The sequence below is a fragment of the Psychrobacter sp. NG254 genome, assembly GCF_015277735.1.
In the GTDB taxonomy this organism is placed as follows: domain Bacteria; phylum Pseudomonadota; class Gammaproteobacteria; order Pseudomonadales; family Moraxellaceae; genus Psychrobacter.
Map to the genome: position 1 here is coordinate 173,015 of NZ_JADHDA010000001.1, position 57,671 is coordinate 230,685.

The window sequence follows — 57,671 nt, forward strand, 5'->3', positions numbered from 1 at the left end:
CGCTGGCTTTTTTGTCTGCAAGCTTGATGATGTCGATACCTTCTGGCGTCAATATAGGTTCGCTGACCGTGCCCACATCCAGTTTGGTGATTTGAGTTGATAGCTCTGTTGGTAGAGAAGCGGCTTTGTGAAAGCCCATATCGCCGCCTTGTAGCGGGATAGGATAGCTGCCTTGGCTCGCTGTAACGGCTGCGGCAACATCGACATTGGGTTCAAGCAAACGAGTACGCAATGCTTGTGCGACTTTTAGTGCTTCTTCACGCTGAGCTTCTGATAGGCGGCTATAGTCGTCTATATAAGGAACGCGCACATGGACTGTTTGATATTCGCTTTGGTTTAAGCGTTTTGCTTCAGGCGAGGCCAAAAAGGCATCAATGTCTTGCTCACTGATACGTACTCGACGTGTGATTTGACGCTGTTGTAATTCCTGAATAGCAGTATCTTCAATTAGCTTAGCACGTAGACCAGCATAACTGCCAGGCTGAGTGGCATCTAGACGTTGCTGCAATGCTGAGATACTACTGAGGCCTTCAGCTTTAGCAATCTGACCAAGTCGCTGATTGATGTCAGCATCGTCAGGTGATAAGCCGTTACGTTTGACCAGCGACAGCTGTAGCTCACGCAAAATAAGTGCATTTAGCACCTCAGTTTGCAGTTGTGCTGAGTTTGCAATCGGCTCTCCTGCGGCTTGGGCGCGAGCTTGGGTTTGTGCCACTGCATCGATTAATTCGCTCTTTAAAATAGCGTTGTCGTTGACCAAAGCAATGATACCATCGGTACTGTTGGCAGGTGTCAAACGGTTGACAGAGCTTTGTTCAGTAGTGGCCGATGCTTTAGCGACGGCAGGCTTTACCGTGGCCGCGTGAGCGCTTAGTGTCAGTGCAAGACTGGCACTCATAGATAGCAATACTGCTTGGCTGATCTGACCTAAAGAAAAAAATCTCATGAAGTTCCTCATCAATATCATTGTATCGGATAGTAGTCAATCAACTCGATCCAATACGCTTAAATAGTAAAATATTTGGCAGCGTTGCCCATCATACATAATAGGGATAGAAATAATGTATTACAAATACCGTTATAAGTAATGCTGTCTTAGTCTTTTCAAGCTTAGTCTTTCCAAGCTGTTTGTACAGGTTCAAACCCTAAAATCTTGTCAGAAAGTAATCTGGTCAAGCGACTACTACCGCTACCCAGACCATTCAATCTGATTTCTGCCATGATGGCTTGTGTGGGCTCGTCTTTGACATTTAGGTCATTATAGTAACGGCGACCATACACGGCAAAACCAAAGCAGCAGTCTTCATAATCGACACCGAACAGTGAATCAAGCATCTTGTTACGATTGTAATCATATTGACCTTGGGCCAATATTCGCCAGCTGTTATTGATGGGGAAGACAGCAGACGCAGTAAAGGCAGATAGCGGCAACTGATCTGTGTTTTCATCGCGCTGGCGTTTAACAAAGCCCACATTGAACAAGCTGTTGTCTGATGGCTGATAGCGCAGCTCAGTTGTCACATAATTCAAATCATAGCTGTTGGTCAGCGCGCCACTGACATCAATCCAAAAATTATTATAAGGTTGAGTGCTAGTATCCCATACCATTCCAGAAGAAGAAGAGGTAAAGACAGGCTGATCATCATCCAATGTTACACGTCCATCATCCATATAGAACTGCTCAGCAATGCTACCATCAAAACGTGTCACACCCGTTGCATCGATGTAACGATAGTTGACACCAGGCGTGATAGCATGCAAATCCTGCAAACGATCATGGCCTAAGAACCAACTGTCTGAAAACAGCTGTTCATAGTTGATAGAAGCAATACGAGTATTAAAGTTAGGGATGTCGTTTTGGTTCTTATAAGGTGAGTAAGTATATTTTACTCGTGGACTCAGCAGGCGATAGCCACCCATGGTATCGTCAAATGCCCCAAAAGGCGACCCTGCTTGATAGAAATTCAGACCGGCATCGATACTGGCTTGCGGGACAAATACAGACTGATTACCATCTTCTTCACTCAGATCATTGTCTGCTAAGCTGTCCTCGTCATAAGAGGTATAAAGATGCTGCAAGCTTAATTTGGGCTTAACATAACCCCAAGAGGTCTGCATCGGATAGACAGCACTTAGTTTATTATAAATGCGCGCGCCACTTTTTTCGTTTTCAGAGCCATCGTCGATAGATTTTTTGAAATAGGCAGAGTCATGTACACCCGTAATATCAAAATTCTTTGCCCACGGTAGTCGGTAATCAAGTTTGAGCTGCGGCAGTCGTGAGTACGGTTTGTCTTTGTCTTCTAGTGCTTCACCATTATCAGTAAAAGCGTCTAGCGTCTGAAATGTTTCTACCTTTAGTTCGCCATCGACATAGTCATTGTAATAATTAACTCGAGCGCGGCGTGGCAAGTTTATGGTGCTGTCAGATAGACCTAGAGTGTCAAAATCATTCACGTAGTCGGCATCTGATACATAGTTGTATTCGGCATCACCGCTTAACCGAGGAATGCTTTTTGATGACCAAGAGTGATCATAAAAAAGGCTCTTACGATCTTCGTCGTTATATTCTTTATCATTTGGCAGATACGAGCCGTTAAAAATACCTTCGCCGTAGTTCTCTGTCAGATAGCGGAATTCACCTGAGACCATAGGGTTACGGTCAGTATAAATATGCGTGTTGAGCGTCGCATCATAGTTAGGCGCTAGATTGAAATAGTAAGGAACATCTACCTCAAGACCGCTTTCGCTACTGACACTGGCACTCGGCAATAAAAATCCGCTACTGCGACGACTGTCTATCGGAAAGTTAAAATAGGGAAGATAAAAAACGGGTACGTCGGCCACTCGAAAAGTCGTGTTATAGGCTTCACCACGACCGGTATCTGTATTTAAATCGATACTCTTAGCTTCGAACTGCCATTTACGGTTGGTTGGTGGACACGTACTAAACATGACTTGATCCAGCTCATACTCACTGTCGCTAGGCTTGTTCAAGTGTTTGGCATAGCCGTGTGCTTGCAAATCAACGCTAGCAAAAGCAACATCGTTTGCGGTAGATTGCCCCGTTTCGGTATTGTAATTTAGGCTGTCTGCAACCCCAATCAAGCCACCTTGTGAGGCTTTATCGTTCAGGCTTCTTGACGCATTGCCTTTGGCATTACGCTGGTTTTGGGCGTTGCTACGCTGAGCGGTTTGTCCGATGGCTTTGTCAGTAAACATGACATTGCCTTGTGCCGCCGCAATGCCATTGCTCAAATCAAGCATGACTTTTTCTGCTTCGATATGCTGTTTGCCTTGATTGACAATGACATTGCCCGATAGCTCAGCATAGTTAATATTGTTGTAGTAACTATAATCTGACTCTGCAAATAAAGGCGCTTGATTGTTAGGGACATCGCTGACATTAGGCGCAGGCTGTCCGTTTGCGCCACCTGTTTCGTTCACTGCCCGCTGATAGTTAGGGTTGCTGGTTGGGTAGACCCATTGACCTTCACAGCGCTGTGCACTGTCGACTGAGTGCGGCAATAGCTGCAAGTTCCGACCTACCTGTGGCGTGGTCGTCGCAGTGGGGGTCAATGAATGAGATACTGATGAATCAGTCACCGCAGTGTTGTCGATGTTATTTAATGTTGAGGCATCAGTGTCCGGCGTCAACTCATAAAATTCTGCCAAGCGCATTAGGCTGGCTTGAATACTCTCATCATTAAAATCAAGCTTACCATTTTTGCGCGTACGCTTAGTGGTCTCTACAGCAGTAGGCATGACAACGTCATCCATACGGATATCATTGTTTGCTTGAGTACTGGTTATTTGATTGCCGCTCGTTTGATCGTTGAGCTGTGCAGCAGGCTCTACTCTATTGGTAGCAGCTAGCGCATCTGCATCATTATTGATACGAGTTATCTCTAACGTATCGTCATTGCCTAGATTGTCATCTGAGGCAGTATCGTCTATTAAAAAGCTATCTTGATCGATACTGGCGTCAGCTGAGACATCAGAATAGCTGTTGGTACTATCAGTAATCAATGGCTCGGTATTTTGCGTGTCAGCATCGCTGATGGCAGCACTCACAGCTAGACTGGATAAGCCTAGTGCACCGAATAAAATCAAGCGAATGCTTTGGTAAAGCGGAGAATATAACAAGGGCACACCTATGATTGCAGAGCCTATTGGATTGCGTTACTGAGCATTGTATTACGACAAACTGTGTTACTGCAGATTACGTTAATAAATGAGTCGCTGTATTATCTAATAATAATAATATCGACAAAGAGTGTCTGACCGTGTATCGCTGAGAATGAGAAAGCAACCATTGCTCACTGAGCCATGCTATCTCAAGAATATGGGCGTTTTACATATAATGACGACTAATCATAGTCAAAAAAAACCAAATCAGCTACACTATTTACCAAAATTTGTAATATAGCTGAACTGTTTTTTGCTGAGTACAAAGTTTTGGTTTAGCGCTAGCGCTTGAATCACCTCTTAATATGACTGTCACCGTTGCTATGACAGCGTAAGATGTCACTATTTTAGCAAGTATTTGCCTGACTTATCACTACTTTAATTATTTATGATTTATATTTAACTGGCGATGCCCATTATGACTGATAAAATCTCTTTAGAAACTGACATGATTGATAACAATCATGAGCGTAATCAGCAATTAAAATATTGGCTGCAGCAAGTATTTGCAGACAAACCTTTTGTCTTAGACAGTCTACCTGGTGATGCAAGTGCCCGTCGATATCATCGCATTCAGTTTTCAGACAATCAGGAAACAGCAGATGTGCGTTATATTGTGATGGATTCTGCCGATGAGCAGGATGCCATGCGCCAGTTTATTAATGTTGCAGAGCTGATGTCACCTGCCATCAATGTGCCGAGCTTTGTCGCACAAGACTTGGATAAAGGGTTTTTGGTGCTACAGGATTTTGGCACAGTAGAGTTCGCTCATTTGCTCACGGATGCGGCACCTGCTCAGATTAACGACCATTATCAATTGGCTATGCAGACATTGGCTGATCTACAAACGGTGCCAGTTGAGACCGCAAAGTCTCAGCACCAGCTACCAGATTATGATGCTGAGTTATTAGATCGCGAGATGAATCTATTTAGCGAGTGGTTCATGCCTTATGTTGGCGTAGAGCCAGAGACAGCAGTGTGGGGTAATCTGAAGTCAGCGTTAATGACTGATATTTTACAACAGCCACAGGTCATTGTTCATCGCGATTATCACAGTCGCAACTTGATGCAAGACCAAGCAGATATCTCCCGCTTGGGTGTGATTGACTTTCAGGACGCTGTGATCGGGTCTTATACGTATGATTTGGTCTCATTAGTACGCGATGCGTATGTTGACTGGTCGGAGAGTCAAATATCTGGATGGGTTGATGACTTTTGGCAGTTGCAACAGCAAAGAGCCATCGCCACCACTGACACAGTAGCCCAGCTCGAAAACGATATGAACGTGATGGGCGTACAGCGCCACCTCAAGGTGCTAGGCATATTTATTCGACTATCTGAGCGAGATGGCAAAGACCGCTATTTGGCTGACATCCCTAAAGTGATGCGTGATTTGATTACCGAGTTAAACTGGCTGGCCGAACAGGGTAGTCATGAGATAAAACAGGCAGTACTACCGTTTAATCAGTGGCTGCAAAACACAGTTCTACCTGCGTATCAAGATAAATTTGAGATTGCCTCGCTATAAGCTGTATCAGAAAAACTGAACATTTAGACAATACAACAAGGAGCGCATATGTCGAATACTATGTCTACGCCTAACATTACACAAGCCATGATTTTGGCTGCTGGCAAGGGTACCCGCCTGCGTCCACTGACACTTGAGACCCCTAAGCCGTTGGTTGAAGTTGGCGGACAGCCACTCATTGTTTGGCACATCAAAGCGCTACAAGCGGCAGGTATTACCGATATTACCATCAATGTGTCATGGCTGGCAGACCAGCTCATAGACACGCTGGGTGATGGCTCTCAATATGGAGTCACACTGCATTGGTCTGTAGAAGATGATGAACCGCTTGAAACAGCGGGCGGTATTTTTCAGGCATTACAATCAGGTAAGTTACGAGACGAGCCATTTATTCTTGTCAACTCTGATGTTTGGACGACCTATGATCTTGCTCAGTTGCGAGACTACGAATTAGGTGCTGATCAGCGTGCGCATCTATTACTGATTGACAACCCAGAACACAATGATGGTGGTGATTTTGCTATCAATAACGGTCTTGCTAGTGAGCAGCCTGTTGGTGATGCAGACAAGCATACCTTTGCTGGTATCAGTGTCATGTCGCCGAAATTGGTAGAAGGGCTAGTATCAGGTCAGCCTGCCGCGTTGGCACCACTGCTCAAACAAGCCATGCTTAAGTTTCAGGTTACCGCTGAAGTCATTACCGACAATTGGATAGATGTGGGTACCCTTGAGCGCTTAGCCCAAGTAAACGAATTTATTGAACAAAACAGTATCGATAATCATCAAGGTCGACCGCGCTAAAACAAAGAACCCTTCGTAAAACCGCAGTCATAAAAAAGCCGCAATAAAAAAGCAGCGCCAATCAATCGGCGCTGCTTTTTTATTGCTATCAAATGTAATTATTAAACATTGTTGTTGATTATTAGGCCAACACTTAAACACCCATGGCCAGTTTGATTAACTGTGCAATCGTAAATACCACCAAAAATCCAGTTAAATACAAGCCAAAAAACCACGCCCATTGGGACTGTTTTTTACTGAGTTTTTTCATATAGATCTCCTGATTAGCTTCTGAGATGTGGTCACCACAAGTGAATAATGATAACCACAGTTTCTAGCTGATCTGCGAGGTACCGCCGTTTGCATTAGTACATCGGATTATGATCAGATTTACCTTTAAACGTATAGTAGGCAAAGGCGGTATAACTTAAGATAATCGGCAGCATAATAACAGCGCCAATCAACATAAAGGATAGAGACGTATCCGCTGCAGCGGCCTCATAAATCGTCATTTGATACGGGACAATATAAGGGAACATGGCAAAACAAACGCCAATATATCCCATCAAAAATAACACCACTGTCAATAAAAATGGACGATATTCACGCTCAGTCTTCAAGTCTTTACGCATGATAAAGAACAACAGCATGACGATGATAGGCATAGGGGCAAGGTAGAGTAGCTCTGGAAAACCAAACCATCCTTCAAGCGCATCGATATCAGAAAAATACATGAACGTCGTCACTACAATCATCGCAATGACTAAGGCAGTCAGCATCCAGCCAGATACGCGGCGAGCCCATACTTGTAGGGTGTGCTCTGTTTTTATGATAAGCCACGTCGAGCCCAGTAATGCGTAGCCGATAATCATTGCAAAGCCGCAAACGATAGAGAAAGGCGTTAACCAGTCAAATGGCCCGCCCGTGTACAAGCGATTGCTCGCCTCTAATCCTTGCACCAATGCCCCAAGCATAATGCCTTGAGAGAAGGTCGCGACCACTGAGCCGACAAAAAAGCAAGTGTCCCACACATGGCGACGTGTCGAGGATTTAAACCGAAACTCAAATGCCACGCCGCGTAGAATAAGACCAAATAGCATCGCCGTCACAGGCAAATAGAGACCGGTCATAATGATGCCATAAGCAACAGGAAACGCTGCAAATAGCCCGCCGCCGCCTAATACGAGCCACGTCTCATTACCATCCCAAAAAGGGGCAATAGAATTCATGATACGGCTACGGTTTTTGTCTGAGCCGGCAAACGGAAATAAAATCCCGCAGCCCAAGTCAAACCCGTCAAGCAGTACATAGACAAAGACCGCCAAAGCAATCAATCCGCCCCAGATAAGAGGTAAATCTAATACATCACCGAAGTTAAACATTAGCGTAATCCTCCATCGTCGACGTCATTTGCTGGAGCATCTAGGCCCTCTTTTGTACTTTTTTCATGGTTGATATCACCACTTAACGCACGACCTTGACTCTCTGTTACTGAGTGCTCATAGAAATTATCCTCAGCAGGATCTGTGTAAGGCTTTGGACCTTGAGCAATCAAGCGCAAGATATAAAAGCTACCTGCACCAAAGACAAAGATGTACAGCACGATGAATCCAATCAACGTGGTAGCGACTTGCTGCGCAGCGACTGGTGACATACTCTCAGCGGTACGTATAACGCCATAGACCGTCCATGGCTGACGACCCGTTTCGGTCACAAACCACCCTGCTAACAATGCAATAAACCCAAGCGGCGTCATCATCATCCATGCACGGTGGAACCAAACACTGTCAGGATTAAATTGTTGTTTTCTGAAATATTTATAGACGCTAAATAAACCGACTAGCACCATCAACATGCCAATACCAACCATGATACGAAATGCCCAAAATACAATAATGACATGTGGTTGATCTTCTGGCGCCCAGTTTTTGAGACCCTTCACTTCACCATCTAATGAATGGGTGAGAATCAAACCAGTCACATAAGGGATTTTTACTTCATATTTATTGGTTTGATTTTCTTGGTCAGGAATCGCAAAGAGACGTAATGCGGCACCGCGCTCATCCTCCCAAATACCTTCCATCGCAGCCACTTTGGCTGGCTGATGCTCAAGCGTATTCAGACCATGCTCATCACCAATCAGCACCTGTGCTGGTGCCACAAAGATGGCCATAATCATTGCCATACCTAGCATCACACGACCGTGCTCACGGTGCTCGACGTGTTTTTTGGATTGGATATAGTAGGCACCGATACCGCCAATGACAAAGGCAGTGGTCAAAAAGGCCGCCGTCATCATATGTGCGTAACGATAAGGGAATGAGGGGTTGAAGATAATTTCAAGCCAGTTGGTCGGATAAAGCAGGCCGTCTGCACCCATCATAAAACCTTGAGGGGTTTGCATAAAGCTGTTAGCAGCCAAAATCCAAAAGCCTGAAATCAGTGTACCGATAGCAACAATGGCAGTGGCGGCAAAATGCATGCGTTTGCTCACACGGCCCCAGCCAAATAGCATAATACCTAAGAAGGAGGCTTCTAAGAAAAACGCGGTCAATACTTCATAGGCAAGTAGTGGACCTAAAACGTTACCGGCTTTGTCAGAGAAGACGGCCCAGTTGGTACCAAACTGGTAAGACATTACCACACCTGACACTACACCTAGACCAAAGACCACGGCAAATATTTTTACCCAGTGCTTATAGACCTCAGCGTAGATAGGTTTGCCAGTTCTTAACCAACGAAACTCGAGTACAGCAAGCCAGCTGGCAAGACCGATAGAGAATGCAGGAAAGACAATATGAAACGAGATAACAAAAGCGAATTGGATGCGAGCTAGTGTCAGCGCATCGAGCTGGTCAATCATAAATGTAGCGAACATAAACGGTTACTCTCATCTGTTAGCTGAATAGCGCTGCCATCCGTACAACGCTCAAGTAACTGTCCGTAACTGTCCATCGATCAAAGGGGCAAGCATTACGGGCAATGGCTCAGTGACGTGGGCTTAGCAACGTTGGACATAAATTGCGGCTAAGTTTGCGGCTCACTGTTTAGCTGAATTGAATAATTTATGTCCCTATAAATTCATATATTACAGTCATGTGCTATAGATATATTATGCGCTTACCTAGATATACACGCAAGCAACCTAAAAGGTCAGTTGCATACCTAGCAGTCATCGAAAAAAAGCACTATCAATGTTGAAAAATAAAATTAACATTATTAAAAACAAAGCATTATGTACCAAGGGCTGCATTATTTAAAAGTGAAAATCTGTGTTGAAAGAGGGCTAGTTGTATCTCAAAAACCCTCATAAATAACAAAAATCTACATCATTCTTGTAGCTGCTTATGAAGGATTCTTCGCAACGTCAAAATAGTTTGCGGATTGGTTTGAATACTATGTCCACCATTGATAATCGTCTCAGAAGCGGCGCCGTCTAGATGCGCACTGGTATAAGGAACAATACCATCTGACAGACGCTCGGTCAGTGCTTGACTGATATCCTCGTCGACGGTGACAGCCGCGACTAAGGGTTCAGGCGGCAGTTTGGATTCATCGCTTGAAGTATCAGTAATAGCAGTACTGTCGTCGATGCTCTCTTTTTCTGTGGCTGCTTGTGATAGGTCAATCTTGGCGCCCTCTGGCTGCGCTTGTGCCAGTCCTTTGGTAATGTCAGCATCATTATTGGCAATAATGGAGTGATAAGTAATACGATCATTAATGGCAATGTCTTTGGTTAACGCTATAAAAGAGGATTTGTCACTAAGCTGGCTGGCACCGTTCTGTAAATAAAGCGCACCCAATGGATTTTCCGCCAAATCGCCTTGTGTTGCGATGGTCGCCAAATTATCCGTAAACGTTTTTACCAATCCCACTGGCAAATAAACAATCCGGCGCAGCGCACGGGTGAACCAGCGATCTGCGTAATCAGTACCGCGAAAAGGTGCTGACAAAAACACTGCCGTGTCTACTTGCGGTAAGATTTGTAGCTCAAACCGTTTCTTTAGCTCTTCTTCGCCAAAGGACGCTTTTAGCGCATCACGGATTTTCTGTTTTTCATTATTAGAAAGTGTGTCTTGGTCATTGAGCTTATCTAGGCCGTTGACCAAATTGTCATCGGAGAGCATCATGCGAGCGATGATAGCGCCCATACTGTGACTGACAATGACGCTATTGCGACTGGCACGATTTTGCCCCTCTGGGTCTGTCTTGTCATACGTGCTATTGATTAGGCGTTGAATCTGATAGCGGTTTTCTAAGATAGGCAAATTGGTTGGATAAAATATCTGCCACACCTGATAGTTGTCCCGCAGTTTGTCATCATTCAAGATATCGTTGGTCAGATTGACCCAAGTGGCAGGACTAGATGCCAGACCATGCAGCATAATCAAGACGCGCTTGTCAGGGTCATAAGGTTCGAGCATAAATAGCTTGGGCAGGCGCTCTTCTGGCTGGCGCGTGATGAGATTGAGATAACCCACGCTGTCTAACTGGTTCTCTGCTAGCCATAAACCATAACCGGCAGAAAAATTGGCCGCCAGCGGGTAGTCATCATTGAGAATATTGACGGTTTCGGTCTGGTAGGGATTGTACAAATGAATGTCCAATTGACGACTGTTCAGCACGTCTAGCACGCTGTCACCACTTGGTTTTATTAGCCCAGTCAGCAATAGATGCCCAGTTGGGTAAATGCGCGAGCTGGTCTCGCTGTCATTATCCTTGCCATCAGCATTGCTATTGGTGCGCTCATCTTCACTTGCCAATCTGTCTGACAGCGTAGAAACCAACAGCTGACGAATAGTGGTGGTGTAACGGTCATCTAATGAGGCAACCAAGCTGATGCCTAAGCCTGGACGCTTGCTAATAGAGTTCAGTCCAGAGAGGCGCAACTCGTAAGTTGAGACTAAATCTGCGAGTGCCGAGGATTGTTTATTCGCATTTTGTAGATAGTTGTTTTCATTAGGCAGATAGATATCAAGGTTATAGTCATCTATGTGTACCTTCATGACTTTGACTTGATCAATCGCTTTACCTTTTAGTGGTGCTCGATTGGCAATAGAGGCTTGATGATTGCTATCACGGTCAGTAGATGCAATGGGCAGATGCTCTATTTTTGTATTGCCAAGCAAATTATCTGAATTCTCAGTCGATCGATAGAGCTGCGTAATCACATCATTACTGGCGGCATTATAGATATCTTGGGTTTGGATATCGCTATCAGTTGGAATACGAGTCTGACTAGGTGTGCGGCTATCACTCTGTGCTGCGCCCTCAAAATCATGATCTAAGCTGTCATAAAATAAGTAGGTATAACTCGATTTGACGGCATCAAACAACCGCGCTTGATAAGCGGTTAGACACAGATTGGTGTCTTCTTGCTGGGCTTTGGCGTCTTCATCGCTTAAAGGCGCATTGGCATAGTAAGGGTCAAGTGGTGGGCGATCGAGGGCACTGCGGCAGCTCTGTGAGTCAGCCAGTTGACGGGCTTTTGCATAGTGTAACTCTGCAAAAATCGCTAATGCCGGACGATAATGCTTGTTTAAAATACTGTCGGTCAGCTGAGTCAAACATAAGTCAAATTGCTGCAGACAGGCTTGCTCATTAAGACCTGCTGATAGTAGAGCGGATGCGGTATCGCTACTCAGTTTGTCGTCAGTGACAATATTGCCACGCTGTGCAGTGATGGTTTTGGCAGTGGCTTGTTTTTCCACTGAGACGACGCTACAAGCAGGTAGTAGCGTTGTCGCTACTAATAAGAGAACTGCGGTGATGGGCAAAGGGGTTTTGGTAGCGTGTGTTACTACCTGTTTGCCAAGGCTAGCAAAAATCATAGGTCAGTCCAATAAACCGTGGTCATGAGTGCGAATAATGAGCGTAATAGCGATATGAATGAGTGTAGCGCAACTTTTGCTATTAGAGGATTTTATTTCAGGTGCTATAACGAAGATCTATGTACCAGATAATGTGGTCAAATTAGCGTTATTGATGCTAAGCATACTTAGGTTTTCAAAGCGCATTTGTATTTGAGAAAAATAACAAAGACTAAATATCTTTGCGAACACCCTATAGTTCTCTGACTATATCGGTAGGCACAAAAAAGCGCGTTTGCTTTATCAATAAAACAAACGCGCTTGGTATCTGACAATGACATTACTTATAAACCATTAGTATCCGAAAAACGGATTAGGCACCTGGTTTTACGTTGATATTAGGCGCAGCGATATCCCAAATGTAGAATTTACCATCTTCAATCATCTTAATCTGCTCAGGAATGACTTTGTTATCAGGATTTTGCCCTTCAAGGCGACGTAGACGCTCTAATGCATTGGCTCTACGATCACTCAATAGATCTGACTGTGCCAAGCTTTGTTCCGCTTCGGTGTAGCCCAAAGACACAGCGCGATCTAGATATTTCTGTCCTTCTTTGAATCCGCCACCCTCTGACAGCATCATGCCATACAAAAAGTTCGCTTCGGCGCTACTCGGTTGCAGCTTGATAGCGCGGTCAACATATTGACCCCCGCGCACGGTATAGTCTGACCCTAAGTCAAGATTACGGCCCATACCATTGAGCTTAGCTGCACGTAGCAACACCTCGTAAGAGGCTTCTGGTGACTTAGCATACGGCTCAATCCAATCAGCCAATACTTTGATTTTTTCACGCGTGTAATGACGCTGCGTCCGGTTAGGAAAGTTTGGTGGATAATGACGAGCATTAGGCGATACATCTGCGATGAAATCATCGAGCAAGCTGACATCAAGCTTGTTTGTGCCAAGGCCTTTTTGCTGAGGAACCAATACGGTAGTAACAAAACTCATGTCTGAGAGTTGTACTTGCGGCGTTGGTATATTAGGCAGCTGACCACTACGTAAGTCGATACCTGGGGCTGTCATTGGACCTGGCTCATAAACGCGAGTGGTACCGCTCATCACAGGCGCATCATTTGGCATCATCATTTGCGATGCTGGTGGAGTCATCTGTGGCTGTGCAGCACTGACAACAGCATTGTTTTGCGGTGCATTATTGAACTGCATGTTAGCTGTTGATTGGGCGTTACTCGCAGGTGCAGGTGCAGGTGCAGGTGCAGGTGCTGATGTGCTTGGCTGAGCTGGGCTAGTGGTCGCGTTAGGACGAGCCAATCGGATCACACGTTTACTTGAGTCCATCGCACTTGGTACGGCCATAGACGTCGCTGCGGTATCAGTTGCTGCATTGACTGGCGCAGATAGCATCATCGCGCAGGCAGCAGCCAGTGCAGTGAGTGTGGCAATCTTTGGTGACTGGCTGTTAGAGAGAGTCGCTTTCATAAAAAATGTTACCTTATTTGATTTATTTGACGGTTATTTATGCATTGATTGGTAGATTCTTTGGATATGTCTTTACGCTAAAATAAGACCATTACAAATACCCTAGCAAATTGAGCGTTAGGCTATCTGTGGTAGGACTGTTAATCATCAATGCGCATCATATCTAATGACATCAGTCACACTATTGATGAAAGATACCATATCCACTATTACAAATGATATGCAGTGGCTTTCATACGATTGGCCATCCAGCGCATGGTATGGCGTATCGATGGTGATAATGCTGCGCCGCCACTGGCCAAGGCCAGCTCACGATGATGCAACTCCTCGATATCCATCTGTGCCAGTATTTCTTTTGAGCGTGTATCATGCGCGGGCAGTTGTCCGATATGCTCTTGCAGATGTTCGCTGACCTGTGCCTCTGTTTCTGCGACAAACCCTAAGCTGAACTCATTAGAGATTGCGCCTGCGACAGCACCTAGCCCGAACGACATGCCGTACCAAAGCGGGGTAAAAATACTGGCATGGCTACCAAGCTCACTCAAGCGAGTCTCACACCACACAAGGTGATCGACTTCTTCTTCAGCAGAGTGTTGCATGGCCTGTTTGACACCGCTATCTTTGGCAGCGAATGCTTGCCCATGGTACAGACCTTGTGCGCATACTTCGCCAGTATGGTTGATACGCATGAGACCTGAGACATGTCTTGCCTCTGTGATAGTCAGCTCAGGAATTTCATCACTACTGACAGGTAGTGGACGAGTGCTAAGGTTTGAATGCGGCACGACAGCTCGTAAGGCCTTGTCGACGCCAAGTAATAATTGGTCGATTTTAGATAAAGGGCGCAGGGCCATGGTTCACTCCTGATGGCGTTGAGCATTATCGATAACGTTAGGTATATAGTGCTACAGCTTTAAATCTTAGCAACCAAAGCCAATCAATCCATATCTTTAGGAGAGTTGTTCTGGGTTAAATGGCTCTGGTCGCTATATATTTAACTTTTTAATAATACAAATTTCAGTGAGGCAATTTTAACTATACAGCGTGCTCATCTTCGGTCTGAATCACCGCGTGTTTAATGTGCTTATTGAGCTTGATATACAAAAAAGCACCAAAAGCAATATTGAGCAGTCCTGTCACCATAAATAGCTGTGGTAGGCTCAGGCCTAAGGTATTTAAAATCACAATCGCAAAAATCGCTGAGGTGACCATAAATATCGCATTAAAGATATTGTTGGCACCAACTACGCGTGCACGATGACTTTTGGGTGCATATGCTTGCATCGACGCATATAAAGGAACGATATACAAACCACCGCTGAATCCCAAAAAGAACAAATCAATAAAGACGCGTAAGCTGCCACTGATACCAAACAAATCACTGATACCCAATAAGGTTCCATTATTCACATTTATATCGAGTGCGGAAAGTGAAAAGTACAAATCAACAGCAAAGATACTCAAACCAGCAATACCAAAGGGCAACAAACGTAAACTGACTTGGTTTTTGGTAAAGGATTTGCATAGCAGCGAGCCGATTGAGACGCCGACAGAAAACAAGGTCAATAGGAAAATAACCACCGACTCATCACCGTTCAAAATCACCTTACTAAATTCTGGCACTTGGGTCAAAAAAGTTGCCCCATAAAACCAAAACCAGCTATTACCCAGCACGACAAAAAACAAAAAAGGCAGTGAGTATAAGTAGCGTACCGTAGACAAACTGGTCGTAATGATATTCCAGTTAATCTTCAATGTCGGCTGCATCGCTGGCATGTTAGGGATGTAACGTGCGGCCAGATAACCAAAGACTGCGACGACCAAGACCGTGGCACTGATCCAATACAGTGATTGAGACAGTTGGGTGAGGACACCTGCGACAATCATACCAACGAGAATAGCTAGGGAGGTGCCCATCTGAAACAGACCATTAGCACCGACCAATTCGTCTTTATTCATGGCCTGCGGTAGATACGCGTATTTAATCGGGCCAAAAAAGGTCGAATGCGTACCCATCAAAAACAACGCCACAAACAATAACGCATACCACTCAAACACAAAGCCAATCGCGGCAATGGCCATAATGACCAATTCAAGCAGCTTAATAAACTGGGTAAGCTTTGATTTTTCGTACTTATCAGCAATTTGCCCTGCCAACGCCGAGAATAGGAAATATGGCAGTATGAATAACATCGCTGCTAGATTGTTTAAAATACTGACTTCCATTCCCAGCTGGCTAGCTGCGGTATAAGTCAGTACCAGAATGAGAGCTTGCTTAAAAATATTGTCGTTAAATGCGCCCAAAAATTGGGTAAAAAACATGGCACTAAAACGGCGGTGCTTAAATAACTGGAACTGACTGGACATGGATATTCCTACAGATAAATCGCGGCTGATAGAGTAAAGAGCAGTGCTAACTATAGTTATTTATATAGTCATAATCGTTAATATTATCAAAAACTTATCGAAATATAGCGTAGGTTTTATCGATATTAAGCCGTATAATAGCAAGGCTTCATAAAAAATACATGTGACGGGCGCTATGATTTCATAATTATCTAAGTTATGATTTGTAAATTTTGCATGATTGCTTTATAAGGTGTGGTGCCCATACCTTTGTGCATTACTATTTGCTAAGGTCGCTATCATTTGTATCATGACACATCGTACGGTGATAGCGCACAGCACAAGATGGCAATCTGAGCGGTCAAAATTAAGAGCAAGGTAGTAAACCATTAATTGCAGCCAACTGCTATAAGTTTATTCACCGGTCAGACTGAGCGATGGTTTATCGCTGACACAGCTGCGCCGCGTGAGATGATAGGACGTAAATATGACCCAGCAGCCTTTAAGTCGAGCACCTCATGCAACACTGACACCGCATCATACAGTTATTATGCAAAACGATAGCGGTGTTCACTGTGCTCACAATACTGCGCCGCGTGTGCATTTTTCGCGTTCAGCACTTTTTACAGCGCTTGCCACCAGCCTGATAGGCATTGCCCCTGCGGCATTGGCAGATACCACAAATTATAGCAACTACAGTAATGACGCCAATCAGTCCAAAGCTAATCAAGTAGCTGACGATGAAGCAACCACACTGTCAGCAGATGACAATCTACCAGAAAATAATCAACCAGCAGATGATACAGAAAGTGACAGCCAACTCGATGCTGCTTTAGATGCACTGCGTCTAAAAAAAGCGGTCGAGCAAGGTATCATCGAGCAATCGGTATTAGACGATTATAGAGAACAAACCCTCAGTATCAAAAAGCCTAACGCGAATAGTGTCTCTTCTCAAAATAGTAGCACCCAACCCAACAGTTTAAAAAGTAGCAGCACTCAAAATAGCAGTAGCGCTCAAGATATAGACACGTTCGACGAAGACGTGGCGCTGCAGGCGGCTGTCGTACAGCAACAGGGCTATCAGATGATGACGCCTGAACAGATTGATCGTGAGCTGGCTGCGCTGGATCTAGAAAATTCGCAAGACATTAACGGCCTGAACAGTCAAAACAATAGCAGTAACAACGACAGTGACTTTGATGTACCTGTTGCGATGCTTACGGACACGTCACCGCCGATCGGGCTAGACATCGATTTAGATGCGACCAGTGTACCCACGCCGAGTAATCTTGAGACCTTGGGTCAGAGTGACTCAACTATAAAACAGGCTGCTGCTACCACGCTGTCGCGCCCAATCACGGTGACTGACTCTGTAAGTAATGGGCGTGCCAATCAAGAAAACGGTACCAGTAGTACAGACAGTATCACTGTAGAAAACGCTATCAATAACGATGAAGTCATGACGGTTAGTGATGATGTAGCGGCTAGTGACAATACAGGCAGTGAAGTGGGTACCACAGCTAATATTATCAATCCTGATGACTACTTACCGGATTATCAAACCGACACTCAAGCAGTCGATCAAAGTATTAATGCCACTGAACAGAAAAAGCCACGCGCGCGTAACAGAGGCAATATCGTAAAACGTCTCTATAATCGTTTTTTTGGCGATGGTGTCATAGCGCTGCCAAATGTAGAAACCACTATTTATCTACAGCAAGCAGCCGATAAAAACAGTGACATTGAAGACAATGACATTGAAAACAGTGCCGACAGTGGTTTAATGGGTACTCGCTCAACGAGTCTTGACGCTACGAGTGATAAGGTAAAGCTCGTTGAAGCAGATACTGATGTGCAGCCAATGAAAAATATCAAAGCAGCACTCGATGAAACGACCGTACAATCACTCGTTGATTTTACAGCAGCTCTGCCACGCTTACGACAGACTGCGATGGATGCTGCTAAAGCAGTTGGTTATTACGAGGTTAACTTACGGCTGCGTCAGCCCAATCGAGATACGATCGAGGTCATCATCGAAGATTTGGGTGAGCCGGTACTCGTGGATAGCCGCATTGTCGAGATTCGCGGTGAAGGTAGTGAGCAAGAAGAGTTTATCGCGCTCCAAGAAGAGTTGCCGCCGCAAGAAGGTGATGTCTTCAATCACCGTGTCTATAAAAGCAGCAAGGCTGCGCTCGAAGCGCTGAGCAATACCTATGGGTATTTTGATCAATACTGGTTAAACAAATCGGTTGATATCATCTTGCCCGATAACAAAGCCGATGTGTCTTTGGTCTATAACACTGGGGATCGCTACGCATTTGACGATGTTGTGTTTTTTACTTATGACGCAAAAACCAATACCTTAACCCAAGATCCTGACAAGTTGCCAGTTGAGTTGTCATTGTTGCAGCAGTTATATGGCTTTACGCCAGGACAGCCTTTTTATCGTCCTGATGTGACCAAATTTAGTAATGATTTATCAGCGACGCGCTATTTTAATACCGTCAATGTCGAATCGATACTACCACCAGATGATAGCAGTAGAACCAGTACTTTGGCATTCGATAACGCACCAAATAATAGCAGTAACACGTTAGATGATGATGTGGATAGCGGTGATGGTTCAGAAGCTATTAATAATAACGATAACGATGTGCTAACAGCATTTAAAGACGGTCAGGCCAGTGCAGAAAACACCAGTAATGACAACAGCGACATTGGTGCAGCGGGTGACAGTACATCAGGTAGCAGTAGCGGCGAGACGGTCAATCCTGCTGACATAGCGGCTATCGAGTTTGAAGCGGATGAAGCCACCCTCGATAAGCTAAAGGCCATCCAGCAAAAAGCAGATCGTCTCAGCCGTTTGCCAAATGACCGCGTACTTGATGAGAAGCAACAAGAAACAGACAGTATCTTGGGTAAAATCAGTGATTCAATTACCAATGTCGCACAAAAAATATTCCCTGATGAAGTCAGTATACTCGCTGATGAGAACTTTGTACCGCCAACCTTAGCAGGGCGTAAAACTCCGCAAGAAGTAGCAGAGAGTAAAAAAATACCGCTCTATGTGTTTGTCGCTGCCAACAAGCCGCGCGATGCGCAAGTTGGACTGGGTTATGGTACCGATACAGGCGTTCGAGCGACAGCAAAAATAGACTATAACCTCCTTAACCGTCAGGGCTATCAAGCAGGCGCGGAGACTGAGGTATCAAGAATTAGTAAAAACGTCGCAGTCTATGCGAGCAGGCCATGGAACCATCCGCTGAATGATAAGTTAGATGCGCGCCTCACCTATGAAGAAGAAGTCATTGATCAAGGTGAAGGCAACTTTGATCTATCGACCAAAACGCTCAAAGCTGCCTTGGCACGCAATATCCGCCGTGATAATGGCTGGAACCGAAGCTACTCTGTGCGCTATCGTTTAGATGAGCTTGAAACGGGCGTTGATGGGGCAGCACTTGATGACTTGCCAATCCGCTTCACCTCATCAAGTCCAAAACAAAGAGCGCTGTTGTTTGGTTATGGCATGAATAAAACTGAAGTTGATAATGCGACCAATCCAACGCAAGGTATCCGTCAGTATTATTCGATTGAAGCAGGCAGCGACGCCGCGTTAAGTGATACAGATTTGGCGATTGTACGAGCTGGTGTCAGCGGTATCTATAGCTTTGGTGAAGATAAAAAGCACCAAGTGCTTGGTAGTGTTAATACAGGCTATATCTGGGCAGATGATTTTTATGATGTGCCTTATAAACTGCGCTTTTTTGCAGGCGGTGATCAAAGTATCCGTGGTTATGACTATGAGAGCTTATCGCCATTGGACAAAGGTTATTTGACAGGTGGTCAGATACTAGCGGTCGGTAGCGCAGAGTACAATTACGAATTTAAACCTGGATTCCGCGGCGCGTTCTTTACTGATGTTGGTAATGCGTATGACAAAGACTTTGAAACAGAGACAAAAGTCGGTGTCGGTGTCGGTATCCGCTGGGCATCTCCAGTAGGTATGGTACGTGTTGATGTGGCCGCTGGTGTGACAGAGGAGAGTATTCCTGTGCGACTACACTTCTTTATTGGTTCCCCTTTATAATGGTATAGCGGCCTAGTTTTGTCATAGTATTATATAGTCGATTCAATTTAAAAATAATACAAGGCAACCGAGTGTAGATGTATATTAAATACTTCAAGCGAGGTTAACGCAGTAATAATTTTATAGTGGAATGACTATAGTCTAGCCCTTAAACCGCTTTATATATTATCCATCGTACCGATTGCTGGTCATCATTCTTTAACGTAGTTGAGTGTCATGCTGACAAAAAATACCCCGCCTAATCCTGCACCAGATGAAGATCCAGCACAGCGCGATGCGCGTGCGGTCAGGCGGTTTTATCCGCTCTCGTTTTTGCTCAAACTATTGGGGCTGATGCTCGTTATCCTTGCGATCATGTTTGCGATATTTTTCTATGCCGCAGGCACCGATGCAGGTACAAAGTTTATTTTAGAAAAAGTCAGTGCCGAGACAGGTATCGATTTTCAGTATGGACAAGGCAACTTGCGCGATGGTATCTGGGTGACAGATATCGATATCGAGGCCACAGAAGACCTTGAGATATTGGTAGACAAAGCTTATGTCAAAATAGGCTGGCGCGCGGTATTTGCAAAAGAGGTGCATCTTAGTGACGCCACGATACAAACCATTGAAATCATCAATAAGAAGCCTCCTACGGGTGAGCCGTTTGATTATAAGACCCTAAAACTGCCAGTCAATCTGCGTTTTGATCAAGCCACTATCAAAAAAGTCATTTATAAACAAGTCACCAAAGATCCCATCATCATCAATAACATCAAAGCGCGTGATCTGACATGGGTGGGTAGCACCGTCACGGTCGGTCGCGGTGATTTACAGTATGCTGATATTGTCAAAGTCAGTGCCCTACAAGGTGAGATTGACCTGCAGGGCGACTATCCATTAGATTTGAGTGCGATTGCAGAAGTCAGCGCCCTCGAAAAAGCCTATATCGACCCATTGAATATCACGGCAACAGGGACGCTAAAACGTACTGTGGGTAAAGTGCGTAGCCGTTATAACGATAACGATGTTCGCGGTGATTTCGTGGTGCAAGGATTGGATGCAGGATCGCCGTTTGATGCAAAACTCCAATGGGACGATATTCTTATCCCCTATGCAGAGGGTCAAGACATCCGTCTACAGAGTGGTATCGCGACAGCATCGGGTGTCATATCTGATATACGACTTCGTATCAATACTGACCTGACGGCCAAAGACATTCCCTCTGGCCACTATCAAGGCCGTGCGGTTATTGCCAACAGTCAGCTACGTATTGATCGCTTAGAAGCAGACGTGCCAGCGGGTCGTTTGGCGTTGCAGGGTATCTTGGACTGGAAAGAGGGTTTTGAGGCGACCATACGTGCGTCTGGTCGCAATTTTGATATTCGCCGTGCCATTCCTGATGAATATGCGGACTTTAAAGCCTACGCCCCAAAAACCCTTGATGGCAGAGTGTCCTTACGTTATCTACAGAAAAACAGCACGGGCAACACACAAATTGATGCTGACTTGCGTCAGCGTGATGGTGAGCATGTCAATGCCAATATGATCTTTGGTAAAACATCAGCCAAGTCCACACAAGTAGCCCCTTTGTATATCGATGCTAAATGGGAAAATCTCATACGCCGTGATGTGCCCAATATTGGCAATATTGACAGTCCTAGCGGTCAAGCAGACGTCATTCTTCGCGGTTCACGCCTCTCAGTCGATGCCAATGCGGTTATCAAAGAGCTCAATGCTGCTCCCAAAGGTAACTATGATGTACGCTTGCGTAAAGCAGGAGACATCATTGATATCAATCGTCTCAACTATAATGGCATCGTCGGCGACCTATCAGGGACTGGGCAGATTCAACTGGCCAATAAAAAGCGTCCACTGACCTGGCAAATCGATGCCAGTACCAAAGGGTTACTACCCAAAGAGTACCGCAGCGACTTGCCGCTTGAGCGCCTGACCGGACGTATCAGTGCGCGTGGTCGATTGCTGAATATCACAAAAAGTGGTGTCAGTGGTCAGCGCCATGTCATAACACTAAACAATACCGATATGCAAGCACAGCTTGATGCCACGCAAAACAGTCGTACCATCGGTATCAAAGGTAGTGGTGATGCGAGCGTCGATATCGTCGGCGGTGAGCTGTCTGTCTTCGATGTACGTTTTGATGGTCAGGTCGATACGGCAGACGTACCAGCGGGCCGTCTCTCTATCGATGCTGCGGGCACACCAAAACTGATTCGTGTTCGGAAACTCAATTACAATGGTGAAGCGGGTGCAGTCAAAGCCAATGGTGTCATAGATTTACGTAAAAACATTGGTTGGACGATTGATGGCCGCTTTGATCAGTTCAATGTGGGTTACTTCTTGCCTAACAATCCAGCCATCATTACAGGGGATCTAAAAACCAGTGGTGAGTGGCAAAATGCGCCCAAAAATAGCGCAAATGCCACCGGTAAATTACAGCGTTTCGCGATTAATTTTGACGGTGTATTGGATGCTGAGCAATTGCCAGCAGGCAAGTTATCCATCGAGGCCAGTGGCGATAGCCAGTTGATTCGAATCAAGCGATTCCGTCACGTAGGCGCTGCGGGCAGCATCAATGCTAGTGGTACTGTCGATGTCCGAAAAGGTATTGCTTGGGATGTCAATGCGGTGATGGATCGCTTTAACATTGGGTATTTCTTAAAGGATACGCCAAGTCGTATTACTGGTACAATCGATACTGATGGTAGTTGGGGTGACACGCAGCAAATTATCAATATTAAGCAAGTAAACTTAAGTGGCATGCTAAAAGGTCAACCGCTTAGTGCGAAAGGCAGCCTATCAGCGAAGATGCGTTTACCAAAAGATTTGGCAAGCTATCTTAAACGACTACAAACACAAGATGCCCAAGCACAGTACAAGCAAGTCAATGCTTTAATAGATAGCTTAAATGCCAATAACTTGGTACTGCGTTGGGGTGATAATTACGTCACTGCTAATGGCAATGCCAAGCAACTACAAACCAAAATCAACATCACTAGCTTAGACCAGCTATCAAGTCAGCTGGCTGGAAAAGTCACTGGCGGTGCGACGTTGTCACAGCCAGCAGGTCAGGCATTACCCACCATTTATATTGATTTGGTCGGAGAACGCCTTGCCTTGCCAGGTTTTGTACTGCGTCAAGGCCGGGTGCGTGGCAAGCTGGTCAATTTAGCCAACAGTCCAAGTCAGCTTATCATTACGGCTGAGGGCTTAGATGCTGCTGGACAAAGTTTTGATAACATCAAACTGTCACTCAATGGCACCGAAAAAGCTCATGTCATTGATCTGAATGTTGCCAACAAGCGATTGGATGTGGGTGCGAGAATCAAAGGCGGCTTTGATCGAGACAAGCTGAGCTGGTCAGGTGTAATCGGCAAAGGCCGTATCAAATCAAAGTATGCGACCTTAAATCAGTTACAGCCAGCACAATTGATTGTGAACCTACCGCATGACCAAAATGGTAAAAACAGTGATCTAAAAGTACAGCTTGCTGCCCATTGTTGGCAAGCGACTGACCACACAGGTAAGTTATGTTTGCGTGAAAATTTGTTTGCATCGCCAGACAGCGGAGAAGTCAATATTGCGCTACAGAACCTAGATACGTCATTATTTTCGGTATTTTTGCCAAAAGATATAGACTGGAATGCCAAGATCAATGGTAAAGCGATTGTCGGTTGGAAACGTGGTCGTCCGCCAACCATCAACACCACGCTGTATTCAGACAATGGCAAAATCGGTCTGCTGCAAGATGGTGATAGTACTCCTGTGACGTTGTCTTATAAGCGTGTCTCACTCATTGCTTTGTCTGTGCCTGAAGGCATCAAGCTGCGTACAGATATTAATACTGGTCGAGGTGCTCGCGGCTATGCCGAGGCTATCGTTGATCCTTATAGCACACCCAAGCCCATCTCTGGCGCGCTGGTGCTCAATGAGCTTGATCTGGCGATATTTAAGCCGTTCTTCCCTGGTATGCGTGTCCTAAAAGGTAACGTGACAATGGCAGGTGGACTAGGCGGCACACTAGAAAAACCGCAGTTTTATGGTGATGTCAAACTCTCTAATGGCCGTATCGCGATGCTGGATCTGCCCGTGAATCTGACCAATGTGAATACAGAAGCCAAAATTCGTGGCACACAGGCGACCATCGCTGGTACCTTTAATAGTGGTGGAGGAAAGGGCACCCTAGACGGTACGGTTAATTGGCAGCAGAAGCTACAGGCCAAGCTGAGTATCGTTGGTGAGCGCTTGTTGATTACGCAGCCGCCGCTACTGGTGGCTGAGATTGACCCTGATATCGACATCATCGTTCGACCAGGCGACCGCTATGTGGATATCAAAGGTGCCATTAGTGTCCCAACGGCGACGATTCGTCCGCCAGAGGCCAGTGAAGATATCATCACTCAGACTGAAGATGCGGTGGTGCTAGATCGTCGTTTGATTGGTAATATCGATGAAGTATTGGCTATCTCCAAGCCTTGGTCGATCAATGCAGATATTGGTGTCGACTTGGGTGATGATATTAATTTTCGAGGCTTTGGTGCGGTTATTCCTTTGGCAGGCGCTATTAACATCACCCAAAATGGCACAGGTATTATGCGAGCCAAGGGGGTCGTTCAGGTCTCACGTCGTACCAATATCAATGCCTTTGGCCAGAGTTTGGAGCTAAACTACGGGCAAGTGCGTTTCAATGGCGATGTGATGAAGCCTAGCCTCAGTATTGAAGCTGCCAAAACCATCAGTGGTAAAACCGTTGGCTTACGAGTCAAAGGCTCTACTGAAAGTCCCAATATCGTTGTCTTTAATAATGCCGGATTGACCCAGCAGCAAGCGATGAATGCATTGGTCACCGGTCGTATCGACAATAAGAGCGCCACCCAAATCAGTGAGCAAGGGTTCAAGTCGCAGGTGACCAATAACTTAGCCGCCGCTGGATTGAGTTTTGGCCTTAGTGGCACACGCACTTTAACCAATCAAATTGGTCAAGCTTTTGGGTTGCAGAGTCTTACGGTTGATGCCTCAGGCAGTAGCGAGGACACCAATGTCAATGTCACCGGTTACGTGACGCCTGACTTATATATCCGCTATGGCGTGGGTGTATTTAATGCTCAGAACAGTCTTTCTGTTCGTTATCAGCTCACACGCCGCATTTACGTTGAAGCCAGTTCAGCGGCAGAAAACGCAGTTGATGTGGTTTATAGTTGGCAGTTCTAAACGTCACGCTATAGTCAGAGAACGACTAAACTGCTACGGTGTTAGTCTCCCTAGATGTACTACTTGTACAATCTGTAGTTGGCTGCCTTGTAGCTGTTTTAGGTTTCTTTGACTATAAATGACTGTCGATAGCTAACAGCTATCTCAACTAATGATGACCATAGTAATTTTTAACCAATAAAAAAACGCCTTAGTATCTAAGGCGTTTTTTTATCAGTAGACATCGAGTGATGTTCATTCTATTTGGTTAGAATTAGGCGGTTATTACGAGTTAAGCGCAGACGATATTCTTCACCTTCATGTTCGATACGCACTTCTTTGGTCAAAGCAAACAGATGCTGTGACTGTAATGTAGGGAGACGGTTTTCGCGGCAATTCAAATAACGAGAGATGACCATGCTCATGGTAAATTCCTTTTGATAAAATAGTGGCTCATACTGGCCATAGAGTAATTGGCTTTAACGATAATAATTATCATTTAGATTCGTATAATTTGCAAGCTAATTGATAAAATAAAATGCAGTTATTGTGTAAACTTATCTAAGCCTGCTGTCATAAAGCACCAATTTCATGCTTCATCTGTCTTAATAAACGTATTTGTGAACGGGTGTCATTTATAAAATTACTTGCGTTTTATGTATGCAAATACCGCTCTGTACCATACGTGTCATACATCGATATCGTTTTAACTTAACTATTTCAACTCAGCCATTTCAACTTAACTGTTTCGACCTGTCTATAAAAATAGAGAATATTGCTATGCCACATCAAAAAAATAACCCAACACCAGACACTACAAAAACCATCGTTAATGTCGCAGTCGCTGTTATTCACTATAAAAATCAGTACTTACTCGGATTTCGGGATGCCGCTCAGCACCAAGGCAATCGCTATGAGTTTGTCGGTGGCAAGATAGAGACCGGTGAGTCAGCCACACAGGCGTTGATTCGAGAGGTAGCTGAAGAAGCTGGCATTGCTATTGGTGACAGTGTCATTGTTAAGCTCGGCCGCCTGCATCACGATTATGGCGATAAAAAAGTCAGCTTGCAGGTATACAAGGTGGAGCTAACCATCCAGCAGTATGAGCAACACAAACATCGTCAATACGGCCTAGAAGGACAGGCTCTGACATGGGTAGACAAGGCTGGGTTATTAGCAGGGGAGTATCACTTGCCCGCGGCCAATAAAACCATTTTAGCGTGGCTACAACTGCCAGAAAGCATAGCAATTACCTATCCAGTATCACACTTTAATGACTGTCCAGATCCAGCGACAGCGTGGCTACAATATCATCAAGAAAAACTGCCAATGGCGGCTTGGGTTTATATCCGTTTGAAGCAATCTGGCTCAGCGCATATGGCCAAGCAGCTCATGGCAGCACGACCAGACATTCAAGTGATTTTATCGCATCGTGACCATAGAGAGTCTCTGACCAAACATATCGAGCCAGTCGCCTATGATATAGACACAGAACATCAAGTCCGTGCCATGCACCTGACACATACCGAGCTACTGAAATGGGCTGATAACATTCTTGGTGGATTAGGGTTTGAGGCATCATCGGATACTGAGAATGTGCTAGATGGTTACTCATCAAGCGGCTATTTATCAAGCAACCAGCCATTGATTGTTAGCTGTCATGATATTGCTAGCATTACAGCTGCTAATAAGCTCGCTGATGCTAGATTACAGCAGCAACTGCCTCCAGTGATAGGGGCTTTTTTGTCTCCTGTCCTTGCCACCCAAACTCATCCTGATACAACGCCACTTGGCTGGGAGACATGGTCTACGTTGGCACAGCTGGCTGATATGCCAGTCATTGGTTTGGGCGGTGTGACACCATTGATGCTGGATCAAGCATTAGAGAATGGCGGCGTCAGTGTTGCAGGTATTCGTGAATTTGTACGATAGCGATCCATTATAGCCATCAGTTAGCGCCACCAACCAAGAGTAAAATATTAACCGCGAAATCTGAACCCTATATTGGGCACATTTATATGGATGCTAATGTCGCTCATATGAGTGTGCGTATTGATGAAAATTCGTAAGTAGATGCAACGGAATTTTAAGATGTTTATCCAGTAAGTAACCATATGATTGTGATGTGTTCATAGCAAAGCATAAACCCATCGTTACTTACAAACCGTTGCGTTTCCCTACATTGGACTCCTATTTTAATGACGCCGTTGGCTTTAGTATGTATTGCATATCTATAGCGCATTGATTCTATTTCTATTTGATAAACATACATTTGACCAAAAATTTGTTAAAACAATAACAATAACAAATTTTTGTAAAAGCGGTTTGTGTTAAGGGTCTCAAGCAACAGCGATGCCGTTAAAACATAGAAATAGATCAGCGAGATAGAAAGCACCTAAACAGTCATCATAAATAGTGGTACTCCTATGAAAGCCGATAAGTTACCTAAATCAGCTTGGTCTGGTTCACAGGCAGCTGGTTCTCAGTCTCAGCAGCTAAAACAGTCGTCTAGCTACAACGAACGTGGCTATGACGAGCACAACGTTGGCATGCAACAACATGACCCTATCAGTCATGCTAGTAATGACGCCAGCTACCATCGCGATCACTTGAGTCATGATAGCCTCCAGCATTTAGCAAAACAAAGCGCAAAGCAAGACTGCTATCTTGGATATAGAAGTAACAAGAGCAGTAGTGACAAAAAGAGCTGTGATCAAAAAAAATCCAGCATGATTGATACTCATAGAGCCAATAGTTATGAAGAGTCACCAAAGCTAGATAAAGATGAGCCATTGATGGCAGCGCGTTTTGACGACAAAAAGAACAATATTAGCAATGACACAAGCAACAGAGCTAAGGGCAAAAATAAAGCTAAGAGCAATCAAGTTACGACAGATAACCTCAATAACAGCGATACCTTGCTGGGTAGATTGGGCAGTAAAAACGTATCAAACAAAGACATACCGGAGCGCATATTTATGAATGGACTGATCAAACATACAGGTATTGCCTTAGCGATTATTATACCATTGGCTGCGTTTTCAGCTTATGCTGCTACGCCTTCAGTCAATGCAGCGTCTATGGCTGCTACCAATGCAACGATGGATAAGACGACAACAGAGACGCTGTCTATCGAACCAAGCGCCATCATTCATAAGTCTGCAAATACCCCAACGACAGTCGATAGCGTCGACCTCAAAAAGTATGCCGGAACGTGGTACGAGATAGGGCGCTTACCGATGTATTTTCAACGTAAATGCGCAGGTGATGTTACGGCCAATTATGTCCAAAAAGCTGATGGTAAAGGTATAAGTGTCACTAACAAGTGTATGGCCGAAGATGGCTCGGAGATTGTTGCTGAAGGTCTAGCAAAGCCGGCGGATGAGACGGGTAGCAAGCTAAAAGTAACTTTTTTGCCCTCGTGGATTCGTTGGTTACCAGTTGGCCGTGCCGATTATTGGGTACTAGCACGTGATGCTGATTATAAAACGGCATTGGTCGGCACACCTGACAAAGATTATTTATGGCTATTGGCTCGTTCGCCTAATATCAGTCAAGAGACCTACTCTAAATATCGTCAGATTGCACAACAACAAGGTTATGATTTAAAAGAATTTAAGCTCACACCGCAAACCAATCAGACGGTAAATCTAACGCCATAGTTAATATGAATATGAATATGAAAAGTTGAATTCTAATTGCAGAATGAGTTTGTATACCTGATTGAGCGCTGGTTATTATCAGATTACTTCAATTAATAAAAATTCATAGTAACTCTTACTCAAGAAACCTAATAGGGCAGCATATATGGCTGCCTTTATTTTTATCTCTATTTATATATGAGTCTGTATATGAGAATGAAACCTATTATGCACACTAGCTAATCGGTTACTACTGGCAAAATGAGGCATTTTAGGCTAAAATCTATGCGATTCAAATACTCTAGTGTCAATAATCCGTATTGATAGTGGTTGATTATCATATTAGAGTCACCATTTAGAGCATACACAACCTATCTATTTCATATTTCTTCATATTTTATTGATCATACATTACTGACCATAAGGATGTTTCTCGTGAGCAACGCTGATACCTTACGCCAATTACATCAAGACCACTTAAGCAACTATAACAATCAAGAGCAACAAGCGATTGAGCTAATGGGGTTGTTGAATAAGCTCTATAATGCGCAAGACGTACAAGTGACCTTGTTCGGCGAAACGCTAGACTCCACCTCAGTTGGTCAAATACTCGCTTTGCATCAAAAAGTTGCGTTGCGTGAACATGGCGCTAAGTCTATCGATATCGCTGATACGTTAGCGATGGTAAAAGTCATCGCAGAAAACAAAGATATCCAAGCGACTCGTATCGATGTTGGTCAATTGATTGCTAATGACACTGACGTACAAGCTGCGCTAAAATCTGTTAATAATGCAGGTGCCGTAAATGGCGCGACAGATGTAGTATTATATGGTTTCGGCCGTATTGGTCGTATCTTGACCCGTTTATTACTGGCGCAAGCATCAAGTGCAAAAGGTATGCAGTTAAAAGCTATCGTCGTACGCCCAGCAGCTGCTGGTGACTTGGCCAAACGTATCTCATTGCTTGAGCGTGATTCGATTCATGGTAGATTCTTGGGTGGCATCAGTATCGATGATGACAATAACGGTATGATTATTAATGGTCGTTTTGTACAAGTTATCTATGCGAAAGATCCTAGTGAAATCGACTACACCGCTTATGGTATCAACGATGCTCTCGTTATCGATAACACGGGCATCTGGAAAGACGAAGCAGGCCTTGGCAAGCATTTACAGTCTACTGGCGTGAAAAAAGTACTACTGACTGCCCCTGCTGGTGGCGATATCAAAAACGTTGTATATGGTGTGAACAATGACACGGTTGGTGATGACACTATCGTTAGTGCTGCCAGCTGTACGACCAATGCTATTACACCAACGTTAAATGTATTGAATGATGAGTACGGTATCGAAAACGGTCACGTAGAGACTATTCACTCATTTACCAATGATCAAAACTTGGTTGATAACTATCATAAAGCAGACCGCCGTGGTCGTAGTGCTGTGATGAACATGGTTATCACGAGCACAGGCGCGGCAAAAGCAGTTGGTAAAGCATTACCAGAATTAAGTGGTAAGCTAACGGGCAACGCCATTCGTGTACCAACACCAAATGTCAGCTTAGCAATTTTGAACTTAACGCTTAAAACGGCACCAGAAAGTGCTGAAGCGTTGAATGAATTTTTGCGTAAAATTGCTAACAGCAGCACTTGGCAGTCGCAGATTGCTTATACAGATTCTACAGAAGCCGTATCAACAGATTTCGTTGGCACGACTCATGTTGGCATCATCGATGCGCAAGCGACTATTCTGACTGGTAATCAAGCTATTGTGTATGTTTGGTATGACAACGAAGTAGGTTATAGTACTCAGGTATTGCGTCTAGCGACACAGATGGCCGGAATCAGCTACGCTCAGATTCCTGCATAGAACGTTAAGCATAACAAACCAGATGTCTGATATTGTGTAAATTGGTGCGGGCATACTGCAAAATTTGCCATAATAGCGTCTGGTTTGGATAGCTTGATATTGCGTTAGCTGTCATACTTAAACACCCGATAGTCCGATTGATTATCGGGTGTTATTTTCATATTGAATATCAAATACAAGTAGCGTGCTTTTAGCGCTTATTTTGTCACAATATTTTTTGTGACAACACAGTAAAACCCCATAATATAACCGTTGGTTGTAACCAGTATATAAACTGGATTGTGAATTAAGGAAAGTAAAATGCGATTTATTGATGAAGCCGTCGTAACGGTAAAAGCAGGTGACGGTGGTAACGGAATCGCCAGTTTTCGCCGAGAAAAATATGTCCCACGTGGTGGCCCTGATGGTGGTGATGGTGGTAAAGGCGGAGATGTTTATGTTATTGCAGAAGATAACACTAACACCTTAGTTGATTATCGTTATACCCGTCGTCATGACGCTATGAGAGCTGAGAACGGTCACAGTAGAAACTGTTCAGGCAAGGGTTCTGATGATTTGTTCTTACCAGTGCCTATCGGTACCACGGTAGTTGATACCGAAACAGATGAAGTTTTGGGTGATTTGATTGAACTTGGTCAGACGTTACTGATTGCCAAAGGTGGTGATGGTGGTTTGGGTAATACTCATTTCAAGAGTTCTACCAACCAAGCACCGCGTAAAGCGACGTCAGGTTTTGAAGGTGAGTTAAAAGTTCTTAAATTTGAGCTAAAAGTAGTGGCTGATGTTGGCTTGATTGGTTTGCCTAATGCTGGTAAATCTACCTTTATTCGTCAAGTTTCTGCTGCTAGACCAAAAGTTGCTGACTATCCATTTACCACACTAGTTCCGAATCTAGGCGTAGTCGATATCGGTCGTCATCGCTCATTTGTGATGGCAGATATTCCGGGTTTGATCGAAGGTGCTTCAGAAGGTGCTGGACTTGGTATCCGTTTCTTAAAGCATGTAGCGCGTACTCGTCGTTTGTTACATGTGGTTGATGTAAAGCCAGTTGATGGCAGCGATCCAGTAGCCAACGCTCGTGTTATCTTAAATGAACTTGAACGTTTTTCGCCTGAATTATCCAACTTGCCTCAGATTTTGGTATTAAACAAAATCGATCAGGTGCCTGAAGAAGAGTTAGATGAGCTCTGTACCCATATTGTCGCTGAGCTTGGTTGGACAGGAGATGTATTTCGCACGTCAACCCTAATGGGCGAAGGGACTGATGCGGTTAAATATCATCTGATGAATGAGATTGAACTAGAGCGTGAGCGTGAACTAGAAGATCCTATCTTCGCTGAAGCACAAAGAACACGTTTTGAGCGCTTAGAAGTAGAAGTTCGCCTGAATACTGAAGCTCAGCGTGAAGCCTATCGTGCAGCTCGTAAAGCAGCACGTGAAGGACTAGACTTAAATGACGATGATGACGACTTCGATGATGAAGATGGTGTCGAAGTGGTTTACGTTCCGTAGTAAGTGAACAAGCTTGAACTGATATACCTGAATTTTTTAAATCAATCCCCTAATCAATTCATAAGATAAAAAGGAGTTTATATGGCAGATGGCATAGAAAACACGATCGAAGAAGCAAGATTTGTTAAGCAAAATCGCAACTTTGATATTCAGCGCGTTATTGTCAAGATTGGCTCATCGTTGTTAACCAATAACGGTCGAGGACTGGATCGAACTGCCATATACGAGTGGGCCAAGCAGATTGCTAAGCTGCACAAGCAAGGCGTCGAAGTACTACTAGTATCATCAGGTGCTGTTGCTGAAGGTGTGGTACGTATGAACCTTGAGGAGCGCCCTAAGAAACTAGCAGCACTGCAGGCCTGTGCTTCTATTGGTCAAATGGGTTTGATTGAAACATGGTGGTCAGCATTGATCCAACATGGTATCCAAAGCTCACAGCTACTACTGACTCATGATGATTTGTCTAATCGTAGCCGTTATCTCAATACGACAGGTGCTCTGACGCAATTATTAGAATGGCGCGTGCTACCTGTTATCAATGAAAATGACACCATTACCATTGATGAAATCAAGTTCGGTGATAATGATACATTAGGGGCAATGGCTGCTGCGATGGTCAATGCTGATTTGTACATTATTCTTACCGATCAAGATGGTGTGTTCACAGATAATCCACGTGACAATCCTAATGCAAAAATGATTCGTCAAGAGCGTGCGATGGCTGATTATTTGTTTGATATAGCTGGAGATGGCGGCAAGCTAGGACGCGGTGGTATGTTGACCAAAATCCGTGCTGGTCGCCTTGCTGCAATGGGTGGCTGTCCAACTGTTATTGTGAGCGGTGCAATTGAAGATGTCATTACTCGTGTAGTATCAGGTGAAGCGGTTGGTACGCTATTGACGACTAACGATGAAGACAAAATTATCGCCCGTAAGCAATGGCTTGCTGCGCATTTACGCATGTCAGGTAGCTTGGTTGTAGATGCAGGTGCTGCCAAGGCATTGACTGAACTAAATAGAAGTCTACTACCGGTCGGTGTTGTCGAAGTCCATGGTGGTTTTGATGAAGGCGATGTGGTTGAGATTATCCATCAGGATACCGGCGAACGTCTCGCAGTCGGACAGGTGAATTTTTCATCGCATGATGCACGCCGTGTGGCTCGTGAGCGTACGGAACAGTTTGACAAGATTTTTGGTAGTAGTGAAGAGCGTGTGGTCATGGTACATCGTGATAACTTGGCATTAACCGTATAGTAAAGTGATGACGCATCGTTTGTATTAGTGAGTAGGGCTTGTTTATGGTTTTAGACAAGCCTTACTTATTGGTGACAGACAGATAGGTCAGACATGGTTTTTTACGTTCATACCCAAGTATCAGTTTATGATGTGGCTATTATAAATGAGAGCAATACCCTTTAATCAGCATAGATGCTGACCCTGTATCATAGGTATTAATCAATTTTTATTTAATTTATTTAGCACAGTATTCTTAAAGAATGATAAATACTGTGTGTTTCGGAGATTTGTACATGAGTGCTTTAGACAACAGTGACTCGGCCCAGCAGCAGTTTGCGCCTTTAAAAAACGACAGATTGCTACGTGCGCTACGCTTCGAGCCTATCGATACCACCCCAGTTTGGATGATGCGTCAAGCAGGTCGCTATTTACCAGAATATAAGGCAACTCGTGCTGAAGCAGGCGACTTTATGAGCCTATGCAAAGACACCGACCGTGCCACTGAAGTCACTCTGCAGCCACTTCGCCGTTATAATTTGGATGCGGCTATTTTGTTCAGTGATATTTTGACCATTCCTGATGCTATGGGATTGGGCTTATATTTCGAGGCTGGTGAAGGTCCTAAATTTAAGCATCCTATTCGTACGCAAGCGGATCTTGATAGAATACCAAAGCTTGATCCGACAGACTCTCTTGATTATGTCATGCGTGCGGTGACCAGTATTCGTAAAGCTTTGAATGGGCAAGTACCGTTGTTTGGTTTCTCTGGTAGTCCATGGACGCTAGCGACGTATATGATCGAAGGCGGCAGCTCAAAAGACTATCGTTATACCAAAGGTTTTTTATACAGTAATCCTGATTTTTTACATCAATTATTGGATAAATTGGCAACGTCTGTCATTGATTATTTAGATGCACAAATCGTTGCTGGTGCTCAGATTGTACAGATATTTGATAGTTGGGGCGGGGCGCTTGGCCATCGTCAATTTATCGACTTTTCACACAAGTATAATAAGCGCATTGTTGCTGAGCTTAAGCAGCGCCATCCCGAGGTACCTGTGGTGTTATTTACCAAAGGGGGTGGATTATGGTTAGACATCCAGGCTGATAGCGAAGCCGATGTATTAGGCCTAGACTGGACGATGCCGATTGACCGTGCACGTCAGGTATTGACTGACAGTCAGCGTCAACTGACCAAGCAACATAAAAAACTACAAAGTAGCAAAGCCATCCAAGGTAACTTGGATCCAGCAACGCTATATGGCTCACCTGCGACGATTCGTACTGAAGTCAATGCCATGCTTGATAGAGCCTATGCGAATGGTGATAAAACGGGTTACATTGCTAACTTAGGTCATGGGATTACTCAGTGGGTCAATCCTGACAATGCCAAAGTGTTTGTCGATGCGGTACATGACTATAAAATTTAATAATTGATTTACTATCTGTCAGCGTATATTTAGTATTTTTAAGAAAAAGAGAGTCTCTTATGATTTCAGCGGCGATTGTTGGTGGTACAGGCTATACAGGTATTGAGCTTATTCGCTTGTTATCTGCGCATCCAAACGTTTCTATTGATTTACTAACCTCACGTAGCGAAGCGGGCACTCGTGCTGATGAGATTTTTCCAAGCTTACGCGGCATCTCAGACATTGTCTTCAGTGACTTAGGTGATGACACACTCGCGACGCTACAAAAGTGTGACGTAGTATTTTTTGCGACCCCACACGGCGTGGCGATGCAGCAAGCGGAAGCACTGACTCAAGCTGGCGTTAAGGTCATCGATCTGGCGGCTGATTTTCGCTTGCAGTCATTGACTGATTTTGAGAAATGGTACAAACAGTCACATGTGTGTCCTGAGCTATTAAAGACAGCGGTTTATGGATTGCCAGAGATTAATCGCGACAAACTGGCAAATGCATTAGTAGTGGGTAATCCTGGTTGCTATCCAACCACTGCGATTTTGGGTTTGAAGCCCATTATCGATGTTCAAAACAAGCAAGCAGAACGTTTGATTGAATCTCGTATTGTTATTGACGCGAAGTCTGGTGTGTCTGGAGCGGGTCGCCAAGCCTCGCTTGCGCTCAACTATGCTGAATCAACAGATAATTTCAAAGCCTATAGCGTCGAGGGTCATCGTCACTTGCCTGAGATTGAGCAAGGCGTTGCACAGTTGTTAGACAGCCAATTTGCCCATCGTATTCGTTTTTTACCGCACCTAGTGCCGATGATACGTGGCATGCTCAGCTCTATTCACCTGGAGCTCACGGATGCAGGTGCTATGATTGATTGGCAGCAAGCATTTGAAGCATCTTATGTCTCAGAGCCATTTGTTGATGTCATGCCAAAAGGTATTTATCCTGACACACGTAGCGTTCGCGCCAGCAATCGTTTACGTATCGCTGTGCATCAGGACAATGACCGTGCTGAGCTGACGGTGATTGTGGTACAGGATAACTTGGTCAAAGGTGCTGCAGGACAAGCCGTCCAAAACATGAATGTTATGTTTGGATTTGATGAATCAATGGGACTGAATTTTGCGCCTATCGTACCTTAGTACGAGATTTTTTGCGGCTAAGTCATTCATATTTATGCTACTAGGTATTGATTATAAATTCCGCTATAATGACTTGCCCTTACTCTTAAGAGATACTGTCTAAATGCGTTTTAAGCTTGTACTACGCTTTTGCCCACAGCCAACACGTCCATCGTGTCCAGATTTTGCTATTGATGATTTGCAGAGTAAGCAGTGTCTCCTGAGAGATGATGATTACTTTGTAAATGCTAAAAATATGACTCAGCGCGGTGCATCGACACTGGTATTGGCGTTATTTGTATTGGCAGTGCTTGTGACAGCTGTGGTCGGATTAATGTTCGGTCACAAACTTGGCTATCAGCGCGGCTTGCACTCAATGCAAACAGAAGCCAAGCAAGCGATTATCAACGGCAATGAAGCCACGAAATCGCTTGAAGATTTACGGCTTAGTAACAAAATAGCGACCAATCAAGCAGCGACCTCTAAACAAGAGCTGGCTATCAGTTTGGCAAACTTGAAAGAGTTGCGTGAGAATCAGCAAGCCATGACAGTAGAAAACAAGCAAGTTGCACAACTTAATGAATTCTACGCCGATTTTATTAGCGAAAAAGGCGGTATGCCTTTGCAAATATTGGGTGCCAAGATTGAGCCATTACCTGAAAACGCTTTTGAGTATGGTTTTGATATCGGTATGCTCAGCGGTGATGGTCAAGCCAAGCGCTTAAGACCCACGTTGACGTTATTGAACAATGATGATTTGGTAGAAGTACCATTAGATCCTACCAGCTATACAATTGAAGGTATCGTTCGCATACGTGGTCGTTTTGTGATGCCATCAGGATTTAGGCCGTTACAAGCCAAATTAACGCTTCAATCTGGTGCTCAGAAAATAGAGCAAATATATGATTGGAAGCTTGGGAGCCGTGTCGATAATATGTTGCCCTCGCTATTAGATTTACCAGATGTTGACCAAAGCCCTATTTCAGAGTAACTGCTGAGTCTTGCCTTTACTGACTGCCTTGCTTAAGAGTATTCGTGCAGGGTGGACATGTTGTATCTAAGGTATCAATCATTCATAGTCAGTACGCTTTTTAACATCGCCTCAATGAGTACTACTGATTTCAATCCCTGTGCTCTAAGCGATATGGCGACTCTGTCTCAATAAATCTTTTTTCTTAAACTCATCTCACGATTGTATTCCGATTATGACAAAAAAAATGATATTACATAGCATGCCAATGATTGCTGATTGGCACCTGCCAAGTACGCCTGTTCACCGTGCACAAGATAGTGACACTGATGGTGAGACGTCACCACAAGCTGACGTGCTGGTTGCAGAACCAGAAATAGCCAAACCACCCATGTATGCGGTAGTGATGTACAACGACAACTATACTCCGATGGAATTTGTGGTCTACGTATTGCAATCAGAGTTTCGTCATAGTACAGACTCTGCAGTCGAAATTATGCTGACGATTCATAACAACAGTAAGGGTATCGCTGGTATTTATCCAAAAGATATCGCTGAAACCAAAGCCAAAAAAGTAAACAGCTTGGCGCACCGTGAAGGTTATCCGCTATTAACTCAGATTGAGCCGCATCAAGGCGAATAACGGCCACTGTTATGCATTAGTCTTTTATAAACCCAGTTTCTGTGGAATTAGTTGGTTTTTGCATAATTCTATAGTGCTTATCAATAGCTCACTTTTATCGTGAGCTTGTTATTTTCTGCTTTAATACTATTCAAATCATCGTCAAATTGACCGTAAAAGTTCTCATCAAATTGCTCTAACCTTTTTTCTTCTTATGCATTCTATTGTTATCCTTCTCTTTTTGGCTATTCGTCTTCTTAAACGTGGATAATCTGCGTCCCAGCTCCTTTTGTCTGCTGTTAGCATGCTTTGATACACTTTAGTCTGCGTTAATAGATTGACTCTATCCAAATATCGTGTTGATATAAAGAAAAGCGAACCAGTATTGTTGCCATCATTGCCAACCGTCAGATAAACAGCGGTAGTGGTTGAAAATTCTATGGTTCATACGATGTATCCGTGGTTTCTGAGTCTATTCGATTTCCAATAATACAAATATAGCCCTTGAACAATGCATCTATCGCCCTGATTTACTTACTAACTCATTCATAAAACTATCAATTATAAAGATAGATATAACCGTAGGAAGTTGTTATGTTAAGTCGTCATCTTGAAGTTTCTCTACGTTTAGCAATGACGCTTGCGCGCCAAAAATCGCATGAGTATCTCACTGTTGAACATCTATTATTGGCGCTACTAGAAAATACCCATGCTGCTAATACATTGACTGCCTGTAACGCCAACGTCTCGGCGTTGCGTACCGAGCTTGAAGTGTATATCAATAAGCACACGCCAACGGTCGATGCAGATACCGAGCAGTCACCGCAGCCAACGCAAAGTTTTGATCGTATCTTACAGCGTGCTATTTTTCATGTGCAATCGATTGGCGGTGGTCGTCTGGTCGAAGGCTCTGATATCTTGGTATCGATGTTTTCAGAGCATGATACTTATGCTGTTTACTTGCTTAAAAAGCAAGGCATTAGCCGTCTTGAACTGACTCAATATCTATCGCATGGTCAGGACAAAGATGAGCCTTCTGAGTCACGTGCTTCTAGTACTGGCGAGCGTCGTAGTGCGTCTGAAAAAACCAGCAAAGACCCTTTGGTTGAATTTGCGACCAACCTAAATCAGCGCGCTGCTGAAGGTAAAACTGATCCGTTAATTGGTCGCGCTTCTGAAATTGAACGTGCCGCTCAAGTACTGTGTCGCCGCCGTAAAAACAACCCATTGCTAGTAGGTGAGCCAGGTGTGGGTAAAACCTCTATCGCTGAAGGTCTAGCATGGCTGATCATCAATGATAAAGCACCGAAACCTCTGAATGGTTGTGTGATTTATAGCCTTGATATTGGTGCGCTTATTGCTGGAACCAAATATCGCGGTGACTTTGAAAAACGTATGAAGTCCCTCCTTGATGCACTGAAGAATAAGCCGAATGCAATCTTATTTATCGATGAGATCCATATGATTATTGGCGCAGGTTCATCCATGAGCAGCAATATGGATGTGTCTAACTTAATTAAGCCTGCACTTGCCAACGGTGAGCTACGTTGTATCGGTTCAACGACTTTTACTGAATATCGTCAGGTATTTGAAAAAGATCATGCGTTGTCACGCCGTTTCCAAAAAATCGATGTGAAAGAACCAAGCGTAGACGATACCATTGATATCTTACGTGGTCTGAAGCCTCGCTATGAAGAGTTTCATAACGTTGAATACACGGATCAAGCGCTCATTACTGCAGTGCAGTTGTCAGCGAAGCATATCCACGAGCGTTTTTTACCGGACAAAGCCATTGACGTGATTGATGAAGCAGGCGCTTATAAGCGTTTGGGCGTCGTCGCTGATGTAGATGATATCGATGCTGAAGAAAGCTTTATTGCAGATATAGAGCATGATTTTGATGCACAGATTGATGCCGATCTCGAAGGTATTGGTAGCGATACAGATAATGAAATACAGAATGAAGCCGCAACGGCAAAGGCAAGTGACGGCAAAAAGTCAGCAGATGGTATCAAGGTATCTAAAGCACAAAGACCACCAATGAAAATTGATGTGGCTGATATCGAAGCTATTATTGCTAAACTGGCACGCATTCCGCCCAAATCAGTGTCTAGTGATGACAAGAGCATTCTTCAGCACCTAGATCGTGATCTTAAACACTTGGTGTTTGGTCAAGACGAAGCAATTGCAACGCTTGCGGATGCCATCAAATTGTCTCGTGCTGGTCTAAAATCACCAGATAAGCCGATTGGTTCATTTATGTTTGCAGGTCCGACAGGCGTGGGTAAAACAGAAGTATCACGTCAATTGGCCAATCTATTAGGTGTGGAGTTGGTACGCTTTGATATGTCAGAGTACATGGAAGCCCATACCGCCTCACGTCTGATTGGTGCACCTCCAGGCTATGTTGGTTATGACCAAGGTGGACTACTGACGGAAAAGATCAATCAACATCCGCATTGCGTGTTATTGCTTGATGAGATTGAAAAAGCGCACCCTGATGTCTTTAACTTGTTATTACAAGTTATGGATCATGGTACCTTGACTGATAACAATGGCCGTGTTGCTATCTTTAAGCAAGTCATCGTTATCATGACAACCAACGTCGGCGCAGATAGTATCAGCCGCTCGTCAATGGGCTTCACTCAGCAAGATCATAGCCGTGATAACACAGAGTCACTCAAGCGTGTGTTTACGCCAGAGTTCCGCAATCGTCTAGATGCTATCATCCAGTTCAACCCACTAGACAGCTCAGTGGTAGTATCGGTGGTCGATAAGTTCTTGGTTGAACTACAAGTGCAGCTAGATGACAAGCAAGTGACGCTAGAGATTGATGATGATGTTCGTGATTATCTCGCTGATAAAGGCTATGACCGTCTGATGGGCGCTCGTCCAATGCAGCGTTTGATTCAAGATGAAATCAAAAAGCCATTAGCCAGCATGATTCTGTTTGGTGATTTGGTCAATGGTGGGGTAGTCCGTCTGACACTAGAACCTAAAGCAGATGAGGCGCAGGACAGTGATACAGTGAAGCTTGGTAAGTCTTCTGATAAGGGATCTTCTGACAGCCGTATTATCTTGACTGTCGTTGAAACACATGAGCCACGCTCAGACTCTGAGTCAGTAGCTAGCTAAGTTATTTAATGTCAATGCAATAAGACGGCTACGGTATTATTACGGTAGCCGTTTTTTTATTGCTATAATTCATCAACAAAGCTCATAGCGTTTTTTGTTAGTATAAATGCTTAAAAAAAGCCAATATATCTATTCCATAACAAACATAAAAAGGATGCACCATGGAACTGTTTGACGAACAGCTGACCAAAACCGCAGAGCAAAAGCAGGCCATCTTAGACAATGTTCGCTTGCCCGAAGACTGGAAGACAGCATTGGCAGATGAGTTAACCTCAGACAACATGGACAGCTTGCGTGCATTTTTAAAAGAGGCGTATCAATCAGATGATAGTATCTATCCGCCAGCCCCGTTGATGTTCAATGCGCTTAATCTGACGCCTCTACCACAGGTCAAAGTTGTCATTTTAGGACAAGATCCTTATCATCGCCCAGGACAGGCAATGGGACTATCATTTTCTGTGCCAAAAGCCATTCCGAAGCCGCCCTCACTTAATAATGTGTTAAAAGAAATGGCAGATGATATCGGCATTAAACCGTCGGCACATGGCGATTTGACCTATTGGGCACAGCAAGGGGTTCTATTACTGAACAGTTATTTGACAGTGAAAGAGGGTGAGCCAAACAGTCATCAAAATCAAGGGTGGGAGCAGTTTACCGATGCAGTGATTGATGCGGTCAATGAACAAACAGAGCATACTGTATTTATACTGTGGGGCAGTAAAGCCCAAAAAAAGGGCAAATATATCGATACCGACAAGCATCTGATACTGACTGCTGTCCATCCTTCACCACTCGCCGCCAATCGCGGTGGATTTTTTGGTTCTAAGCCCTTCTCTAAAACCAATGATTATTTGGTCCAGTATGGTCAAGCACCAATTGACTGGCAATTGCCACAGTAAATGCTAAATACCATGAGCCATATCCATACGATGAATAACAAGTTAAAACCCTATTTTTTAGCAAATATGTCGTTAGCATATGATGAGGCACAGCATAATCAGGCAGCTTATTTTCAATTCAAAAATCACATGTTTTGGTCGCAACAAGACATGATATGGATGAAAATCGCACTGAAGCTTGCCAAACAAGGTGCTGAGCGTGGAGAGGTACCAGTAGGTGCTATATTGGTACATGATGAGCAAATCATTGGACAAGGTTTCAACGAGCCGATTGGGCGCCATGATGCCACGTCACATGCAGAGATAGTGGCATTAAGAGACGCCTGCAATCGTCTTAAGAACTACCGATTACCATTAGAGACAACGTTGTATGTCACGCTAGAGCCTTGCACAATGTGTATTGGCGCGCTGATACATGCTCGCGTGGATAGGCTTGTATACGCCGCTAGTGAACCACGAGCAGGTATGGTTGGCAGTCAACTGGATTTGTCCATACAGCCTTTTTATAATCACAGTATCCAAGTTCAGAAAGGGCTGTGTAGCGAGCATAGCGGTCAAATGCTAAAGGCCTTTTTTCGTGAGCGTAGACGCGCTGCAAAAAAGAACAAACAAACTGCTATTGGTTACAACACTAATCGACAAGATATCAGTCTTGGTGCTAGTGATAGCGAGGATTCTTTGCTATAATATTGCCCTGTTTGATACCTAGTGTTTTAGCGTGTGATTAAGCACTTGAAATAGCAGTAAATATTGCTGCATGGCTATGAAATAACCAGTATATAAGCACCACCTACTATTGAGCGAGTATTATGACAGTCCCTGTATCCGACAGTTCAATAATTGATAATGATGATAGCCAAAAGCCGTCAGTTCGCTATCCTGTTATTTGTATCGATGGACCCAGTGGCGCAGGCAAAGGCACGGTAACTTGGCGCTTAGCACAAGCTTTAGGTTATCAATTGCTAGACTCGGGTGCGTTATATCGTATCGTAGGACTTAAAGCATTCGAAGCGGGACTGATCACAGCGGATGCGAGTCAAGTTATTGATGAGATGGCCGTGTTGGACCTGACAAAAAGCCTAAAAATAGCTTTTGTACCGAACAATGAGTCAGGACGCGTGGACATTATTGTAAATGGTCAAACAGTTGGTGAACAGGTACGTAACGAGACGGTTGGTGGCTATGCATCACAGGTAGCGGTATTCCCGAAAGTTCGTCAAGCGTTGCTACATCTGCAACAAGATATGGCGACCTTTTCAGGATTGGTCGCTGATGGTCGTGATATGGGAACGGTTGTGTTTCCAGACGCGGATGTGAAAGTATTTTTGACCGCTAGTGCTAAAGCACGTGCAGAGCGCCGTGTGGCCCAGTTGATGCAAGCTGGCCAAACCGCAGATTTTGATGCGATTTTGACAACAATTAAAGCCCGTGATGATCGTGATGAGAACCGTAGCACCGCACCATCAAAACCGGCAGTAGATGCTCTTTGGCTTGATAGCTCTAGGCTAGATGCTGATGATGTTTATAAGCAAATCAGTCAACATTGTCAGGATAAAGGTATATTTTTTAATAACGAATAAAAACAACCTATTAAGTACTAAAAACTTGAACATAAGCTTTGATTTTAGTATAAACTAGTACAGTTAATATTTGGTATTTCACAGAGTGTAAATAGCGCTTGAGTTAAGACAGTTGTTGTTAGTGAGTTTGATAAGTTATGTGCTTATTGACAACAAACGTTTTTATATATGATTGTATGGGATATAAAACCAGTATTCTCGTTTTATACAATCATAAATTTGATCCGTACTGTGCTGGACAGGATACGGCTATACAAAGGTAGACATAATGGAATCATTTGCTGAACTATTTGAAGCGAGCATCGAAGAAACAGGTCTTGATATCGAGCGTGGCTCGGTTATCACTGGTACTGTTGTGGCCATCGATAACGACTGGATCACTGTTGATACTGGTCTGAAATCTGAAGGTATTGTCGCTCGTGAAGAGTTTTTAAGCGAAGAAGGCGAACTTGAAGTTGAAGTTGGCGATAGCGTTGATGTCGTGGTTGAAGCAGTTGATAACGGCATGGGTCAAACCTTGCTGTCACGTGAAAAAGCTAAGCGTGTTGAAACTTGGAACTTCCTTGAGAAAATTGCTGACAATGATGAAATCGTAAAAGGTATCATTTCAAGCAAAGTTAAAGGCGGTTTCACTGTAGATATCGGTTCAGTACGCGCGTTCTTACCAGGTTCATTGGTAGATGTACGTCCTATCCGTGATACGACGCATCTTGAAGGCAAAGAGCTAGAATTCAAAGTCATCAAACTTGATCAAAAACGTAACAACGTTGTTGTTAGCCGTCGTGCAGTTATGGAAGCTGAAAATTCAGCTGAGCGCGAAGAGTTATTGAATAAGCTTGAAGAAGGCATCGAGATCGAAGGTATCGTTAAGAACCTTACTGATTACGGCGCATTCGTTGACCTAGGTGGTATTGATGGTCTATTGCATATCACTGACATGGCATGGCGCCGTATCAAGCACCCATCTGAAGTAGTTGAAGTTGGTCAAGATCTTAAAGTTAAAGTATTGAAGTTTGACCGTGAGCGCAATCGCGTTAGCCTAGGTCTGAAACAACTTGGTACTGATCCTTGGGATAACGTTGGCGGCACATACCCAGTGGGTAGCGTTGTTAAAGCTCGCGTAACCAACTTGACTGATTATGGTTGTTTTGCTGAGATCTCTGAAGGCATCGAAGGTCTAGTACACGTGTCAGAGATGGATCATACCAACAAAAACATCCACCCATCTAAAGTAGTTCAAGTGGGCGATGAAGTTGAAGTGATGATTCTTGATATCGATGAAGAACGTCGTCGTATCAGCCTAGGTATCAAACAAACTCTTGCTAACCCATGGGATGAGTTTGATAAGAAACATGAGCGCGGTGATAAAATCACTGGTACGATCAAATCAATCACTGACTTCGGTATCTTTATCGGTCTAGACGGTGGTATTGATGGTCTTGTTCATCTATCTGACATCTCTTGGAACGAAACTGGCGAAGATGCTATCCGTAACTACAACAAAGGCGACACCGTTGAAGCAATGGTATTGTCTGTAGATGCAGAAGCTAACCGTATCAGCCTAGGCGTGAAGCAGTTAAGCTCTGATCCATTCAACGAATACCTAGTCAACAATGACCGTGGTGCTATCGTTACTGGTAAAGTAAAAGAAGTAGATGCTAAAGGCGCTACTATTGAGCTTGCTGACGAAGTTGAAGCATACTTACGTGCCTCTGAGATCCAACGTGACCGCGTTGAAGATGCAACTAAGCATCTGACTGTTGGTGATGACGTTGAAGCTAAAATCATCAGCGTTGATCGTAAAACACGCAGCATCAACTTGTCTATCAAATCGAAAGACGAAGCTGAAGAGCGTCAAGCAATCAAAGAACTAAGTAGCACTAGTACTACTGCCGCTGCCGGTTCTGAAGCTCAACCAAAAACTATTGGTGACTTGATCAAAGAACAAATGCAGTAAGCATTAAGTTATTGATATAAAAGTAATAAAAAAAGCGACTTCGGTCGCTTTTTTTTATCATTAAATTTTGATAACGGTATTAATCAGGGATGTTTTTGCCAAAATTGGCAAACTCTTATTCCTATTTACCCCAATATCCGCTATCATTTGCAACATTGAGTAACAAGATGTGAGTCACGGTATATTGGCAGTTTTAGTGTAATGCCAATAAATGCATAGTGTTGAAAATAGCCATCGGTAATTGGCTGTTAAAATAGGGCTCTGATTCATCATCAGTTTATCCATCAATCTACAAGGCAAGTGTAATAATGCAGCAAACGATCAACAAATCCGAATTTATTAGTAATTTAAGTGCGAACTGTGACAGTATGGCCGATACGGTTGTCGATGATGCAGTGCGTGAAATATTGAATTTGATGACTCATACTTTAGCCAATGATGGCAGAGTTGAGGTTCGTGGATTTGGCAGTTTTTGCCTACATCATCGCCGTGCTCGTCTGGGTCGTAATCCTAAGACAGGTGAAAGCGTACCAGTACCTGCCAAAGCTATTCCACATTTTAAGCCAGGCAAAGCGTTACGTGAAGCAGTCAATGATACCGTTGCCAATATTTAATATCATTGATGGCTAATATCATTGTAAGTGATGATCCTAATATTATGACTCCAAACTAAGGTAACCGTCTCATGCGCTTTTTACTATTTGTACTGCTATTTCTGAGCTTTGCTTATTCGCTTGGCTTGGTATTGGCAAACAATACCGAGGTTGGAGTTAATCTCATATTTTCACAAGCACCTACGATGAATTTGGGGCTGCTGCTCATCTTATGTCTGATACTCGGTATCGTGATTGGTATTCTAATGGCGCTACTTATCTTTCGAGTATTGCAGAATAAATGGGAAATCTCGCGTTTGCAAAAAGCAAATACGAATCTGCAAGAGCAGCTTACTCAGGCTAATGCAGTCATCGATCGTCAGGCAAGTGCATCGACGGTAGAAGATGCTGTCTATGGTGCGACTGCTACTAATGTGCAAGACAGCACAGAGACTCACTTAAATGAAGGTGGTACGCTGTCTAAGCGTAAGCGAGATTAGTAACCAGACGTCGTGATGTCACCACGCTTATCCACGCTTGAAAATATGCCACTTCGTTCACTCTGATATAAATATGGCAAAATCATGAATAATATAACAAATTCTCCAGTCATCGTGGCTTTAGATAACATGACTTTGGACGCCTCTTTAGCACTGGCTGACCAATTAGACCCAAAAGCATGCCGATTAAAAGTGGGTAAAGAGCTTTTTACGCGCTGTGGCCCCGATATTGTAAAAGCGCTACATCAGCGTAAATTTGATGTGTTTTTGGACTTGAAATTTCATGACATTCCCAATACTACCGCACAAGCAGTATTAGCGGCGGCTGAGCTTGGTGTGTGGATGGTGAATGTCCATGCAAGTGCTGGTTTAGAGGCGATGTCTTTAGCAAAGCAGCGTTTGCTAGATAATGATTTTGATACATTATTGATTGCAGTCACGGTGTTGACCTCGATGGACACTCAGGCATTGATGCAGACAGGGGTCACTGATAGTCTGGATACACAAGTCAGTCGATTAGCGCAGTTGACCAAACAAGCGGGTTTGGATGGCGTGGTATGTTCGGCTCAGGAAGCAAAGGCACTCAAAGCCCTTTGTGGTCAAGATTTTAAACTGGTGACGCCTGGCATTAGATTGGCAGACGATAGTGCTGATGATCAGAAGCGAATCTGTACACCAAGTCAGGCGCTAACGGATGGCTCCGACTATCTAGTCATCGGACGTTCAATTACTCAAGCCTCAGACCCTGCTGCCAAGCTTCAGAGGATACTTCAAAGTATACAATGAGTTATAGGCTCGACGCATAGACAGTAAAAAAGACAGCTTACATGGCTGTCTTTTTTACTTTTTGGCAGTAGATAAAAAGGTGCTACACTATTTAAATTTACGCGGTTGCTGCTATTAACTTATATTTGTATGTATTAAGTGGGCTTAGCGTGCCTCACAAAAGCAGTGCAGATATTGGTTGTTATGCGAATTTCAGTAGTGACATGATCGGATGGTATAGGATAATATGAAATTACAGATTTTGAGTGACTTACATATTGACAGTTATGCTCGTCAATCACATCCGATAGGACATATTCCTAAAACGGATGCAGATGTGGTCCTTGTAGCGGGTGATACAGCAAATAGTGATAAAGGTATGCCATGGCTACAAGAGCAAGCAGCGCGCTTGCAAGTGCCAGTGATTACGGTTGCAGGCAATCATGAATACTTTGATGAAGATGTATTGAACTTTGATCAAAAGTTGAAAACATGGGACAACTATAACACTGCGTCTAATCAAGGCGTTCGCGTATTACAGTGTCAGCATATTGATATCGGTGACGTTCGCATTTTGGGCTGTACGCTTTGGACAGATTATCAATATCATGCCAATGAAGACACGATGGCTGCTGCTCGACAGTTTATGCGTGATTATAAACAAATCTATGCCGGTAACGAGCTATTTTCACCCGAGGTTTCTATGCAGATCCATGCAACGCATCGTAAGTGGCTACAGCAAGCATTGATAACAGCCAAAGAGTTGGGCAAAAAGACCATAGTAATGAGCCATCATAGTATCAGTGCACTCTCTGTGTCTGAAAAGTACGCCAATCTACCCAGTAATGCCGCTTTCGTCAGTGATTTGTCTAAATGGATGCATGAGGACTGGGCGCCTACGCTATGGGTGCATGGACATACACATGAGGCATTTGATTACCGTATTGGTCATACTCGGGTCATTGTTAATCCTCGGGCATATCCCAATGAGGTGAGTAGTACAGCATTGGAGTTTGCGTGGGATAGAGTCGTAGATATTGGCTAGTACATGCTTTGGTGTATATAAAGAGGTTTATCTGCGAAAGGTTGAGGTATATTTCTCTTTCACACTTAAAATCACAAATACGCACTGCTAATACCACGATTGAATAATCAAATTTGCTTCAATCTGTATGGTAAGAAATGGTCTTGCAAATCAGAGATGGTATTCACAATATATATATTGCAACTGGATTTGTATGGTATTCATTCCTGACAAAAAATCTGCTAGGCTTGCAGCATGAGTAAATATCTTAGCAACATCCCGCCCCAAAGCGCCACTGACAAGCTTGCCCGTCACACGCCAAGCGCGCCTGCGCCCTCACACCTGCCAGATAGTATGATTCCATCTGTCAGTCTATTGCCAGAAAATAAACGTCTGATTTTATTTACAAGACACTCTTTACGTGAGCGCTCTGATGGCAACGGTTTTGCCAGTTATCAGTTACCACTGACCCCCAAAGGTCGAATACTGGCAAAGTCTTGGGGTCGTTGGTTGGCAGGTCATCTCCCATACTCGCTCGATGTCGATAGCATTTCAAGCCCAATTGGACGCTGTCTTGATACGGCCTATCTGATGCAGGAAGGGGCAGGGCTACGACGAGACATTACACATCAATCACTACTGGTTGAGCCTGGTAGCCTCGTCACCGAGCCTGAAATTGCCAATCCAGTGTTTAAAGAGATTGGCGTATTGAACTTTATCAATCGTTTTTTGCAAGGCAATCTTGAAGGCACCAAAAATGCCTATCAAGGTGGCCTCGATATTTTATCGCTCTTTTATCAAAATCAGCCGCAGTCAGGTCATTTAATGCTCGCGGTTAGTCACGATACCTTACTCTCTGCATTTTTGGCGGTGATGTTTGATGTGGTTGAAATTGACTGGAACGATTGGCCAAAGATGATGGAGGGCGTTTTCTTGTGGTTTGATGATAAGCCATTCGCGCAGAGCAGTGCACATTTCATTTGGCGTGGTAAGGTCTATACTCGTCCCATTAGCTCTCTCTTAGAGGACTACCAAGCAGCAGGCCATCATCCAAGCAAGTTGCTGCTGCCGCCAAAAGTGAAATGGGACTGATTTCTAGAGCGTTTTATGGTTACTATGCCTGCGTCTGACACGCTTTTTTCAACAACGTAAAATGATTCTGTCCTCTAGCCTTCTGTTCGGTTTTTGCCATAAGAAAACTGAGAGCGATCACCTGCGCTGCGACCCTGTTGCCATAACTGCATGCCGTATGATAACTGATGGCTCTCCCATGCTTGTAAGGCATTAGGAACATTATGGCTATGGTCAACGAGTGCTTGTACCAGTGACATAGCATTTGCTGCCGCTTTTGCTGTCCCCGCTGCTGTATGAGGCCGAGGAATGAAAGCGGCATCTCCTATCAGGGCTATGCTATCGAAAACCATCTGAGGCACTGCCAAGTCCAAAATAGACTGTACAAAAGGCTCTTTAGTTGCGGCGACTAATTTTTTAAAGGGCTCAGCGAGGACGCGTTCTGCATAGTCTCGCATGGCTTGTTCTACAGCAGGGGACATCATGCCTGGTGGAACAGAGTGTGTTCTATGTTTGCCTTTTTTATCCGTAAGTAGATGAGCAAGTTCCGTCTTTTCATCGTAATTCACGTACCAAACCCAGTTGAATCGGCGTTTTCCTGAAACCAGCGATTCATTTTCGCCGGGAATGACGTAGGCCAAAATATGCGAGTTTGGAAAGTCATAAAACACGAACCGTTCAGTAAATATCTCAGCCTCTTCTGGTGCTAACTCGGCTTCTTCTATCAAACCTCTGTAGGCTACGTAACCCGCATATTGAGGCTGATACGTAGGGAGAAGCTGCTGACGCACGGTTGAATTTGGTCCATCAGCGCCAATCAACAAGTCTGCAGTTTCACAAGCACCATCGGTGAAAGTAGTGGTGACTTTGGCACCTTTTGATTCTACCTGCGCCAATACTTTTCCTTGATGATAATGCTCACCTGGAAAGTGTCTTCGCATCGAGCGATAAAGGATGTTCCAAGAGGTAAGCGTCTGACGCATGGCCATTCTTTCAATTTGGCCATTTTTTTGCAGGTAATAGCGTTCAAGGGCATCGACGCCTAACTTATCTGTCGCAATACCTGCTCTTTTTAGCGCCATTACCACATCAGGTTGTAAAACAATACCGCCACCTCTACTGTCTAAATCATGAGTAGAGCGCTCGTAAATATCTACTTGCCAGCCAATAGAGCGTAGTAGCGTGCCCGAAAAAAGCCCAGCTAACGAACCACCGATCACGATTGCGCGCTTATTCATCGATTCCACTGAGCATCTTCCAGTTATTTATATACCAATAATATAGCATAAAAAAACCTTGCCCCAGTATTAGAACCGGTAGCAAGGTTTTAGTCATCACGCTGTCAAAGCGAGATGCGGTCTAAACAGTACAAATCTTAAGCTTGTAGGCCTTTGATTGTTTTGTTTAGGCGGCTCTTACGACGAGCAGCTTTATTCTTATGAATAATACCTTTGTCAGCCATACGATCAATAACTGGTACCGCTTTTTTGTAAGCTTCGGTAGCCGCGTCATAATCTTTAGCTGCGATAGCCGCATCAACACGTTTTAAGTAAGTACGAACCATAGAGCGTTGTGACGCAGAGTTCTGACGACGTTTGGTGTTTTGACGGGCGCGTTTACGAGCTTGTGCAGTATTAGCCACGCGTATCTCCTTGATAAAGACAGATAAAAGTATGAATGTTGATTGCAATAATGGGTTTAACAATCATCGGTGACGAGCAGCCTCTCGTCAAACATGATGTCGATGTCTGATATTAAAATATCTAATACGAATAGATCATCGCAAGCGCCATAACTGTTTGGAATAATTAAACAGCGTTGACGTGTAAAGCCGGTTATCTTAGCAAATTATTGAGCTAAGGACAATATATTTGATGATTAATGCCCAAAGAAATGGTTTTTTAGAATAAAAATACAGTCTAGGCAAGTTTATAAACCATTCTCACACTCATGAGAGTGGTTAGCTGATAAAATCTCTTACAATAAATCTCACATAATCCGGTAGGTTACCTACGAATTTAGGTATGATACGGTAGCGATAGACCTTGATATAGGTATTTTTTCATCAATATAGATCATCTAACGTCATATAAATGGATAGGGTATGCAGCGAAAAGCAATTGTGATTGGCGCAACAGGACTGGTGGGGCAGCACTTGGTAAAACAGCTGAGTGAGCTCTATGATACATTGATTGTGATCGCTCGGCGTCCGCCACGCTATATCAATGCCAGCATGCGTTTTTATCAGGTCAATGACTTTGATAATCTCTCCGAAGTGTTTGCAAGTGTGGGCGCGGATCGAACGACAGATGCTTTTAGCTGTCTTGGCACCACCAAAAAACAAGCAGGTAGCGATGAGACTTTTCGAAAAATAGACCATGATTACAATGTGAACTTTGCCAAGCTCTGCCGCGATAAAGGCGTAGAGAACTTTTTCTTGCTCTCTTCTATGAATGCTGACATCGACAGTCGCTTTTTGTACAATCGGGTCAAGGCTGAGACTGAGCAGTCCATTATGTCATTAGGTTTTGGAAAGCTGGTGGTTTTTAGACCCTCATTGTTGTTAGGTAAGCATAAGGGTCGCCCGCTTGAAAGCCTCGGCCAAAAAGCATTTAAGCTGATATCGCCTTTGGTCTCAGAGTCGCTGTCGTTGCATCCCATTTCTGCAAAGCGCGTGGCTAGTGCCATGGCGATGAGTGCCCATGAGATTTATCATCGGAGCAAATATCGTACTGAACCCCAAGCCATACATACCAATGTCATTGAAAATAAGCAGATGCTAGCGATGACTCGCGTCAAAAAATAAAGAATGACGTCTCACGATTTTTCATTAGCATGGGTTTCTTATCAACAGGCGACTTTTACTAATAAGCAGCGTAGCTAACCAAATCACCAACAACAAGGAGTAAAACCAATGCCAGAATCAATAAAGATGGATAGAAACACTTTTGTGACGTGTGATTTGTTAGATGCCAATCCTGAGTCGCAGGTATGTTTGCCAAATATTGAAGGCAAGTCGTTTCGTCAGTTTGGTGCAAAAAATAAATTTTTCGGTGAAATTGTGACGGTCAAATGTTTCGAGGACAATAGCCGTGTTAAGGCATTGCTGAATAGTGATGGTAAAGATAAAGACGGCAATGGTAAAGTGTTGGTTGTGGATGGTGGCGGCTCTATGCGCTGTGCATTGCTAGGCGACATGATTGCAGAATCAGCAATCGATAATGGTTGGGCGGGCGTGGTTATCTATGGTTGTGTTCGTGATGTTGATGACTTAGCACAGATGGGTATCGGCGTCATGGCGCTAGGCTGTATCCCGCGTAAGTCAAATCGACGTGATGAAGGGCAAACAGGTATCGAAATCAGTTTTGGTGACCTAACCTTAAACTCTGGTATGTTTGTTTACGCAGACAATAACGGTATTATCGCGAGTGTCAGCCCGCTCATCTAAACTTGGTTTTATGGGTACGAATAAGAAGCCTCAGCTTATAAGCTGAGGCTTTTTTATGCGGCTATCACGGTCAGCGCTTGATGGTTTCATTTAGAGCGTGTTGCCTCTTTCATAATAAATAAGCTTGCAGGTGACAAACCGTTACGGCATAAGTTTTGGTAATTGCTGAAATATTCGTATAATAGCTTTCTGACTTTTAACTTTGATCCGACTCTCTATGCCTATCACTGCTTTAACTGACGCCTTTGACCCTATTAATCAGCAACTGTTTCCTATCAAAAACGCCGAGCGGCGTTGGCTGGCACCTGTGCACGGTGCGGTCAGTAGCTTGTGGCTGGCAAGCTTGGTTCAGGCATCTAGATGGGATATTGCCGATCGACTAAAGGTGGTTGTGGCACGTGACCAAAACCAGCTCAATCAGATAGAGACAGAGTTGGCGTTTTGCGGGGTCGATGCTTATGTGTTCCCTGACTGGGAGACATTGACCTATGATGAGCTGTCTCCACATCAGGACATCGTCAGTGAGCGTATTAATCTGCTGACAGATATGCCAAGCTCAGGTGTCCTGCTCATCTCAATACAAGCGCTGATGCACCGCGTGGCGCCGCCAAGCTGGCTGATTGGGCAGCATTTTGATCTGAGTGTGGGTGATCTGTTCGATATCAGTACTCAGCGTGGACTGCTGGCTAAGGCAGGCTACCGTGCGGTTGATAATGTTTTTGAACCAGGCGAGTTTGCCGTACGTGGTAGCATCATTGATATTTTTGCCATGGGTCAGCCATTTCCGCTGCGCTTGGATCTGTTCGATGATGAGATCGAGACGATTCGTTTTTTTCATCCACAAACGCAGCGTACCTTAACCAACGATGATCTCAAAGCACTGATGTCTGGTAACGACACCAGTATGGCAAAAGAGTCACTATCGCTACTGCATAAACTGCCCGATATCTCAAAACCGATTGAACAATTTCAAATACTACCCGCTAAGGAGTTTCCGCTCGATGAAGGGCGCGAAATGTTCCGCATGAATTTTGCTGCGATGTTTCCGAATGCCAGTAGCCGTAAATTTGAATTACACAAAGATGTGATGGCAGGCATCGCCAGTAGCGGGCTTGAATACTATCAGCCGTTATTTTTTAATCTAAAAGACTGGGAGTCCGAGAGTAGTTTATTTTCCTACTTGCCTAGTGATGCGCTATTTATCACTGATGAATTGATCAATGAAAAGCAGGCTGAATATTGGTCACAGATCCAGCGTCGTTACGAAGAGCGTCGCCATGACATAGACAAACCCATTGTGGCCCCTGAGCTGTTATATCTACTGTCCAATGCACTGAATGAACAGCTAAACCAGTATCCACGAGTGATACTGAGTGCGCGTGATGAGCTTGCGATAGATAAGCAGAAGGGTTCGGTCGCACTGAGTGCACAAGAACCACCGCAATTGGCAGTGAATCATCAAAAATCTGAACCGCTAACTGAATTGTTAGAGTTTCTAGAGATACAAGCGCAAACGGCCACGCCTGTATTGATTGTTGCTGAAACGGCAGGACGCCGAGAGATTCTTATTGAGCTGTTTAAAGGTAAGATTGATATTACCGCTTATGACAGCTTTGAGGCGTTTCTATTAGCAGATAAAACAAGCACTACTCATACCAATCATTTACCTAAAGTAGGTCTGACGGTAGCACCTATCGAGCGCGGCGTTTATGTGCCTGAGCGTTTGGTATTGATCAGTGAGACACAGCTGTTTGGGCGTCAAGTGCTGCAAACGCGCCGTCGCCGTCAAAGCGGTGTGTCAGAAGAGTTTTTGGTCAAAAGTGTCACCGAGATAACAGATGGTAGTCCGGTCGTCCATATTGAGCATGGCATTGGTCGCTATAATGGTCTGATTACGCTGGATGTCGGTGATGGTGAGCAAGAGTTTATTCACTTGAAGTATTCTGACGATGCCAGTATCTATGTACCAGTGGCCAATCTACAGATGATCAGTCGCTATAGTGGCGGTGACCCAGCGTTAGCACCACTACACAAAATTGGTAGCGGTAAATGGGACAGAGCCAAACAAAAAGCGCTCGAGCAAATTCATGATGTGGCAGCAGAACTGCTAAATATGCAAGCAAGACGTGAGGCCAAAGTAGGCATTCATTTTAAAATAGATTCCTCACAATATGAGCTGTTTTCTAGTCAGTTTGCCTTTGAAGAAACCCCCGATCAGGCCCATGCCATCTATGCAGTGATGGAGGACATGAGACAAAATCAACCTATGGATCGTCTCATCTGCGGCGATGTCGGCTTTGGTAAGACTGAAGTGGCCATGCGAGCGGCTTTTATTGCGGTTAGTGCTGGCTATCAGGTCGCTGTATTGGTGCCGACGACGCTGCTTGCAGGTCAGCACGAAGACAACTTCCGTGATCGTTTTGCTGATTGGCCAGTACGTATCGAAAGTCTGTCGCGCTTTGGTGGCAAAAAACACCAGGAAACAGTCTTGGCTGATTTGGCTGCTGGTAAAGTAGATATCGTAATTGGCACCCACAAACTGCTACAACCCGATGTGAAATTCTCGAATTTAGGATTGATGATCGTCGATGAAGAGCATCGCTTCGGCGTGCGTCATAAGGAGCGTATCAAAGCCATTCAAACGGATGTGGATAGCATGTCTATGACGGCAACCCCAATCCCTAGAACGCTGAATATGGCGCTCTCAGGCATGCGTGATATGTCAATCATCGCCACGCCACCTGCCCGACGTCTTGCTATTAAAACTTTTGTGATGCAAAAAACAGAAGCTCTGATGAAAGAGGCGATCTTGCGCGAGCTATTGCGCGGCGGGCAGGTCTATCTATTGCACAATGATGTTGCGAGTATCGAGCGTATGGCAGAGACCATCCGTGAGCTTGTACCTGAGGCGCGAGTAGGCGTGGCACACGGGCAAATGCAAGAGCGCCAACTCGAACAAGTCATGCAGCAGCTTTATCATAAAAAATTCAACGTGCTCATCTGTTCTACTATCATCGAAACAGGGATTGATGTGCCCAATGCCAATACTATCATTATTGAGCGCGCGGATAAGTTCGGTCTGGCGCAGTTGCATCAGCTACGTGGCCGAGTCGGACGTAGCCATCATCAGGCCTACTGCTATCTGTTAGTGCCTTCTATCAAAGGGCTTAAAGGAGATGCCAAGCGCCGGTTACATGCGATTGAACGTGCCAATACGTTGGGTGCAGGGTTTATGCTGGCAAGTGAGGATTTAGAGATTCGCGGTGCAGGCGAGATATTAGGTAAGCAGCAAAGTGGTAATATGCAGGCCATTGGCTTTAGCTTGTACATGGATATGCTTGAGCGTGCGACTAAAGCTATCAAAGCGGGCAAAGAGCCTGATTTAAACACACCGCTATCGCTGACCAGTGAAATCAATCTACACAGCTCTGCACTCATACCAGAAGAGTATCTACATGACGTACATCAGCGTTTATTGTTTTATAAGCGCATTAGTAATACAGATGACAAAGAAGCGTTGACTGACATTCGTACGGAAATGATAGACCGTTTTGGTACACTGCCAGATCAAACCAAACAGCTCTTTGCCATTCACGGACTTCGCTTGCAGGCAGAGCCATTAAAGATCAATAAAATTGATGCCAATGGCAGTAGTATGACGCTGGAGTTTGCACCAGATACACCGGTCGACGCCTTAGCTATTATTAAGCTGATACAGTCGAATGGGCAGCATTATCGTATGAATGGCGCATCTGGTATTCGTTATCAAAATGCTGATAAACTGGCAACGCCGCAAAAGCGAGTGACCGTTATCCAAGAGCTACTGCGCTATTTTAGCGAGCATAGGGTGACAGAGTCCGCTTAATCCATTAAACGCTGAGTGTCGAGTAAAGAAGGGCATGAGATAAGTGACGTGTGTCATGCCAGTGAGGTAAGTTGTCATACAATCCGTCATGGCGCTATTTTATCAACCAGATAACTGATAAAATAGCCAAACTGCGTTTTACCCTTTTATATTTTATGTGCTTTTATTTGCATTAAACAACAAGAGAACCGTCATTATGTTCCAACTTCATCATAAACTTGCTGCTGATAGTTTTTTAGTAGGGGACTTCCCACTGTCTACTTGTCGTTTAATCAATGACTGCCAATTTCCTTGGTTAATATTAGTGCCGCGTGTTTCAGGTATCAAAGAGCTGTATGAGTTATCTGAAGCCGATCAAACGCAGTTTTTACGTGAGTCAAGCTGGCTATCGAGTCAGCTGGCCAAAACTTTTCAAGCAGATAAAATGAATGTAGCAGCCCTTGGTAATCAAGTGCCCCAGCTTCATTTTCATCATATTGTCCGCTATCAGAATGATATGCAATGGCCTAACCCAGTGTGGGGTGTTCCTGCTATCCCTTATACTAAAGAGGTGCTAGCACAGATGCAGCAGACGCTAATGATGGCGCTACGTGGTCATCATCAAATGCCTTTTGATTGGCAAATGTAGTCAGACAGTAAAAACGAGGCTTTTAGGTTTTGGTCTCATAATATGAGAGATGGCCAATTTTCGTAAGCCGATACTTACATGTAGCTGTTGCGTACAGAACAGATAAGAGAAGCCAGATACTATAGGGTATCTGGTTTTTTTATTGGGTTTTACTTTAGATAAAGCTCATAGTGAGTTATTAAGCCATAACATTGGACAAAGGGCGTTTTTTTGAGCACCAATGGTCTAGGTTTCATCTGTTTTAAAAAGTATAATATATTATTAGATATATCTTATAATGATTTGTCATAAGCGAAAATCATGTAGCTATGTTACTCTCAAGTACTATCGTCTCAGCGATAGTCTATCTAGTTTAAGTGAATCTTCCCTATGCCCTTACCAGAGACATTAAAG

General features: G+C 44.2%; 39 protein-coding genes (2 of these 39 running past the window's edge). 28 read left to right on the forward strand and 11 right to left on the reverse strand.

Features of this window, described 5'->3' with window-relative positions:
- Window positions 1–946, reverse strand: the 5' portion of a protein-coding gene (locus IP510_RS00725; RefSeq protein ID WP_194362895.1) for a peptidylprolyl isomerase. Its footprint begins 449 nt before the window's first position; only the first 946 of its 1,395 coding nucleotides appear in the window; the start codon lies at window positions 944–946; its stop codon lies beyond the left edge, outside the window.
- A gap of 164 nt (window positions 947–1,110) precedes the next feature.
- Window positions 1,111–4,146, reverse strand: coding sequence for an LPS-assembly protein LptD (locus IP510_RS00730; RefSeq protein ID WP_194362896.1), 3,036 nt, complete (start codon window positions 4,144–4,146; stop codon window positions 1,111–1,113).
- Window positions 4,147–4,606: 460 nt separating this feature from the next.
- Between IP510_RS00730 and IP510_RS00735 the strand changes: the two genes are divergently transcribed.
- Both IP510_RS00735 and murU read left to right on the forward strand, forming a co-directional pair.
- On the forward strand, window positions 4,607–5,716 hold the full coding sequence (locus IP510_RS00735; protein WP_194362897.1) for an aminoglycoside phosphotransferase family protein: 1,110 nt from the start codon (window positions 4,607–4,609) through the stop codon (window positions 5,714–5,716).
- A 48-nt stretch (window positions 5,717–5,764) separates the two neighbouring features.
- Window positions 5,765–6,517: an N-acetylmuramate alpha-1-phosphate uridylyltransferase MurU gene (murU, locus tag IP510_RS00740; protein ID WP_320154163.1), complete on the forward strand. Its 753-nt coding sequence runs from the start codon at window positions 5,765–5,767 to the stop codon at window positions 6,515–6,517.
- A gap of 344 nt (window positions 6,518–6,861) precedes the next feature.
- On the opposite strand, the gene cydB is transcribed toward murU, so the two are convergent.
- The 6 genes from cydB to IP510_RS00775 all read right to left on the reverse strand — a co-directional run bounded on the left by cydB (window position 6,862) and on the right by IP510_RS00775 (window position 16,171).
- Complete coding sequence (cydB, locus tag IP510_RS00750; protein WP_194362899.1) at window positions 6,862–7,878, reverse strand: cytochrome d ubiquinol oxidase subunit II; 1,017 nt, start codon at window positions 7,876–7,878, stop codon at window positions 6,862–6,864.
- Window positions 7,878–9,374 carry a cytochrome ubiquinol oxidase subunit I gene (locus IP510_RS00755; protein ID WP_227669401.1) on the reverse strand — a complete coding sequence of 499 codons (1,497 nt, stop codon included), beginning with the start codon at window positions 9,372–9,374 and terminating at the stop codon, window positions 7,878–7,880. The genes cydB and IP510_RS00755 overlap by 1 nt, the downstream gene beginning before the upstream one ends.
- 451 nt (window positions 9,375–9,825) lie before the next feature.
- Window positions 9,826–12,327, reverse strand: coding sequence for an esterase/lipase family protein (locus IP510_RS00760; protein WP_227669402.1), 2,502 nt, complete (start codon window positions 12,325–12,327; stop codon window positions 9,826–9,828).
- Window positions 12,328–12,679: 352 nt separating this feature from the next.
- A complete protein-coding gene (locus tag IP510_RS00765) occupies window positions 12,680–13,804 on the reverse strand; it encodes a tetratricopeptide repeat protein (protein WP_194362900.1) in 1,125 nt (374 codons plus the stop codon).
- A gap of 209 nt (window positions 13,805–14,013) precedes the next feature.
- On the reverse strand, window positions 14,014–14,652 hold the full coding sequence (gene coq7, locus IP510_RS00770) for a 2-polyprenyl-3-methyl-6-methoxy-1,4-benzoquinone monooxygenase (protein ID WP_265087550.1): 639 nt from the start codon (window positions 14,650–14,652) through the stop codon (window positions 14,014–14,016).
- A gap of 187 nt (window positions 14,653–14,839) precedes the next feature.
- Window positions 14,840–16,171 (reverse strand): MFS transporter, encoded by a 1,332-nt coding sequence (locus IP510_RS00775; RefSeq protein ID WP_194362902.1) that lies wholly within the window; start codon window positions 16,169–16,171, stop codon window positions 14,840–14,842.
- A 466-nt stretch (window positions 16,172–16,637) separates the two neighbouring features.
- Between IP510_RS00775 and IP510_RS00780 the strand changes: the two genes are divergently transcribed.
- A complete protein-coding gene (locus IP510_RS00780) occupies window positions 16,638–20,237 on the forward strand; it encodes an autotransporter assembly complex protein TamA (RefSeq protein WP_194362903.1) in 3,600 nt (1,199 codons plus the stop codon).
- A gap of 216 nt (window positions 20,238–20,453) precedes the next feature.
- Window positions 20,454–25,448 (forward strand): translocation/assembly module TamB domain-containing protein, encoded by a 4,995-nt coding sequence (locus tag IP510_RS00785; RefSeq protein WP_194362904.1) that lies wholly within the window; start codon window positions 20,454–20,456, stop codon window positions 25,446–25,448.
- A 239-nt stretch (window positions 25,449–25,687) separates the two neighbouring features.
- Here IP510_RS00785 and hemP read toward each other — a convergent pair whose 3' ends face one another.
- A complete protein-coding gene (hemP, locus tag IP510_RS00790; protein WP_227672156.1) occupies window positions 25,688–25,846 on the reverse strand; it encodes a hemin uptake protein HemP in 159 nt (52 codons plus the stop codon).
- A gap of 361 nt (window positions 25,847–26,207) precedes the next feature.
- On the opposite strand from hemP, the gene IP510_RS00795 reads away from it, so the two are divergent.
- The 19 genes from IP510_RS00795 to IP510_RS00885 all read left to right on the forward strand — a co-directional run bounded on the left by IP510_RS00795 (window position 26,208) and on the right by IP510_RS00885 (window position 49,358).
- Entirely contained in the window at window positions 26,208–27,359 is a 1,152-nt protein-coding gene (locus IP510_RS00795) for an NUDIX domain-containing protein (RefSeq protein WP_194362905.1), read from the forward strand.
- A gap of 494 nt (window positions 27,360–27,853) precedes the next feature.
- A complete protein-coding gene (locus IP510_RS00800) occupies window positions 27,854–29,089 on the forward strand; it encodes a lipocalin family protein (RefSeq protein WP_194362906.1) in 1,236 nt (411 codons plus the stop codon).
- Window positions 29,090–29,494: 405 nt separating this feature from the next.
- Window positions 29,495–30,937 (forward strand): glyceraldehyde-3-phosphate dehydrogenase, encoded by a 1,443-nt coding sequence (locus tag IP510_RS00805; protein WP_194362907.1) that lies wholly within the window; start codon window positions 29,495–29,497, stop codon window positions 30,935–30,937.
- Between the two features lie 300 nt (window positions 30,938–31,237).
- Window positions 31,238–32,449, forward strand: coding sequence for an Obg family GTPase CgtA (gene cgtA / locus IP510_RS00810; protein WP_194196989.1), 1,212 nt, complete (start codon window positions 31,238–31,240; stop codon window positions 32,447–32,449).
- Window positions 32,450–32,530: 81 nt separating this feature from the next.
- Window positions 32,531–33,703: a glutamate 5-kinase gene (proB, locus tag IP510_RS00815; protein ID WP_194362908.1), complete on the forward strand. Its 1,173-nt coding sequence runs from the start codon at window positions 32,531–32,533 to the stop codon at window positions 33,701–33,703.
- 275 nt (window positions 33,704–33,978) lie between these two features.
- Complete coding sequence (gene hemE, locus IP510_RS00820; RefSeq protein ID WP_194362909.1) at window positions 33,979–35,115, forward strand: uroporphyrinogen decarboxylase; 1,137 nt, start codon at window positions 33,979–33,981, stop codon at window positions 35,113–35,115.
- Between the two features lie 59 nt (window positions 35,116–35,174).
- On the forward strand, window positions 35,175–36,242 hold the full coding sequence (argC, locus tag IP510_RS00825) for an N-acetyl-gamma-glutamyl-phosphate reductase (RefSeq protein WP_194362910.1): 1,068 nt from the start codon (window positions 35,175–35,177) through the stop codon (window positions 36,240–36,242).
- Between the two features lie 103 nt (window positions 36,243–36,345).
- Window positions 36,346–37,212: a hypothetical protein gene (locus IP510_RS00830; RefSeq protein WP_194362911.1), complete on the forward strand. Its 867-nt coding sequence runs from the start codon at window positions 36,346–36,348 to the stop codon at window positions 37,210–37,212.
- 226 nt (window positions 37,213–37,438) lie between these two features.
- Complete coding sequence (locus IP510_RS00835) at window positions 37,439–37,834, forward strand: ATP-dependent Clp protease adaptor ClpS (RefSeq protein ID WP_194362912.1); 396 nt, start codon at window positions 37,439–37,441, stop codon at window positions 37,832–37,834.
- A gap of 573 nt (window positions 37,835–38,407) precedes the next feature.
- A complete protein-coding gene (gene clpA / locus IP510_RS00840; protein ID WP_194362913.1) occupies window positions 38,408–40,948 on the forward strand; it encodes an ATP-dependent Clp protease ATP-binding subunit ClpA in 2,541 nt (846 codons plus the stop codon).
- Window positions 40,949–41,109: 161 nt separating this feature from the next.
- Window positions 41,110–41,847 (forward strand): uracil-DNA glycosylase, encoded by a 738-nt coding sequence (locus IP510_RS00845; protein ID WP_194362914.1) that lies wholly within the window; start codon window positions 41,110–41,112, stop codon window positions 41,845–41,847.
- A gap of 66 nt (window positions 41,848–41,913) precedes the next feature.
- On the forward strand, window positions 41,914–42,534 hold the full coding sequence (tadA, locus tag IP510_RS00850; RefSeq protein ID WP_413786440.1) for a tRNA adenosine(34) deaminase TadA: 621 nt from the start codon (window positions 41,914–41,916) through the stop codon (window positions 42,532–42,534).
- A gap of 122 nt (window positions 42,535–42,656) precedes the next feature.
- Complete coding sequence (gene cmk, locus IP510_RS00855) at window positions 42,657–43,427, forward strand: (d)CMP kinase (protein WP_194362915.1); 771 nt, start codon at window positions 42,657–42,659, stop codon at window positions 43,425–43,427.
- Window positions 43,428–43,695: 268 nt separating this feature from the next.
- Complete coding sequence (rpsA, locus tag IP510_RS00860) at window positions 43,696–45,384, forward strand: 30S ribosomal protein S1 (protein WP_194362916.1); 1,689 nt, start codon at window positions 43,696–43,698, stop codon at window positions 45,382–45,384.
- 308 nt (window positions 45,385–45,692) lie between these two features.
- Complete coding sequence (locus IP510_RS00865; protein WP_194362917.1) at window positions 45,693–45,998, forward strand: integration host factor subunit beta; 306 nt, start codon at window positions 45,693–45,695, stop codon at window positions 45,996–45,998.
- A gap of 71 nt (window positions 45,999–46,069) precedes the next feature.
- Window positions 46,070–46,477 carry a lipopolysaccharide assembly protein LapA domain-containing protein gene (locus tag IP510_RS00870; protein ID WP_194362918.1) on the forward strand — a complete coding sequence of 136 codons (408 nt, stop codon included), beginning with the start codon at window positions 46,070–46,072 and terminating at the stop codon, window positions 46,475–46,477.
- 84 nt (window positions 46,478–46,561) lie between these two features.
- Window positions 46,562–47,263 carry an orotidine-5'-phosphate decarboxylase gene (gene pyrF, locus IP510_RS00875; protein ID WP_194362919.1) on the forward strand — a complete coding sequence of 234 codons (702 nt, stop codon included), beginning with the start codon at window positions 46,562–46,564 and terminating at the stop codon, window positions 47,261–47,263.
- A gap of 226 nt (window positions 47,264–47,489) precedes the next feature.
- On the forward strand, window positions 47,490–48,287 hold the full coding sequence (locus IP510_RS00880) for a metallophosphoesterase (protein ID WP_194362920.1): 798 nt from the start codon (window positions 47,490–47,492) through the stop codon (window positions 48,285–48,287).
- A 234-nt stretch (window positions 48,288–48,521) separates the two neighbouring features.
- On the forward strand, window positions 48,522–49,358 hold the full coding sequence (locus tag IP510_RS00885) for a histidine phosphatase family protein (RefSeq protein ID WP_194362921.1): 837 nt from the start codon (window positions 48,522–48,524) through the stop codon (window positions 49,356–49,358).
- 74 nt (window positions 49,359–49,432) lie between these two features.
- On the opposite strand, the gene IP510_RS00890 is transcribed toward IP510_RS00885, so the two are convergent.
- Window positions 49,433–50,575 carry an FAD binding domain-containing protein gene (locus tag IP510_RS00890; protein ID WP_194362922.1) on the reverse strand — a complete coding sequence of 381 codons (1,143 nt, stop codon included), beginning with the start codon at window positions 50,573–50,575 and terminating at the stop codon, window positions 49,433–49,435.
- A 137-nt stretch (window positions 50,576–50,712) separates the two neighbouring features.
- On the reverse strand, window positions 50,713–50,979 hold the full coding sequence (gene rpsT / locus IP510_RS00895; protein ID WP_194362923.1) for a 30S ribosomal protein S20: 267 nt from the start codon (window positions 50,977–50,979) through the stop codon (window positions 50,713–50,715).
- A 462-nt stretch (window positions 50,980–51,441) separates the two neighbouring features.
- Here rpsT and IP510_RS00900 point away from each other — a divergent pair, with 462 nt between their 5' ends.
- The 5 genes from IP510_RS00900 to IP510_RS00920 all read left to right on the forward strand — a co-directional run.
- The gene (locus IP510_RS00900) at window positions 51,442–52,143 is read left to right on the forward strand and encodes an NAD-dependent epimerase/dehydratase family protein (RefSeq protein ID WP_194362924.1); all 702 of its coding nucleotides are present in this window, start codon (window positions 51,442–51,444) and stop codon (window positions 52,141–52,143) included.
- Window positions 52,144–52,251: 108 nt separating this feature from the next.
- On the forward strand, window positions 52,252–52,785 hold the full coding sequence (gene rraA / locus IP510_RS00905) for a ribonuclease E activity regulator RraA (RefSeq protein ID WP_194362925.1): 534 nt from the start codon (window positions 52,252–52,254) through the stop codon (window positions 52,783–52,785).
- 217 nt (window positions 52,786–53,002) lie between these two features.
- The gene (gene mfd, locus IP510_RS00910; protein WP_194362926.1) at window positions 53,003–56,650 is read left to right on the forward strand and encodes a transcription-repair coupling factor; all 3,648 of its coding nucleotides are present in this window, start codon (window positions 53,003–53,005) and stop codon (window positions 56,648–56,650) included.
- Window positions 56,651–56,846: 196 nt separating this feature from the next.
- The gene (locus IP510_RS00915) at window positions 56,847–57,278 is read left to right on the forward strand and encodes an HIT domain-containing protein (protein ID WP_045445060.1); all 432 of its coding nucleotides are present in this window, start codon (window positions 56,847–56,849) and stop codon (window positions 57,276–57,278) included.
- 369 nt (window positions 57,279–57,647) lie between these two features.
- Window positions 57,648–57,671 carry the 5' portion of an adenylate/guanylate cyclase domain-containing protein gene (locus tag IP510_RS00920; RefSeq protein WP_194362927.1) on the forward strand. It continues 1,398 nt past the right edge of the window, so 24 of the gene's 1,422 nt are visible here — the first part of the coding sequence; the start codon lies at window positions 57,648–57,650; its stop codon lies off the right edge, out of view.

What these genes read in the sequence shown, in the direction of transcription:
- IP510_RS00735 (WP_194362897.1), top strand. Translation starts at nt 4,607, where the DNA reads ATGACTGATAAAATCTCTTTAGAAACTGACATGATTGATAACAATCAT.
- murU (WP_320154163.1), top strand. Translation starts at nt 5,765, where the DNA reads ATGTCGAATACTATGTCTACGCCTAACATTACACAAGCCATGATTTTG.
- cydB (WP_194362899.1), bottom strand. Translation starts at nt 7,878, where the DNA reads ATGTTTAACTTCGGTGATGTATTAGATTTACCTCTTATCTGGGGCGGA.
- IP510_RS00755 (WP_227669401.1), bottom strand. Translation starts at nt 9,374, where the DNA reads ATGTTCGCTACATTTATGATTGACCAGCTCGATGCGCTGACACTAGCT.
- IP510_RS00760 (WP_227669402.1), bottom strand. Translation starts at nt 12,327, where the DNA reads ATGATTTTTGCTAGCCTTGGCAAACAGGTAGTAACACACGCTACCAAA.
- IP510_RS00765 (WP_194362900.1), bottom strand. Translation starts at nt 13,804, where the DNA reads ATGAAAGCGACTCTCTCTAACAGCCAGTCACCAAAGATTGCCACACTC.
- IP510_RS00775 (WP_194362902.1), bottom strand. Translation starts at nt 16,171, where the DNA reads ATGTCCAGTCAGTTCCAGTTATTTAAGCACCGCCGTTTTAGTGCCATG.
- IP510_RS00780 (WP_194362903.1), top strand. Translation starts at nt 16,638, where the DNA reads ATGACCCAGCAGCCTTTAAGTCGAGCACCTCATGCAACACTGACACCG.
- IP510_RS00785 (WP_194362904.1), top strand. Translation starts at nt 20,454, where the DNA reads ATGCTGACAAAAAATACCCCGCCTAATCCTGCACCAGATGAAGATCCA.
- hemP (WP_227672156.1), bottom strand. Translation starts at nt 25,846, where the DNA reads ATGGTCATCTCTCGTTATTTGAATTGCCGCGAAAACCGTCTCCCTACA.
- IP510_RS00795 (WP_194362905.1), top strand. Translation starts at nt 26,208, where the DNA reads ATGCCACATCAAAAAAATAACCCAACACCAGACACTACAAAAACCATC.
- IP510_RS00800 (WP_194362906.1), top strand. Translation starts at nt 27,854, where the DNA reads ATGAAAGCCGATAAGTTACCTAAATCAGCTTGGTCTGGTTCACAGGCA.
- IP510_RS00805 (WP_194362907.1), top strand. Translation starts at nt 29,495, where the DNA reads ATGTTTCTCGTGAGCAACGCTGATACCTTACGCCAATTACATCAAGAC.
- cgtA (WP_194196989.1), top strand. Translation starts at nt 31,238, where the DNA reads ATGCGATTTATTGATGAAGCCGTCGTAACGGTAAAAGCAGGTGACGGT.
- proB (WP_194362908.1), top strand. Translation starts at nt 32,531, where the DNA reads ATGGCAGATGGCATAGAAAACACGATCGAAGAAGCAAGATTTGTTAAG.
- hemE (WP_194362909.1), top strand. Translation starts at nt 33,979, where the DNA reads ATGAGTGCTTTAGACAACAGTGACTCGGCCCAGCAGCAGTTTGCGCCT.
- argC (WP_194362910.1), top strand. Translation starts at nt 35,175, where the DNA reads ATGATTTCAGCGGCGATTGTTGGTGGTACAGGCTATACAGGTATTGAG.
- IP510_RS00830 (WP_194362911.1), top strand. Translation starts at nt 36,346, where the DNA reads ATGCGTTTTAAGCTTGTACTACGCTTTTGCCCACAGCCAACACGTCCA.
- IP510_RS00835 (WP_194362912.1), top strand. Translation starts at nt 37,439, where the DNA reads ATGATATTACATAGCATGCCAATGATTGCTGATTGGCACCTGCCAAGT.
- clpA (WP_194362913.1), top strand. Translation starts at nt 38,408, where the DNA reads ATGTTAAGTCGTCATCTTGAAGTTTCTCTACGTTTAGCAATGACGCTT.
- IP510_RS00845 (WP_194362914.1), top strand. Translation starts at nt 41,110, where the DNA reads ATGGAACTGTTTGACGAACAGCTGACCAAAACCGCAGAGCAAAAGCAG.
- tadA (WP_413786440.1), top strand. Translation starts at nt 41,914, where the DNA reads ATGTCGTTAGCATATGATGAGGCACAGCATAATCAGGCAGCTTATTTT.
- cmk (WP_194362915.1), top strand. Translation starts at nt 42,657, where the DNA reads ATGACAGTCCCTGTATCCGACAGTTCAATAATTGATAATGATGATAGC.
- rpsA (WP_194362916.1), top strand. Translation starts at nt 43,696, where the DNA reads ATGGAATCATTTGCTGAACTATTTGAAGCGAGCATCGAAGAAACAGGT.
- IP510_RS00865 (WP_194362917.1), top strand. Translation starts at nt 45,693, where the DNA reads ATGCAGCAAACGATCAACAAATCCGAATTTATTAGTAATTTAAGTGCG.
- IP510_RS00870 (WP_194362918.1), top strand. Translation starts at nt 46,070, where the DNA reads ATGCGCTTTTTACTATTTGTACTGCTATTTCTGAGCTTTGCTTATTCG.
- pyrF (WP_194362919.1), top strand. Translation starts at nt 46,562, where the DNA reads ATGAATAATATAACAAATTCTCCAGTCATCGTGGCTTTAGATAACATG.
- IP510_RS00880 (WP_194362920.1), top strand. Translation starts at nt 47,490, where the DNA reads ATGAAATTACAGATTTTGAGTGACTTACATATTGACAGTTATGCTCGT.
- IP510_RS00885 (WP_194362921.1), top strand. Translation starts at nt 48,522, where the DNA reads ATGAGTAAATATCTTAGCAACATCCCGCCCCAAAGCGCCACTGACAAG.
- IP510_RS00890 (WP_194362922.1), bottom strand. Translation starts at nt 50,575, where the DNA reads ATGAATAAGCGCGCAATCGTGATCGGTGGTTCGTTAGCTGGGCTTTTT.
- IP510_RS00900 (WP_194362924.1), top strand. Translation starts at nt 51,442, where the DNA reads ATGCAGCGAAAAGCAATTGTGATTGGCGCAACAGGACTGGTGGGGCAG.
- rraA (WP_194362925.1), top strand. Translation starts at nt 52,252, where the DNA reads ATGCCAGAATCAATAAAGATGGATAGAAACACTTTTGTGACGTGTGAT.
- mfd (WP_194362926.1), top strand. Translation starts at nt 53,003, where the DNA reads ATGCCTATCACTGCTTTAACTGACGCCTTTGACCCTATTAATCAGCAA.
- IP510_RS00915 (WP_045445060.1), top strand. Translation starts at nt 56,847, where the DNA reads ATGTTCCAACTTCATCATAAACTTGCTGCTGATAGTTTTTTAGTAGGG.